Raw genomic sequence first — 56053 nt, 5'->3', positions numbered from 1 at the left:
GGGCACCTGGGCCGTGAAGTCCTCGGCCGAGGCCCGGTCCTTGTTCTGCAGATACGGTTCGTCCAGGGGCTTGCCGTTGACCGTGAGCCGGCCGTCCTTGCCGCAGCAGGCGATCTTGTCGCCGCCGATCCCGACGACCCGCTTCACCATCGGCATGTCGCCCCACGCCGGATCGGTGAAGACCACCACGTCGCCGCGGCGCACCGCTGCGCCGTCGATCCGCTCCGCGAGCACGCGGTCGCCGGAGTGCACCGTGGGGGTCATCGACTGGGTCGGTACCGTGTACGGCTTGTACACGACGGCCCCCCAGGCGAACCCGCCCAGGAAGAGCACACAGCCGACGGCCACCGCCAGCCCCGACAGCACGCTGCCGAGCCGGCTCCGGCCGCCGCCCGTAGGTCCTCTGCCGCTCATCCCAGCCTCCCCGCCTCAAGGATCGGCGATCGGCGATCGCTGATCCCGAGTCGGCACCCTACCCGGCGGTACGTCCGCCGGTCAGCCTCCTGCGGCGCCACAGCACCAGCGGCAGGGCCCCGGCCAGGCCGAGCGCGCCCGGAGCGGCGGCCGCCGCGGCGCTGAGCCCCGGCTGGTCGAAGGTGTCCGGGACCGGCAGCGTCGACCAGCGGTTGATCGGCCAGGCCACGACGACGGCCCGCCCCACGACCTCGTCGACGGGCACGAAGCCCTTGGTCTTGTCGTCGATGTGGTAGCGCGAGTCCCAGGAGTTCTGCCGGTGGTCACCCATGACCCAGATCTTGCCGTCGGGCACCGTGAACGGCCCGAAGGGCTTGTCGTCGCAGGCGGAGTTGCCCGGGAAGATGTACGGCTCGTCGAGCGCCTTCCCGTTGACCTTGACCGGGCCGCCCTTCGCGCACTGCACGGTGTCGCCGCCGACCGCGATGACCCGCTTGATCAGGTCCTTCTCCTTGGACGAGGGCATCAGGCCGATGAAGCTCAGTACGTCCTGCACCACGTTCGAATCGGGGGTGGGCTCGCCCGCCAGCCAGTTGTCCGGGTCGTGGAAGACGACGACCTCGCCGCGCTCGGGCTCCGAACCGAACCACGGCGTCAGCTTGTCCACCAGCACCCGGTCACCCCGCTGAAGGGTGTTCTGCATCGAATCCGAGGGAATCGAGAACGCCTGCACCAGAAACGTCTTGATCAACAGCGCCAGGACCAACGCGACGACGACGAGCAGCGGCAGCTCCTTCCAGAACGGCCGCTGCGGCTTCGTCCGCGCGCGGTCCGCGTCTCCCTCCCCGGACCCGTCTCCCTCTCCGGACCCGTCCCCCTCCCCGGCCCCGTTCCCCGCGCCATTGCCGTCCGCGGCCCGCTCGGGCACGGACGCGTCCGGATCCTCCGGCCGCTCCGTCGGGCCGGGCCTCTCCGCGGGCTCTCCATGTCCAGGTCGTGCACCGGCAGCCACGTCACTCACATCCAGTCCTCACTCTGCGCCCCGCCTGCTCCGGGGCCCTGTCCGTCCAGGCCCACTGCCCCGAACAACGAACGGGAGTTCCGCAGTGCTGCTGCGTTCCCGGCCGCCCTGCCGTGGGCGGGGCACCGGACGTCCGGGCACCCACCACCGACAACCGCCCTCCGGTTGTTCGGCGTACTCGCCGAACAACCAGAGGGCGGTTCATCCGTATCACCCGGTGCCCTGTTCGGGGCACCGGTGTCCTTCATATCGCGGACTCGGGCAGCGGCACAGCCCCGCCGGTCCGCGAACGCGGCACGGTGCGACGGATCACCACTCGCCGCGACGGAATCACAGCGTGCTGTCAGTCGTCCCCGCGCGCCGGGCGGCCAGGGTGACGCGCCTGCGGCGCCACAGCACCAGCGGCAGGGCACCGGCGAGACCCAGCGCGGCCGGGGCCGCGCCCATCGCGGCGTTCAGGCCCGGCTGGTCGAACGTCTTCGGGATGGGCAGCGTCGACCAGCGGTCGATCGGCCACGCGACGACGAAGGCCCGGCCGACGACCTCGTCGTTGGAGACCGTGCCGCCGCCCGGCAGTTCCTGGTGGTAGCGGGAGTCACGGGAGTCCTGGCGGTGGTCGCCCATCACCCAGATCCGGCCCTCGGGCACCTTGATCGGGCCGAACGGATCGTCGTTGCAGGGAGTGTTCCCGGGGAAGATGAACGACTTCTCGTCCAGCGCCCTGCCATTGACCACGACGGGGCCGTTCGCCTTGCACTCCACCGTGTCGCCGCCGATCGCGATGACCCGCTTGATCAGGTCCTTCTCCTCGGCGGACGGCATCAGGCCGATGAAGCTGAGCACCTTCTGGATCGCGTTCGGGTGGACCTCGGGGGTGTCGTCGAGCCAGCCGCCCGGGTCGTGGAAGACGACGACCTCGCCGCGCTCGGGCTCCGAACCGAACCACGGCGTCAGCTTGTCCACCAGCACCCGGTCACCCCGCTGAAGGGTGTTCTGCATCGAATCCGAGGGAATCGAGAACGCCTGCACCAGAAACGTCTTGATCAACAGCGCCAGGACGAGCGCGATGACGATGAGCAGCGGCAGCTCCTTCCAGAAGGAACGCGGCTTCTTCACCGACCCGCCACCGCCGTCCGGAGTCTCGCCGTCATGTCCCGCGTGATCCGCCGCCCCGGCGGACTCGGCGTTGCCCGAACGGTTCGGCCGGTCCTCGGGTTCTTCGTGTCCGGATCGTGCGCCGACGGCCAAATCCCCCACATCCACTCCTTACTCCGTGTCACCGCCTGCGCCCTAGCCGGTGCAGGCCCACCACTCCCATAACGAGCGGGAGTTCCGCAGGGGTCGGGAGAGGGGCCAATCCGTTGAGATCGTGGGACGCCACACTATGCGACGGATCCGGCGCGGCAGTGGTCCCGGCGCGCGCGTCCGGGACCTGCGCGAAGGTCTCCGGTTCATCCAGTTCTCGCCAGTGGCCGATCGGCCAGGCGATCACCGCGGCACGCCCCACGACCTGCTCCTCGGAGACCGTGCCGTGTCCTGGATCGTCCAGGTGGTAGCGGGAGTCGGCCGAATCCGAGCGGTGGTCGCCCATCACGAAGATCCGGCCCTCCGGAACCTTTACCTCGAATTTGATGAGGGAGGGCGGATTCCCCGGATAGAGGTAGGGCTCGTCGAGCGGTACGCCGTTGACGGTGATCCGGCCGTCCTTGCCGCAGCACTTCACCGTGTCGCCACCGACCCCGACGACCCGCTTGATCAGGTCCTGCTCGTCGTCCGAAGGCAGCAGTCCGATGAAGGTCATGACCTCCTTGACCTGCTTCACGACGACCGGCGATTCCTTCTTGGTGCCGTTCTCCCGCTTCAGCCAGGCCCCCGGATCACGGAAGACGACGACATCGCCGCGCTCGGGCCTGGAGCCGAACCAGGGCGTCAGCTTGTCCACCAGCACCCGGTCGCCGATCTGGATGGTCTGCTCCATCGATCCCGAGGGGATCACGAAGGCCTGCACCAGAAACGTCTTGAGTCCGAGCGCGATCAGCAACGCCACCAGGATGAGCAGCGGGATCTCCCGCGCGGCGGAGCCCCTGCGCCGCCACTTGACCCGGCGCGCCAGCTTCCGCCGTTCCGCCCGGGTGCGCGACGCACGCGCGGCCGGGGGCCCGTCGTCCTGCGGGCCGGCCCCTCCGCGACCGCGGCCGCGGTTACCCACGGCCCCCGCCCGGCAGCGAGCCCAGCCGGCTGGGAGGCCAGCCGATCCAGTCCACCCTGCCGATCACCATGTCGACCGGGACCATGCCCCCGCCGGGCTCCCCGAGGTGGTCGCGCGAGTCGCGGGAATTGCTGCGGTGGTCGCCCATCATCCACAGGGTGCCGTCGGGCACGACGATGTCGAAGCGGGACCGGGAGGCCATGTCCCCCGGGTACAGATAGTCCTCGATGACCGGGCGGCCGTTCACCTCGATCCGGCCCTTCGTGTCGCAGCAGACCACCCGGTCACCGCCCACGCCCACCACCCGCTTCACGTAGTCGGTCTCGTCGGGCTCGGCCAGCCCCAGGGAGGCCGCCGCCGAGTGCGCCAGGGCGGCGAGCGGGTTCTCCTCCGGGGGCTCCTGCACGAACGATCCGGTGCCGTCGAAGACCACCACGTCACCGCGGTGCGGTCCGGTGCCGGAACGGTACGCCAGTTTGTTCACCAGCACCCGGTCCCCCACCTTCAGCGTCGGCTCCATCGAACCGCTGGGGATCAGGTAGGGCTGCACCACGTAATTGCTCAGGAGCAGTACGAAGACCGCGCAGACGGCTCCGAGGAGGGCGGTCCGCCGCCAGGTCATCGGACCGGCCTGCCGGTCCGGAATACGCAAGGAGCGCGACCTCTTCTCCGGCACCGCTGCGGGTGCGGAGGAGGGGTCGCGCTCCGAGAGCTCAGCTTCCGTGTCCATCGGGGCCAGAGCCTATCCGGCCAGTCCGTGGACCTGGGAGGCAGCTCAGTTGTCGCGCTTCTCCTTGATCTTCGCGGCCTTGCCGCGCAGCTCACGGAGGTAGTACAGCTTGGCGCGACGGACGTCACCGCGGGTGACGAGCTCGATCTTCTCGAAGATCGGGCTGTGCACCGGGAAGGTGCGCTCGACGCCGACGCTGAAGGAGACCTTGCGGACCGTGAAGGTCTCGCTGATGCCCGCGCCCTGGCGGCGGATGACGACGCCCTTGAACTGCTGGATACGGGAGCGGTTGCCCTCGATCACGCGGACGTGAACGTTGACGGTGTCACCGGGGCGGAACGACGGGACGTCGCTGCGCAGCGATGCGGCGTTGACGTCGTCGAGCAGGGAAGCCATATTGTCTGCTTTCTTCGCCGATGCCACAGGTCATCGACGGGAACTAGGAAGGAACGGAGGTGCTGATCGCGTCGGACGGACGTCAGGCCCCTCCCCGCTCGCGCGGGGACGGCCGGGGTTCCCCCTGTGGCAGGGGCGCACGCCGGACGTACAGCAGCGGCCTATTCTTCCACGGCCTCGGGCCTGCGCCAAAATCGGCCGCCCGGCTCGGGCGACCAGCCGAGGATGGAGAGCATCTCGCGGTCCTTCTTGTCGAAGGCCGCGGCGTCGCAGCGCTCGATGAGGTCGGGCCGGTTGAGGGCGGTCCGGCGGAAGGCCTCGTCGCGCCGCCAGCGGGCGATCTTCCCGTGGTGGCCGCTGAGCAGTACCTCGGGGATGGACCGGCCGCGCCACTGGGGCGGCTTGGTGTAGACGGGGCCCTCCAGCAGGTTGGCCATCGCGCCGGGGGCGAAGGAGTCGTCCCGGTGCGATTCGGCGTTGCCGAGCACTCCGGGCAGCAGCCGGGCCACCGCCTCGGTGATGACCAGGACCGCGGCTTCCCCTCCGGCCAGCACGTAGTCGCCGATGGACACCTCGACGACCGGCATCCGGGTGGCGTACTCCTCCGTCACCCGCCGGTCGATGCCCTCGTAGCGGGCCGGGGTGAAGATCAGCCACGGCCGCGCGGAGAGCTCGACGGCGAGTTCCTGGGTGAAGGGGCGGCCGCTGGGCGTGGGCACCACCAGCACCGGGGAGTGCGCCCCGGCCTCGTAACCGCCCGCCAATGCGTCGTCCAGGGCCTCGCCCCAGGGCTCGGTCTTCATGACCATGCCGGGGCCGCCGCCGTACGGGGTGTCGTCGACGGTGTTGTGCCGGTCGTGCGTCCAGGCGCGCAGGTCGTGCACATGGACGTCGAGGCGGCCGCTCGCGCGGGCCTTGCCGACCAGCGAGACGTTCAGCGGCTCCAGGTACTCCGGGAAGATCGTGACGACGTCGAGACGCATCAGCGGTCCTCCCCTTCCGCGGGGGCCGCCTCGCCGTCCGCGTCGTTGCCCGCCTCGTCCCGGGCGGAGGCGATCACGGCCTGGCCCTCGTCGATCAGACCCGGCGGCGGATCGATCACCGCGCGCTGCTCGTCCAGGTCGATCTCGGTGACGATCTCCTCGACGAACGGGATCATCACCTCGCTGCCGTCCGGACGCTCGACGATGAAGAGGTCCTGCGACGGCAGGTGCGTGATCTCGGTGATCCGGCCGATCTCGGTGCCGTCGGCAAGAACCACGTCGAGGTCCATCAGCTGATGGTCGTAGAACTCCTCGGGGTCCTCGGGCAGCTCCGCCGGATCGACCTCGGCGATCAGCAGCGTGTTGCGCAGGCCCTCGGCAGCCGTACGGTCGCGCACGCCCTCGAAGCGCAGCAGCAGTCTCCCGCTGTGCACCCGGCCCGTCTCGATCGTCAGCGGTCCGGCGCCCGCCGGTTCGGTGGCGAGCACGGCCCCGGGCCCGAGCCGCAGCTCCGGCTCGTCCGTACGGACCTCGACGGTGACCTCGCCCTTGATGCCGTGGGCACGGCCGATCCGCGCGACTACCAACTGCACCTTGTGTCTCTCCTGTCGTACGACGACGGGCCGGGGCGGGCCCAAGGCCCTCCCCGGCCCGTGCCGGTGTTCAACTCTGTCAGCGCACCTGGTCCACGTCGACGAGGTCGACGCGGATGCCACGGCCGCCGATGGCGCCCACGACGGTACGCAGCGCGCGAGCGGTGCGGCCATTACGGCCGATCACCTTGCCGAGGTCGTCGGGGTGAACCCGGACCTCCAGCACGCGACCACGGCGCAGGTTGCGCGAGGCGACCTGCACATCGTCAGGGTTGTCGACGATGCCCTTCACGAGGTGCTCGAGAGCCTCCTCGAGCATGCTCAGGCCTCGGTCGACTCGGCCGACGCAGCCGCGTCAGCAGCCTCGTCCGCCTTCTTGTCGGACTTCTTCGCCTTCTGCGTGATGGCCTCGCCCTTGGCCTCTTCGCCGTCGCCCAGGCTCTCGAAGAGGGCCCGCTTGTCGGCCTTCGGCGCGGGCTGCAGCAGCGGCGCGGGGGCCGGGAGACCCTTGTGGGCCTGCCAGTCACCGGTGAGCTTCAGGATCGCGAGAACCGGCTCGGTCGGCTGGGCGCCGACGGACAGCCAGTACTGCGCACGCTCCGAGTTGACCTCGATGCGCGAGGGGTTCTGCACCGGGTGGTACAGACCGATCTCCTCGATGGCCCGGCCGTCACGGCGGGTACGGGAGTCGGCGACGACGATGCGGTAGTGAGGCGAACGGATCTTGCCCAGACGCTTCAGCTTGATCTTGACTGCCACGGAAGTGGTGTCTCCTGGTCTATGACGTGGTTGGGCACAACGAAGATGCCACGTGGGGTTGCGGTACTCGGGTGCCCGATGGACGCGTCAGCCGGAGGAGAGAGGGGTCCTATGCGACTGTCGAGTACAGCTAGACATTGTGCCACACCGCATCGGGTCACCCCACCGCGACCGCGGCTTCCGGGATACGGAAGGGCTTTCCGCAGCCTCCGCAGACGATCGGCGCCTGCGCGAGGACCGACGGGACGACCCGCACGTTGCGGCCGCAGTCGCACACGGCCTTGACCCGGACACCCCCGCCGGAGGAGCCGTGCCGGGCGGCCGGCCCCCGGAAGGAACGCTTGGTGTCGGCGGCGGTGGCGACCGTGTGCGCCTTGAGGGCGCGCTGCAGCCGCTCGATCGTCGGGCGGTACCGGCGCTTGGCCTCGGGGTTCAGGGTGACCAGCGAGAAGCCGCTGCTGGGGTGGGGCTCCTCGGCGTGGTCGAGGCCCAGCTCCCCGGCGATCGCGAGGAATCTGCGGTTGTGGTAGCGGCCTGCGCGCGAGGTGTCGCGGACGCCTCGCGCGGCGGCGATGCCGTGGACTGCCTCGTGCAGCAGTCGTTCGAAGGAGAGTTCGGCGCCACAGGCGGACGAGGACTCTCCGATCAGGGACTCGGGCGCGGCCAGATCCGGCAGCTCGGGGTGGTACCGCTGAATATCGGCCCACGCCTGTGCCAGCTCTGCGGCAAGTACAGGTGGTGTCGTGCTCACGTCGTGACCAACGAGCACGAGTGCCCCGGTGTTCCGATTCCGGGCCATCCCAAATAATTTGCACGTACCAGTCAGTTGCCCTGTGATGCGTCCCGACGCGGGCGGGTCCGCAGAACTGCGGAGAAGCCGCGCAGCTCGCATCAAGGTGGTACGTAGCGGCGCGTACGCCGGGCGCGCGGGCGAGGGCCCGGCTCCGGGGCCGGGCGGCCCGTCGTGGCGGGCCGGGCAGCGGTGGGCGCGTGGCACCGGGGGCGACCATACCGCGCGTGCGGTACGGACCCGGCACCGGCCCGCGCCGCGAACCGCCGGATGCGACGCGGGCGTTCGACGTGCCCGGCCAGGCGTGTCGGGTCAGACTGGGGCGAGGCACGCGGTGGGCGCCGCGGACGGGGCGGACGCGCGGGCCCGGGAGCACGTACTCGGGGAGTACCGATCGGTCACGGCCGGAGATCCGGCGGATTGGGGCGCTTTCCATGACACGTACGCTCGTCCGGCACCACAGCCGTACGGAGACACCCGCACGACGGCCCAGGCCCCTCGGCCGCACCCGTGGCCAGGACCGGCGCCAGGCACGCGAACCGGACCAGGAACAGCGACAGGCCCAGGACCGGGAACCGTTCGAGGGCCGGGACGGAATCCAGGAGCGGATGCTCACCCCGCTGTACGAAGCGGTCTACGAACGGCTCGACGTGGGGTCCGGCACCCGGCTGCTCTCCCTCGGCCACGCGGCGGGCCCGGCGCTGACGCTCGCGGCCGCGCGGGGGGGCGCGGGTCACCGGCGTGGACGGCGGTCCGGAGCGGCTGGCGCTCGCACGGCCGCCGGACGGGGTGCCTTACGACCTGATCACCGCCTTCGCCCCGGTCGGCGGCGCGTCCGGCGACGGCGCGGAGCTGGCGGCCTCGGTGCGGTCGGCGGTACGGCTGGCCTCACGCGGCGGCACGGTGGTGCTCACCGGCTGGGGGCCGCCGGAGCGGTGCGCGGCGGCCCCCGTGCTGCGGGTGGCGGGGCGGCTCTCCGGCCGGGACGACCTGGAGGAGCTGGCCGTGCGGGCGGGGCTGAACCCGAACGGCTCGGGCCGGGTGTCCTGCCCGTTCGCGTACCCGGATCTGGGGAGCGCGGTGCGGGCACTGACCTGCACCGGGCTCCTCGACGCGGCGGTACGGGCGACGGGCCGGGCCCGGGTGGAGCGGGAGGCCGCGCGGGCACTGCGGCCGCACCGGCGCCGGGACGGCACGGTGTGGATGCCGAACGTCTTCCGCTACCTCGTGTGCGCCGTCTGAGCGCCCGCGCCCGTAGGTGCCGTCCGGGCGCCGTTACTTGGTCATCCGGGTGATCCCGGCCGCCCGGTACGCCGCGTCCTCGTCGAGCGTCTCGTGCTCCAGCAGCGCGGCGGACAGCGCGTCCAGCCGGTCCCGGTTCTCCCGCAGCAGCCGGCAGGCCACCTCGTAGCACTCGTCGACGATCCGCCGCATCTCGCCGTCCACCGCGTCGAGGGTGGCGGGGGCCGCCGACAGGCCGTACGCCTGCTGGGCGTCGCCCGGGATCGCCGTCAGCCTGCCGACCTTCTGGCTCATCCCCCAGCGGCCGACCATGCCCCGGGCCAGGCCGGTGACCTGCTCCAGGTCGCTCTCGGCGCCGGTGGTGATCACGCCGAAGACCACCTGTTCGGCCGCCATGCCGCCGAGCGCGCCGACGATGCGGCCGCGCAGATACTCCTCGGTGTACGCGTACTTGTCGGCGTCCGGGGTGGAGAGCGTGACCCCCAGGGCCCGGCCGCGCGGCACGATGGTGACCTTGCGGACCGGGTCGGCACCCGGCTGGACCATGCCGAGCAGCGCGTGGCCGCTCTCGTGGTACGCGGTCCGGCGGCGCTCCTCGTCGGACATGACCAGGGAGCGTTCGGCGCCGAGCTGGACCTTCTCCAGCGCGTCGGAGAAGTCGGGCTGGGTGACCTCGGACTGATGGCGCTTGACCGCCAGCAGCGCGGCCTCGTTGGCCAGGTTGGCCAGGTCCGCGCCGGTCATCCCGGGGGTCGTCCCGGCCACCTGGGCCAGGTTGACGTCGGGGGCCAGCGGGATCTGCCGGGTGTGGATCTCCAGGATCGCCTCCCGGCCGTTCCGGTCCGGCGGGCTGACCTGCACGATCCGGTCGAAGCGGCCGGGCCGGGTGAGCGCCGGGTCGAGCACGTCGGCGCGGTTGGTGGCGGCGAGCACCACGACGCCCTCCGAGCCGGAGAAGCCGTCCATCTCGGTGAGGATCTGGTTGAGCGTCTGCTCGCGTTCGTCGTGGCCGCCCATGCCGGAACCGCCGCTCCGGGCCCGGCCGATGGTGTCGATCTCGTCGATGAAGACGATGGCGGGGGCGACCTTGCGGGCTTCCGCGAAGAGTTCCCGGACCCGGCCGGCGCCGACACCGACGATCATCTCGATGAACTCGGAGGCCGACGCCGAGAAGAACGGCACCCCCGCCTCGCCCGCGACGGCCCGCGCCAGCAGGGTCTTGCCGGTGCCCGGCGGTCCCGCCAGCAGCACCCCGCCGGGCATGCGGGCGCCCATCCTGCGGTAGGCCTGCGGGTTCTTCAGGAAGTCCACGACGTCGTTGAGTTCGCCCTCGACCTCGTCGATCCCGGCCACGTCCTCGAAGGTGGTGCGCTTGGCGCCCTCCAGCTCGACGGGTCTGGGCGGGGCCTTGCGGCCGAAGCCGCCCATCCCGCCGCCCATGCCCCTGGCCATCCGCCGGGCGATGAACACCCAGAGCAGGATGAGCAGCAGCATGGGCGCGAGGGAGATCAGCAGGTTGGCGAGGAAGCTGCGCTGCTGGACGACGGGCTCGGCGGTGACCGTGACGTTGTCCTTGACGAGTTCGGCCCAGAGGTTGTCGTCCGCGAAGGCGGGCCGCTGGGTGACGAACTTGGTGTACTTGTCGTCGCTCCCCGGGACCTTCGCCTCCTTCTTGAGCTGCCCCTCGATGGCGTCGCCCTTGGAGTAGATCTTCTCGACGTTGCCCGAGGTGACCTGCTTGCTGAACTCGGTGTACGCGATGGTCCGCTCCTCCTCCCCGTTGAAGAAGGAGAGCACCAGGTTGGCGACCAGGTAGACGGCGAGCGCGGTCAGCAGCAGCCCGCTCCAGCCGCCCGGCATCTTCCGGCCGGGCTGTGGGGGCGGCGGGGCTCCCTCGGAGCGCCAGGGCTGATCGGTCCGGTCGCGGGGAGGTACGGGGTTGGTCACGCGCGCTCCTCTGCCGACGGCCACTGATGCGACATTAAGTGAGGAATACGCACAGAGCCCTCCCAGGAGCGGTCCGATGGGCCCTTGGAGGGACGCGCGGACCGCGGGCCCTCCGCGGCGGCTGGTACGCGCCGAGGGGGCGCCCGCCGTGGTGGCGGGCGCCCCCTCGGGACGTCAGCGGGCCGTCATCGGCCCGGTGGACACGGGCCGGTTCAGCCCATGAACTTCTTGAACTCGTCCGGGAGCTCGAAGTTCTTGTCGTCCTGCGCGGGCAGTCCGAGGGCGCCGCCCTGCGCCGCCTGCGCCCGGCGGGCCGCCTCGGCCTGCTCCTCGGCCTTGCGCTTCATCGGGTTGCCGCTCTTGCGCTTGCCCTTGGCCTGCTTGACCTGCTTCTTCTGACGGCCGGGGCCGCCGCCCATGCCCGGCATCCCGGGCATCCCCGGCATGCCGCCGCCCTGAGCCATCTTCGACATCATCTTGCGCGCGTCGAGGAACCGCTCGATCAGGTTCTTCACAGCGCTGACGTCGACGCCGGAGCCCTTGGCGATACGGGCGCGGCGCGAGCCGTTGATGATCGTCGGCTCGGAGCGCTCCTTCGGGGTCATCGACTTGATGATCGCGGCGGTGCGGTCGACGTCGCGCTCGTCGATGTTGTTGATCTGATCCTTGATCTGCCCCATGCCGGGCAGCATGCCGAGCAGCTTGGAGATCGAGCCCATCTTCCTGACCTGCTCCATCTGGGCCAGGAAGTCGTCGAGCGTGAAGTCCTTGCCCTTGCTGGACGCCAGCTTGGAGGCCATTTTGGCGGCCTCTTCCTGGCTGAAGGTCTTCTCCGCCTGCTCGATCAGGGTGAGCAGGTCACCCATGTCGAGGATGCGGGACGCCATGCGGTCGGGGTGGAAGGCGTCGAAGTCCTCGAGCTTCTCACCGTTCGACGCGAACATGATCTGCTTGCCCGTGACATGGGCGATCGACAGGGCCGCGCCACCACGGGCGTCGCCGTCGAGCTTGGAGAGCACCACGCCGTCGAAGCCGACGCCGTCGCGGAAGGCCTCCGCGGTGTTGACCGCGTCCTGGCCGATCATCGCGTCGACGACGAAGAGGATCTCGTCCGGGCTGACGGCGTCGCGGATGTCCGCGGCCTGCTGCATCAGCTCCTGGTCGATGCCGAGACGGCCGGCGGTGTCGACGACCACCACGTCGTACTGCTTGGACCGCGCGTACTCGATGGAGTCCTTGGCGACCTGGACCGGGTCGCCCACACCGTTGCCCGGCTCGGGGGCGTACACCGCGACACCGGCACGGTCGGCGACGACGCTGAGCTGGTTGACGGCGTTGGGGCGCTGGAGGTCACAGGCGACCAGCAGCGGGGAGTGGCCCTGGCCCTTCAGCCAGAAGCCGAGCTTTCCGGCGAGGGTGGTCTTGCCGGCACCCTGGAGACCGGCGAGCATGATCACGGTGGGCGGGGTCTTGGCGAACCGCAGCCGCCGGGTCTCGCCGCCGAGGATGCCCACGAGCTCCTCGTTGACGATCTTGACGACCTGCTGCGCGGGGTTCAGCGCCTGGGAGACCTCGACGCCGCGCGCCCGCTCCTTGACGCTGGCGATGAAGGCGCGGACGACCGGGAGCGCGACGTCCGCTTCGAGCAGGGCGATACGGATCTCGCGAGCCGTGGCGTCGATGTCCGCCTCGGACAAGCGGCCCTTGCCCCTGAGGTTCTTGAAAGTCGCGGCAAGGCGGTCGGAGAGAGTATCGAACACGGCGCTCGTCGGTCCTCAGGGTCGGGGGCAAAGTGGATTCGGTACCCCAGGGTATCCGGCCCGGCAGGAACGACGCCCCCTGCCCGGGAATTCCCGGCGCGGGCCCGCCGCGGCGTTCTCAGGCCCGCAGCGCGGCCTCCACCGCACCGGCCACTTCGCGCGCCCGTTCCCCGGGCAGCGGCCTGCCGTCCGGGCCGGTGACGTAGAAGGCGTCGACCGCGTTGGCGCCCAGGGTCGACACATGCGCGCTGCGCACCCGTACCCCGTGTCCCTCCAGCGCCCGGCCGATCCGGTGCAGCAGGCCCGGGGCGTCCTGGGCGCGCACTTCGATCACCGTCGCCCGCCGGGAACCGGCCTTCGCGACGGTCACCCTGGGCGGCGGGGCCTGGAGGCCGCGGCGGCGCCGTGCGGCGGCCTCGTGTTCGGCGAGCCGGGCCGGGATGTCCAGGGCCCCGTCCAGCGCGCGGACCAGATCGGCGCGGAGCCGGTCGGCCCGCGGCAGCGGACCGTACGCGGCCGCCACCCGCCAGCTGAGCAGCAGCACGTCCGCGGGGCCGTCCGGCCCGGCGGGGAGTTCCACGGCGCGCAGTTCGGCGGAGCGCACGGTGAGACGGTGCAGGGCCAGGACGCCCGCCGCCGCGGGCAGCACCCCGGGCCGGTCGGGCAGCGCGATGTGGAGCTCGACGCCGACGGGCTCCGGACCGCCGTCCGGCCCGCCGGGTTCGGTACGGGTGCGCGAAGCGTCGGCGGGTTCGGTACGGGTGCGCGGAGCCTCGGCCGGTCCGGGGCCGGGGCGCGAAGCCTCGGCCGATCCGGGGCCGGGGCGCAGGGTGAGGACCGGGCCGCCGGTGCGCAGGGCCTCACGCGCGAGGCGTTCCTGTCCGGCGCTGGGAGCGGCCGGTTCCGGTTCCTTTGGGACGCGCCCTGCGAGCACGGCGGCGACGCGTCCCACCAGGTCGGCGACGAGCGCGGCGCGCCAGGCGGACCAGGCGGCGGGCCCGGTGGCGAGGGCGTCGGCCTCGGTGAGCGCGTGCAGCAGCTCCAGGGTCACGGGGCTGCCGACCGCGTCGGCGACGAGCCGGACGGTCGCCGGGTCGTCCAGGTCGCGCCGGGTGGCGGTCTCGATGAGGAGCAGGTGGTGGCGGACGAGGGTGGCGACGAGGTCCGCGTCGTGCCGGTCGAAGCCGATCCGGGCGGCCGTGTCCCGGGCGATGGCCGCGCCGGTCACGGCGTGGCCGCCGGGGCCGGGCCGTCCCTTGCCGATGTCGTGGAGGAGGGCCGCGACCAGAAGGAGGTCGGGGCGGTGGACGCGGCGGGTGAGGGCCGAGGCGCGTACGGCGGTCTCGACGAGATGGCGGTCGACGGTCCAGGTGTGGACGGGGTTGCGCTGGGGACGGCAGTGAACGTGCTCCCAGGCCGGGAGATACCGGGTGATCAGCCCTTCGGCCTCCAGCGCCTCCCAGGCCCCGACGGTGGCCGCGCCCGCGCCGAGCAGGGTGACGAGCTGCTCGCGGGCCTCCGCGGGCCAGGGCACCGGCAGCGGCGGCCCGGCGGCGGCGAGTGCGCGTACGGCGTGGCGGGAGAGCGGCAGGCCGGACTGGGCGGCCGCCGCGGCGGCGCGCAGCGGGAGCACCGGATCGTGCCCGGGGCGTGCGGTGCGGGCGAGGACCGCCTCGCCGTCGGCCTCGACGACACCCTCGGCGAGCGGGGTACGGGGCGCGCCGAAGGCCCGGCCGCCGCCCGGCACGGTGCGCGGCCGGGGCCGGGGCCGCGCGGACCGTGCGCGCAGCACCCTGCCGACCTCGCGCCAGGTGACGTCGGCGGCGTACGAGACGGTGCGGGCGGCCCCGTAGACCTGGCGGAGCAGGGCGTCCGCGCCGGGCAGGCCGAGTGCGGCGGCGACCTGGTCCTGTTCCTGGAGGGCGAGCCGGTCGGTGGCGCGGCCGGTGGTGAGGTGGAGGGCGTCGCGGGCGTCGAGCAGGACGCGGCGCGCGGCGCCGAGGCCCTCGCGGGGGGCATCGGCGATCCAGGAGGCGGCGACGGCGCGCAGCACGGTGGCGTCCCTCAGCCCTCCGTGGGCCTCCTTGAGGTCGGGTTCGAGGAGGAAGCGCAGTTCGCCCCGGCGTTCGGCGCGTTCGCGGCAGAGCGCGTCGAGGGCGGGCAGCCGTCCGGGCGCCTGGTCGCGCCAGTCGGCGAGGACCGCGGTGCGCAGCGCGGCGACGAGCGCGGTGTCCCCGGCGACGGGCCGGGCGTCGAGCAGCCCGAGCTGGACCCTGAGGTCGGCCCCGGCCGCCCGGCGGGCTTCGGCGGGGGTGCGGACGGAGTGGTCGAGGGCGATGCCCAGGTCCCAGACCGGGTACCAGAGGTGGTCGGCGAGGGCGGCGACGGCGGCGGGCGCGGCCGTGCCGTCGTGCAGGAGCAGCAGGTCGAGGTCGCTGCGCGGGGAGAGCTCGCCGCGTCCGTAGCCGCCGACGGCGACGAGGGCGCCGTGGACGCCGGTCCGTGCGGTGGCGGCGGCGAACAGGCCGGTGAGCCAGTCGTCGGTGAGGGCGGCGAGGGCGGCGCGGCGCGGTGGCCCGGCCTGCGCCGTCCCCTGGAGGAGGCGCAGCCGGGCCGCCGGGTACCCGCCGGGCTCCGGGGCCGTCGGTCCGGTGGTCGTACCGGTGTTCGTCACCCGGCTGCCCTTCGTCTCGGGGGAATCGGCCGCGGCCGATCGGGGGGGCGGTCAGAGGGCGTCCGGGCCGCGTTCGCCCGTGCGGACCCGGACCGCGGTGTCGACCGGCACGCTCCAGACCTTGCCGTCGCCGATCTTTCCGGTGCGGGCGGCCCGCACGACGACGTCGATGAGCTGTTCGGCGTCCGCGTCCTCGACCAGGACCTCGACGCGGATCTTGGGGACGAGGTCGACGGTGTACTCGGCGCCCCGGTAGACCTCGGTGTGGCCGCGCTGGCGGCCGTATCCGCTTGCCTCGGTGACCGTGAGGCCCTGGACGCCGAAGGCCTGGAGGGCTTCCTTGATCTCGTCGAGCCGGTGGGGCTTCACGACCGCGGTGATGAGTTTCATGCGTCCACCTTCTTCGTCTTCGCTGCTGCCGTGGTGCCGGGGGCGGACTCCGTGGCGCGCGGGGCGCTGCCGCCGCCTCCCGCTCCGCTGAAGTCGTACGCGGTCTCGGCGTGTTCGGTCCGGTCGATGCCGGAGACCTCGTCGTCCTCGGTGACCCTCATGCCGACCGTCCGGTCCAGCAGGAAGGCCAGGGCCGCGGAGACGGCCAGGGAGTACGCGAGGACGGCGAGGACGCCGACGGTCTGCTTGCCGAGCTGGCCGAGGCCGCCCCCGTAGAACAGGCCCCTGGCCTCGGACTGGACGCCGCCGGTGGCGAAGAGGCCGACGAGCAGGGAGCCCGCGATGCCGCCGACCAGGTGGACACCGACCACGTCCAGCGAGTCGTCGTAGCCGAACCGGTACTTCAGGCCGACGGCCATGGCGCAGAGCACCCCGGCGATCGCACCGACCGCGATCGCGCCGAGCGGGCTGACCGCGCCGCCGGACGGGGTGATCGCGACGAGTCCGGCGACCGCCCCGGAGGCCGCGCCGAGGGTGGTGAAGGAGCCGTGGCGGAGCTTTTCGTAGCCGAGCCAGGCGAGCATCGCGGCGCCGGTGGCGACCTGGGTGTTGACGAACATCACCGCGCCGACGCCGTCGTCGTTGCCGAGCCAGGACCCGGCGTTGAAGCCGAACCAGCCGAACCAGAGCAGTCCGGCCCCGAGCATGACGAGAGGGAGGCTGTGCGGGCGCATCGGGTCCTTCCTGAAGCCGGCGCGCTTGCCGATGACCAGGATGACGCCGAGCGCCGCGGCCCCCGCGTTGATGTGGACGGCCGTTCCGCCCGCGAAGTCGATCACGCCCTTCTCGTACAGCCAGCCGCCCGCGCCCCAGACCCAGTGCGCGACCGGGAAGTACACGACGGTGACCCAGAGCGTGATGAACAGGGCCCAGGAGGTGAATTTCACCCGGTCGGCGAGGGCTCCGCTGATCAGGGCCGGGGTGAGTACGGCGAACATCAGCTGGAAGACGGCGAAGACGTAGACCGGGATGGTGTAGCCGTCCCAGAGCTGGGTGACGCCGATGCCGCTGAGCCCGAGGTAGTCGGAGCTCCAGCCGACGACGGAGCCGATGTCGGTGCCGAAGGCGAGGCCGAATCCGTACAGCACCCACAGGACCGTGACGATCCCGAGGCTGATGAAGCTCATCATCAGCATGTTGAGGGTGCTCTTGACCCGGACCATTCCGCCGTAGAAGAAGGCCAGGGCGGGGGTCATGAGCATCACCAGGGCGGAGCAGATCAGCATGAACCCGGTGTTGGCGGCGGACAGGGCGGGAGTGTCCGCGGCAAGCGTCGTGATGCCTGGGGGCATCGGCGTCTCCTCGTCGTCGAAGCGGCCGCGTGCGGGCGGTGGGGAGAGGCACCACGTGCGGGACCACTGGGGAAGGGGGCGGGGTGGTTGATGGCCACGAGATTCGCCCAGCGCGGTTTCCACCGATGCCGCCCGGTGTTTCGCGGCGGTGACGAAGAGGTCCGGTGTGTTACGCGGTCATGAACCGGCAGTTGACAGGAGCCCCGAGGGGTACGGAGACGCGAACCGGCCACGTCGGCCACCCGCTGACCTGGCAATGGGGGGAGCCGAAGTCGGTCGGTACGGGGTGGCCGACGTGGCCGGGGTCGGGGGTGCCGTTCAGACCGCTTCCGCGGTCTCCGGCAGCTGTTCGGTGAGGAGGTCGGTGAGTCTGGCGACCTCGGGGATGTCCCCGAAGTCCCGGGCGGCGGTGTCGACGGTCTTGCGCAGGCGGGTGTTGACCCGCTCGGAGCGGACCTTCCGGGCGACCCGAAGGGCCCGCTCGGCCAGGACGGTGGACTGCTCGGGCTCACGCTTGAGGAGGTGGACGGTGGCCAGACCGATCAGATTGAGCGCGTACGACCGCTGATGCTCCTCGTCCTCGCCGAAGAGCTGGACGGCCTTCTCCATCAGGGGTTCGGCGAGCGAGGCGTACGTCGGACTGCGGCCCGCCACATAGGCGAGGTCCCGGTAGGAGTGGGAGTTCTCCCCGTTGAGCTCGGCCTCCGAGAAGAAGCGGATCCAGTCGGGCTCGGGTTCACCGTCGAGGCCGACGTCGAGGAAGGTGTCCTCGGCCATCCGGACGGCCCGCCTGCACTTGCTGGGCTGGCCCATGTTGGCGTACGCGCGTGCCTCCATCGCATACAGCATGGCCTGGGTACGCGGGGTGGCGCAGTCCCGGCTGCCGTACTGCGCGAGGTGGATCAGTTCGAGGGCGTCCTCGGGCCGCCCGAGGTGGATCATCTGGCGGCTCATGCTGGAGAGGATGTACGAGCCCAGCGGCTTGTCACCGGCCTCCTTGGAGGCGTGGAGCGCGAGCACGAAGTACTTCTGGGCAGTGGGCTGGAGGCCCACGTCGTAGCTCATCCAGCCCGCCAGCTCGGCCAGCTCCGCGGCGCACCGGAAGAGCCGCTTGGCGGTGGCCTCCGGCTGCTGTTCCTGGAGCAGGTCGGTGACCTCGTGGAGCTGTCCGACGACGGCCTTGCGGCGCAGCCCGCCGCCGCACTGCGCGTCCCACTGGCGGAACATCGCGGTGGTGGACTCCAGCAGATCGAGCTCGGGGCCGGAGAGCCGGGACGGGCGGTGGGACGGCGCCGGCTCCGGCTCGGCGGGGACGGGGGCGGAGACGGGCACCAGCCAGCGCTGCATGGGCTCGATCAGCGTGGGCCCGGCGGCCAGGGTGAGCGAGGAGCCCAGGAACCCGCGCCGGGCGAGCATCAGGTCGCTGCGGGAGAACTCGCTGAGCAGGGCGACGGTCTGCGGGCCCGCCCAGGGCAGGTCGACACCGGCGACCGAGGGCGACCGGTGCGCGGAGCGCAGCCCCAGGTCCTCGACGGCGACGACGGAGCCGAAACGCTCCGAGAAGAGCTCGGAGAGAATGCGCGGGATCGGCTCGCGCGGCTGCTCCCCGTCGAGCCAGCGCCGCACCCGGGAGGTATCGGTGCTGATGTGGTGGGCGCCCATCTGGCGTGCCCGGCGGTTGACCTGGCGGGCCAGCTCGCCCTTGGACCAGCCGCTGCGCACGAACCACGAACTCAGTTGCGCGTTGGGGCGCTTTCCGGCATTCGAACCGCCTGCGCCGCTGCCACTCACTGGAACGCCCCCATCCCGCTGAATACCTGTCGCGCGAACCACTACCAGAAAGCCCCGATCCGTTGGCGTCCTTACGGAGGAAATGCGCCATCGAACAGGAAATCGGGTTGCCTCCGGCATACCCGTGGGCGCACATACTTCCACGGTTCGCGTACCGACGGTAATCCTACGATCACCCCTGGGCGAGAGGGAGGGGGGAATCGCCACCATTCGCCACCCCTTCGAATGAACGCCACCCCCCTCGGGCGCGATTCACTTGACGCACACGTTCACCAGAGAGCGCAGTGATGCGGGCCGGGGCGCGAAAAGAATCGCGCGCCCCCGAATACCACCGGCGCACTGCGGGTTGACGGCGACGGCGCGGCGTCATGGTGTCCCGGCCGTGTCGTAACCACCGGCGAGTCGGACCCGTTGGAGGGGGTATGGGCTTCACGATCGGCGGCATCCGCGAGATCCGCACCGGCTCACGGCGTCGCGGCCGTGCCGCCGAGTGCACGGCACTGGCCGAGTACACCGGGCTGTGGGGCTGGGCCGTCGCGCCGGGGGCGCGGGCCGCGGCGGGCCGCTGCTCGTGCGGGGAGGCCGACTGCCCCTCCCCCGGTGCCCATCCGCTGGACTTCGCCCCCGAGGTCCCCGCCGGTGCCACGCTCGACACGGCGGCGGAGGCGTGGGCCCGGGTGCCGGGCGCCGCGATGCTGCTCCCGGTGGGCCGTACGTTCGATGTGCTCGATGTCTCCGAGGCGGCCGGGCGCCGGGCCCTGGCGCGGATGGAGCGGATGGGGCTCCCGCTCGGCCCGGTCGCGGTGACCCCGGCCGGACGGGCGCAGTTCTTCGTGGCTCCCGGGGCCGCCGCCGAGCTCCCGCAGCTGCTCTACCGGATGGGCTGGGACGACGCGGGGCTGGACTTGAAGGCGCTGGGGCCCGGCTGCCACATCACCGCCCCGCCCTCCGACCAGGGCGGCCTGGGCCCGGTCCGCTGGCTGCGCCCTCCCGTACTGGACACGGCAGCCGCTCCGCCACAGGCGCGCCTGCTGCTGGGCACGCTGGCGTACAGCTGCCATCGCGCGCCGTTGTGCGGCTGAGTCCACGGGGCCCGGGAAAGCCCGTCACGCCGAGAGCCCGATCGCTGCGGTGGCAGGCGGTCGGGCTCTCGGCGTGACGGGGAGGGGTCAGTCGCCGATCAGGGCGTCGACGAACGCCTCCGGCTCGAAGGGGGCCAGGTCGTCCGGGCCCTCACCGAGGCCGACCAGCTTGACCGGTACGCCCAGCTCGCGCTGGACGGCGACGACGATGCCGCCCTTGGCGGTGCCGTCCAGCTTGGTGAGCACGATGCCGGTGATGTCCACGACCTCGGCGAACACCCGGGCCTGCACCAGGCCGTTCTGCCCGGTCGTGGCGTCGAGGACGAGCAGGATCTCGTCGAGCGGACCGTGCTTCTCGACGACCCGCTTGACCTTGCCGAGCTCGTCCATGAGGCCGGTCTTGGTGTGCAGCCGCCCGGCGGTGTCGACGAGCACCACATCGGCGCCCTCGGCGATGCCCTCCTTGACCGCGTCGAAGGCGATCGAGGCGGGGTCGCCGCCCTCGGGGCCACGTACGGTACGGGCCCCGACGCGCTCGCCCCAGGTCTGGAGCTGGTCGGCGGCGGCGGCCCGGAAGGTGTCCGCCGCGCCGAGCACGACGCTGCGGCCGTCGGCGACCAGCACCCGGGCCAGCTTGCCGGTGGTGGTGGTCTTGCCGGTGCCGTTGACGCCGACGACCATCACGACGCCGGGGGTGTCGAGACCGCCCTCCGTCTTGACCTCGCGGTCGAAGTCGGTGCCGACCAGGGTGAGGAGCTCCTCGCGCAGCAGCGCGCGCAGCCCTTCGGGGGTACGGGTGCCGAGCACCCGGACACGCTCGCGGAGCCGTTCCACCAGCTCCTGGGTGGGGGTGACCCCGACATCGGCGGTGAGGAGGGTGTCCTCGATCTCCTCCCAGGTGTCCTCGTCGAGGTTGTCCCGGGACAGGAGCGTGAGCAGTCCCTTGCCGAGGGAGTTCTGCGAACGGGCGAGCCGGGCGCGCAGCCGCACCAGGCGGCCCGCGGTGGGCTCGGGCACCTCGATGGCCGGGGCGGCGGGCGCCTCCGGCCCGACGGCCTCGGGTGCCTCCTCGGCGGGGGCCTCGGCCTCGGGCGGGCCGACCTCCTCGATGGTGCGGCGCGGTTCCTCGCGCGGCGTCTCGGCTTCCTCGCCGACATGGGGCTCGGCGGGAGGAGTGATGGTCGGCGTGCTCGACGGTGCCGGGGGCAGCTGCTTCTTCTTGCGGCCGCTGACCACGAGCCCGCTGATCACGCCGACCGCGACCAGGGCGATGACTACAGCAAGGATGACGAATTCCATAACCCACCCAGTATCAGTCACGCCCGGCCGAGGGGACCGCCCCGAAGGATCCCCCGTGCATCCCCTTGATCGTTATGCACCCTTTGGGAGGAAAGGTACGATCCTGCCCGTGGAGACCCGTGGCCTGGAGCCCGTCCCCGACAGCGAACGCACCGGCCGGGTCCGGACTCTCTTTCCGACCTGGGTCGGCGCGAACCTGACCGTGCTCCTGCTCACCATCGGCGCGGGACTCGTCGTCCTCAACGGGCTGAGCCTCTGGCAGGTGCTGGTGGTCGCGGCGCTGGCCTCGGTCCTCGGCTTCGGGCTGGTCGGCCTGGTCTCGGTCGCGGGCAGCCGGGGCGGCGCGCCCGGCATGGCACTGTCCCGGGCGGTCTTCGGGCAGCGCGGCAACCTGCTGCCCGGTGCGCTGACCTGGGTGGCGCGCTGGGGCTGGGAGACGGTGAACGCGGTCACCGGCACGTACGCGGCACTGGCGGTACTGGACCGGCTCCTCGGCGTCCCGGGCGGCCGGCACACCACTCTGGCAGTCCTGCTCGTCTTCGTGGGGTGCAGCTGGCTGGTGTCGGGGCTGGGCATCGGGGCGCTGCGGGTGTGCTGCACCTGGTCGGCGTACCTCTTCGGCGGCGTCAGCGTGCTCGTGCTGATCCATCTGGCCGGGGCCACCGACTGGCACGCCGCGCTGGCCCGGCCCTCCGGTCCGGCGGCGATGGTGGTCGCCGGGGTCGGCACGCTGGCGGCGGGCGGGATCAGCTGGGCCCCGTCGAGTCCGGACTTCGCCCGCTACCTGCCCCGCACGGCCTCCGGCTGGGCGATGACCGGGGCGACCGTGGGAGGTGCCGCGCTGGTCTATCTGCCGATGGTGCTGATGGGGGCGGTGATGGCGGTCGCCGAGCCGGGCCTGGCCGCCGCCCGCGATCCGGTGGCGTTCATCGGCCCGCTGCTGCCGGGCTGGCTCGCGGTGCCGTATCTGCTGTTCATCGTGGCCGGAATGGTGCTGATCAACGCGATGTCGCTCTACTCGGCCGGCTTCACCGCGCAGACCCTGGGCTTGCGGATCCCGCGCGCCTGGGCGGTCGGTGTGAACGCCGTGATCAGCCTCCTCCTGGGCGCCTGGCTGATGTTCACGGCGGCCGGTTTCCTGGATTCCTTCGTCTCCTTCCTGACGCTGCTCGCCGTGACGTTCTCCGCGTGGATCGGGGTGTTCGCCGTGGACCTGCTGCGGGGGCGGGTGTACGACCCGGCGGCCCTTCTGGACACCACACCGGGCAGCGCCTACTGGTACACCCGGGGCTTCGCCGTACCGGCCGTGGCCGCCTGGGCCGCGGGCCTGGTGACCGGACTGCTGCTCACCCGTGTGCGGTGGTTCAGCGGGCCGCTCGCCACCACCTGGGCAGGCCACCAGGGCCTCGGCTGGGCCGCCGCGATCGCGGTCTCCGCCGCGCTGTACGCCGCGCTGCCGCGTCCCGCCGGGTGCCCCCGCGCTGACGGCGGAGGGGCCGGGGGCACACCCCTACCCTTCTGACGCTGCGTCAGCTACTCTCCCGCTCGCCGCGCCCGCCGCGCCCGCCGACGATGGGGACACGTCTCATGGCCTTCACAGTGGTCCGGTTCAATCTCGTCGATCCCGACGCCACCCCCGAGCCGCTTTCGGCCCGCTACCGGGCCGCGCTGGAGATGGCCGCGTACGCCGACGGCCACGGCATCGACACCGTCCAGACCGAGGAGCACCACGGCACCGCCAATTCCTGGCTGCCCTCCCCCTTCACCTTCGCGGGCGCTGTCTTCGGCGCCACCCGCCGGATCGCGGTCACCGTCTCGGCGATCATCGGCCCGCTGCACGATCCGCTGCGGCTGGCCGAGGACATCGCGGTGCTGGACCTGCTGAGCGCCGGGCGGCTGGTGACGGTGGCGGGGATCGGCTACCGGCCCGAGGAGTACGAGCAGGCGGGCGTCGAGTGGGGCAGGCGCGGCAGGCTCCAGGACGAGCTGCTGGAGACGCTGCTCCAGGCATGGACCGGTGAGCCGTTCCCGTACCGGGGCCGGACGGTGCGCGTGACGCCGCGCCCGTACACCCAGCCGCACCCGCTGCTGCTGGTCGGCGGCAGTTCGCGGGCGGCGGCGCGGCGGGCGGCCCGCCTCGGGCTGCCGTTCTTCCCGAGCGCGCATCTGCCGGAGCTGGAGGCGTACTACCAGGAGCGGCGCGCGGCGTTCGGGACCGACGGCTTCTGCATGATGCCGTCCGCCCGGACACCGCTGCTGCACGTGTCCGAGGACCCCGACCGGACCTGGGCGCTGTACGGCGAGCACTTCCTGCACGAGGCACGCACCTACGCCTCCTGGCAGTCCAAGGACATCCGCTCCGCCGTGCGTTCGGCGGCGACGACGGTGGCGGAGCTGCGGGCCGAGGAGGTCTACCAGGTCCTCACCCCCGAGGAGTGCGCCGCGGCGGCCGGGGAGCTGGAGAGCATGGTGCTGCATCCGCTGTGCGGCGGGATGCCGGTCGAGGAGGGATGGCGCAGTCTGCGGCTGTTCTGCGCGGCGCTCGGGCACTGAGGAAGCGGGGTGCCCGAACGCGCCGTTCAGCCCATCTCCTCCAGCGCCTTGCCCTTGGTCTCCCTGACGAAGGTGAGCACGAAGGGGATCGAGAGCGCGGCGAAGCAGGCGTAGATGACGTAGGTGGCCGAGAGGTTCCATTCGGCCAGGCTCGGGAAACTCGCGGTGATCGCCCAGTTGGCGAGCCACTGGGCGGAGGCGGCGACGCCGAGCGCGGCGGCGCGGATCCGGTTGGGGAACATCTCGCCGAGGAAGACCCAGACGATGACGCCCCACGACAGGGCGAAGAAGAGCACGAACACATGGGCCGCGACGAGCGCCACCGCGCCCTGGGGGCTGGGCAGTTTGCCGTCGACCAGATCGGCGGAGAAGGCCCACGCCTCGACGGCGAGGGCGATGGCCATGCCGGCGGAGCCCGTGAGGGCGAGCGGTTTGCGGCCCACCCGGTCGACCAGGACCATCGCGATGACGGTGCCGATGATGTTGATGATGGATGTGGTGAACGAGTAGAAGAAGGACTGGGTCGGGTCGATGCCGACGGACTGCCAGAGCGTCGCCGAGTAGTAGAACGCCACGTTGATGCCGACGAGTTGCTGGAAGACCGAGAGGCCGATGCCGATCCAGACGATCGGCAGGAAGCCGAGGCGCCCGCCGAGCAGGTCCTTGAAGGTGGATTTGTGCTCGCGGTGCATGGCGGCCTCGATCTCGGCCACCCGGGCGTCGAGGTCGGCCCCCTCGCCCTCGACCTCCGCGAGGATCTTGCGGGCCCGCTCCTTGCGGCCGACCGAGATCAGGAACCGCGGCGACTCGGGGATGGCGAAGGAGAGCAGCCCGTACAGGAGGGCCGGGACGACCATCACGCCGAGCATCCACTGCCAGGCTTCGAGGCCGCCGATCCGGCCGCGCTGGTCGCCGTCGGCGAGTTGCAGGATGCCGTAGTTGACCAGCTGGGAGATGGCGATGCCGATGACGATCGCCGCCTGCTGGAAGGAGCCGAGCCGCCCCCGGTACGCGGGCGGCGAGACCTCCGCGATGTACGCGGGGCCGATCACCGAGGCCATGCCGATGGCGAAGCCGCCGATGATGCGCCACATGGCCAGGTCCCAGAGCGCGAACGGCAGGGCCGAGCCGATGGCGCTGACGGTGAAGAGACCGGCGGCGATCCGCATGCAGAGGATGCGGCCGATGCGGTCGGCGATCCGCCCGGCGGTGGCCGCGCCGATCGCACAGCCGATCAGGGCGATGGCGATGACCTGGGCCAGGGTGCCGGAGCCGATGTCGTAGCGGCTGCGGATCGCCTCGACGGCGCCGTTGATGACCGAGCTGTCGTACCCGAACAGGAAGCCGCCCATGGCGGCGGCCGCGGTGATGAAGATGACATGGCCGAGGTGTTCGGGCTGGCTCGCTCCGGCCACCGGTCCCTGCGCTGTGCTGGTCACATGTGCTCCTGATGCCTCGCCGCGTCGTCAGGTGCGGTGGACACCCCTAGTGGCGCACACCTTCCCGGCCCCCACCACTCGAAGAGCGGCGGGGCGGGGCTCAGCGCAACCGCTGGCTGATCACCTTGGAGACGCCGTCGCCCTGCATTGATACGCCGTACAGCGCGTCCGCGACCTCCATCGTCCGCTTCTGATGCGTGATCACGATGAGCTGCGAGCTCTCCTGGAGCTCCTCCATGATCCGGATCAGCCGCTGGAGGTTGGTGTCGTCGAGCGCCGCCTCGACCTCGTCCATCACGTAGAAGGGGCTCGGCCGGGCCTTGAAGATGGAGACCAGCAGCGCCACCGCCGTGAGCGAGCGCTCGCCGCCGGACAGCAGCGAGAGCCGCTTGACCTTCTTGCCCGGGGGACGCGCCTCGACGTCCACCCCCGTCGCGAGCATGTTCTCCGGGTCGGTCAGGACGAGGCGGCCCTCACCGCCCGGGAAGAGCCGCGCGAAGACGCCCTCGAACTCACGGGCCGTGTCCCGGTACGCCTCGGTGAACACCTGCTCGACCCGCTCGTCGACCTCCTTGATGACCTGGACCAGATCGGCCCGGGTCTTCTTCAGGTCCGCCAGCTGCTCGGAGAGGAACTTGTGCCGCTCCTCCAGCGCCGAGAACTCCTCCAGGGCGAGCGGATTCACCTGTCCGAGTTGCTGGTACGCCCGTTCGGCCGCCTTCAGCCGCTTCTCCTGCTCGGCCCGGACGAACGGCTTCGGCAGGTTGCGCGGATGCTCCGGATCCTCCGGCAGCTCCTCGCCCGCCGCGGCCGGTGACGGCGGTACGAGCTGGTCGGGGCCGTACTCGGCGGTCAGCCCGGCGGGCTCGATGCCGAGCTCCTCCAGCGCCTTCGTCTCCAGCTGTTCGATCCGCAGCCGCTTCTCGGCACCGAGCACCTCACCGCGGTGGACGGAGTCGGTGAGCTTGTCCAGCTCGCCCTTGAGTTCGCGGCCCCGGCCGCGCTCCGCCGCCAGTTCCCCCTCCCGCTCCCCCTTCGCCGCCTCGGCCACGGCCCGCTCCCGCTCGGCCCGTACGACGGAGACCTCGACGTGGGCGAGCAGCTGGCGGGCACCGGAGGCCACGGCGGAGGCCACCTCCGCCTCATGGCGACGGCGGGCCCGGCGGTGCTCGGCGCGGGTCCGGGCCTCCCGTTCGGCGCGGGCGCCCCGGTCCAGGGAGTCCGCCCGGCCCGCGAGCGCCCTGACCCGCTCCTCGTGGGTGCGTGCCTGGAGACGGGCCTCCATCTCGGTCTGCCGGGCATTGGCACCGTCGGCGGCGAGCCGGTCCCGTACGGCGGTGTCCGGCTCCTCGGCGACGGGGGTCTCCTCGGCGACCAGCAGCCGCTCGGCCAGTTCCCCGGCCTCCTCGACCGCCCGGTCCAGGGCCTCCTGGGCGCGGGCGGCGGAGGCGGTCATCCGCTCGGCCTCGCCCGCCGCGCCCCGGGCCTGCCCGGCCAGCCGCCCCAGCTGCTGGGCGACCCCTGACTTCTCCCGCTCGGCGGCCCGGCGCCGCTCTCCCAGTTCCTCGACCAGCCCGGCGGCGGCCCGGCGCCGCTCCCCGGCGATCCGCTGCGCCCCGGCCGACTCGGCGCACCGCACGGCCAGGTCCTCCAGCTGGGCGGCGGCCTCGTCGACCGACGCCTGTACTTCGAGGAGGCTCGGCACACCGGCGGAGCCGCCGTGGGCGAAGCGGGACGAGAGGATGTCGCCCTCAACGGTCACGGCCGTCAGCTCCGGGTGTCCCGCGACGAGGTCCTCGGCGTCCTCCAGGGTGGCGACGACCACCATGTCCCGCACCAGCCCGCGTACCGCCTCCAGCAGTTCGGCGGGCCCGTTGACCAGGCCGGCCACGGCGGGCGGCCCCGCGTCGGGCCCCGCGCCCGCGGCGACAGCGGGGGACGCCGGCCGCGGCACCTCGGCACGCACCCCGCCCAGGAGCATTGCGGCCCGCCCCGCGTCCTGCTTGCGCAGCAGCCGGATGGCCTCCGCCGCCGTGGCCGGGTCCGTCGCCGCGATCGCGTCCGCCGCCGCGCCGAGCGCCGCCGCCACCGCGACCTCGTACCCCGGCGCCACGGTCAGGAGTTCCGCGGCCGGACCGAGCAGCCCGGCCGGGCGGTCCCGCGCCCCGAGCAGCGCGCCCGTGCCGTCCTTGCGGCGCAGCCCGAGGGCCAGCGCGTCGTGGCGGGCCGCGACCGCCGCCCGCTTCCGCTCCTCGGTGGTGGCCGTCTCGCGGGCCGCGGAGAGCGCGGCTTCCGCCTCCGCCAGCTCCCGCCGGGCGGCGTCGTGCCGCTCGCCGAGCTCCAGGTCCCCCGCGTCCAGGCCGTCCACCTCGGCCTTCAGCTGCTCGTACTCCTCCTGGGCGGCGACGGCCCGCTCCTGCGCCTCGTCCCGGGCGGAGGCCAGCCGGTCGATCTCGGCCTGGGCCGAAGCGGCCCGGCCGCGGGCCGCGTTGACCTGGCCGGTCAGCCGGGCAAGCCCCTCGCGGCGGTCCGCGATGGCCCGGGCGGCGTCCTTGAGCCGTCGTTCCTCGGCCGCCAACTCCCGCTCCAGCTCGGCGCGGTGGGTCGCGGTGTCCTCCAGGGCGTGCTCGGCGGCGGCGAGCGCGGCGGCCAGTTCCGCCTCCTGTTCGCGGATCCGGGCCGCCTCCCGCTCCATGTCCTCCGGGTCGCGGCCTCGCCGCTCCTCCTCCACGGGGGCGGAGGCGCTCATCACCCGGGCATCGGCCAGCGAGATCGTGCCGCGTACCCGCTCGGCCAGCTGGGAGAGCTCGTACCAGGTCTGCTGGGCCTGCTGGAGCCGCGGCGCGAGGCGCCGCACCTCCCCCTCCAGCTCCGCCTCGCGGCCGAGCGCCGCCCTGAGCTCCGCCTCGGCGGCCTCGCGGCGCTGCTTGAGCGCGGCTTCGTCGGCGATCTCGTCGCGCAGCGCGGTACGGAGTACGACCAGGTCGTCGGCGAGCAGCCGCAGTCTGGCGTCGCGCAGGTCGGCCTGGATGACGGCGGCCCGGCGCGCCACGGCGGCCTGTCGGCCGAGCGGTTTCAGCTGCCGCCGCAGTTCGTCGGTGAGGTCCTGGACGCGGGCGAGGTTGGCCCCCATCGCGTCCAGTTTCCGCAGCGCCTTCTCCTTGCGCTTGCGGTGCTTGAGGACGCCCGCGGCCTCCTCGATGAAGGCACGGCGGCCGGTCGGGTCCGCGTGGAGCACCGAGTCGAGCTGGCCCTGGCCGACGATGACGTGCATCTCGCGGCCGATGCCGGAGTCCGAGAGGAGTTCCTGGATGTCCAGGAGCCGGCAGGTGTCGCCATTGATCTGGTATTCGCTGCCGCCGTTGCGGAACATGATCCGGGTGATCGTCACCTCGGCGTACTCGATGGGCAGGGCCCCGTCGGAATTGTCGATGGTCAGCGATACCTCCGCCCTGCCGAGCGGAGGGCGCCCGGTGGTTCCGGCGAAGATCACGTCTTCCATCTTGCCGCCGCGCAGGGATTTGGCCCCCTGCTCCCCCATGACCCAGGAGAGCGCGTCCACCACATTGGATTTGCCGGATCCATTGGGACCGACGACACAGGTGATGCCGGGTTCGAACCGGAGTGTCGTGGCAGAGGCGAACGACTTGAAACCACGCAGGGTCAGGGCCTTGAGATGCACGCCGCCGGACTCTACCTTTCACTCTCGGTTTCACCGATGAAGGTGCAGGGCACATCAGACGTTAAGGCAAGGGGTACGCCGGGGGCGGGTGCCGTGCACCCTCGGGCGGATTGGCGCAGGGCGGGCCGGGCGGAAAAGAAAGAAGGGACGCCGAAGCGCCCCTTGGTAAAGCTCGCGCGGTGATACGCGCGATGGTTCTGGTGCAGCTGCGCATGACGGATCAACGACATGTCACGGAAGTGACAGATCAAGAGCAGTGATCTTCAGTGATCCGACGATGTTTCCGGCGACGATCCGGCTGATGAACTCCGACGGCTGACGCGTACGCACCCGACCGGCCCTGAGGGCCATCGGTCAGGTCAGCGCCGGCTCCGCCTGAGGTACGTCGATGTCGATGCTGTCGAGCAGCGACTCTTGGTGCTGGGCGGCGGCGGTCAGCGCGTCGTTCTCGTCCTGGATCCGTACGAGCTCGGATTCCAGGTCCTGGACGCGCTGCTGGAGCCGTCGCATCTCGGCGAGGAGTCGCGGGTCGGAACCGCCGACGTAACCGAGAAGCGCCTTTGCCATGATGGATGGTCCTCCACACTGAGTGACCGACCGATGCGGTGTGGGTCGTGAGGGAATCGCACCCGCGGTGCTCGGCAGTGCTCTGTCGTCACTGCTGTCCTGCTGCCGAACAGCTCCGCCAAACAGCTAAGGTGCGCGGGGATTTCAGAGTCTCACCAAAAAGTTTGACGGTCAACACGATCACGCCCGGCAGAGGCGGGCATACCGCGGTGCGCAGCCGAACGATCATGCGGCGCGTCTCTCCTGCGGGGCCCGGCGGGGCGTGGAGATCATCCCTATTGCGGAAGCCTGGCACGTTGGCCGAATCTTGGCAACCACCTGGACATTCCGCAGGTCATTTCATGTGTACGGGGATGAGCGGACCACCGGATAACCCCCCGCTCCGAATCGAACACGGACCGAACGCAAGGCGTTCCGCACCCCGGGACGAACCCGGGTTCAGCGAATGGCGAAGCCCTCATAACCACCGCGCGGGGTGTCCCATATCTCAGTGACCCCGTCCACACGTCCGGGTGTGTCGGCCGAGCGCAGCCACTCCAGCAGTCGCTCGCAGTTCTCCCGCCGTCCTTCGGCGACGACCTGCACCCGGCCGTCGTCGAGGTTGAGCGCGAAGCCGGTGAGGCCGCCGATCTCCAGCGCGTTCGCCCGGGTGAACCAGCGGAACCCGACCCGTTGCACGTGGCCGCGCACCCAGGCGGTGAGCCGTACGTCTTCGTTCATGGCCGAACGCTAACCGGCCGATCGTCCTCGGAGCACATCCCTCCGCATGTCCATGGCGTACAGTCCGCACCCAATGCACTCACCCGAACGGGTTAAGACCGGTGGCGCCGAAGCGGCGTCCGGACCGTCAGAAGGGCTCAGCAGATGGGACGCCATCGTCGCTCCGCCGTCACTCCGGCCACCGACGACCACGGAGCGGGGGACGCGGTCCCGCAGCGGAGCGGACACCGCGGAAAGCGGTCCGGGTCGCCCGTACGCACGGGAATGGTCAGTGTCTCCGCGGCGCTCGCGGTGGGGGCGGTGGCGATGAGCTCGGGGCTGATACCCGGCGGCGGCACCCTCACGGTCGGCGGCGCCGCCGCCGACCGGGTACGCGCCGACAGCTCCCCCGACACGCAGTCCCAGGGCAGCCGTGGTGCCACGGCCGACCGCGGCACCACGGCTGCCGACCGGGGCACCGGGCGGGCGGGCGGCCCGGCGCACAGCACGGCCCCGACGGGATCGCCCTCCGCCACCCCGTCCGCCCCGAAGGCGTCCGCCGACGCGCGGAAGAAGCCCGCTGCCCCGGCCCCGAAGGCGACCACGGCCCGGAGCACCGCCCCCACCGCCCCCAAGCGCTCCACGGCGCCGGGGACCACCGCCCCCACCGCCCGCGGCTCCGCCGTCACCCGCACCCAGGCCGCCGTGCTCACGCTGGTCAACCAGGAACGCGCGAAGGCCGGGTGCAGCCCGCTGACCGCCAGTTCCGCGCTCACCTCACTGGCCCAGGACTACAGCCAGGACATGGCCGCCCGCGGCTTCTTCGACCACACCGACCCCGACGGCCGCTCCCCCTGGGACCGTGCCTCGAAGGCCGGTGTCAAGGGCCTGGCCGCCGAGAACATAGCCCGCGGCCAGGCGGACGCGCAGGCCGTGATGACCGCCTGGATGAACAGCCCGGGGCACCGCGCCAACATCCTCAACTGCGACTACAAGACCTTCGGCCTCGGTGTCCACTTCGGCTCCGGCGGTCCCTGGTGGACCCAGGAGTTCGGCTTCTGAGACGTCCGCGGTCCCGCGGCACCGGGCAACCCGTCCCGGGGCGTGCCAGGGCCGTCGTCCGCGCCCTCGGCCCGGGGCGTCGACGGCCGCTCAGGCACCTGACCGTGCGGCGGCCATGGCGGCCATGAGGCGCTGGCGGACCTCGCCGCACGCATGCCGCACCCCGGCGCACCAGGTCGTCGCGCAGAGCCCCGGCCACCGCGTCCCGGCGAAGGAGCGGCCAGCAGAGGCGGCGCCCCCGGCGGGCCGGTCCCGCCCCACGGCGCGGCCAGCGGTCACCGCCGCACCGCGCCGTCCGGGCCACGGTCCGGTGACCGCTCAGGCGGCCGGGCGGGGCGGGCGCTGGCAGCGGGGGCAGTAGTAACTGGAGCGGTTCATCCAGGGGCGGCGGCGGATCGGCGTGCCGCAGCGGTGGCAGGGCTCGTCCTCGCGGCCGTAGGCGTCGAGGGAGCGGTCGAAGTAGCCGGACTCGCCGTTCACATTGACGTAGAGGCTGTCGAAGCTGGTGCCGCCCTGATCGAGTGCGGCGTTCATCACGTCGCGGACATGGCCGAGCAGTTCGGCCGACCTGGGGCGGGTGAGGGTCGCGGTCGGCCGGTCGTAGTGCAGCCTGCCGCGCCAGAGCGCCTCGTCCGCGTAGATGTTGCCGACGCCGCTGATCAGCGACTGGTCGAGCAGCGCACGCTTGATCGTGGTGCGGCGCAGCCGCAGGGCCGTGTGGAAGGCGGCTTCGTCGAACGCCGGGTCCAGGGGGTCGCGGGCGATGTGCGCGATGGTGTCCGGCAGCCCGTCGGGGGTGTTGTCGTGGAGCGAGAGCCCGCCGAAGGTCCGCTGGTCGACGAAGCGGAGCTCGGTGCCGAGGGCGTCGTCGAAACGGATGCGGACCCGCAGGTGCTTCTCGTCCGGCGCGTCCTCGGGCTGTACGAGCAGCTGGCCGCTCATACCGAGATGGCCCAGGAGCGAAGCGGCCGCGTCGTCCACCGGAATCCAGAGGTACTTGCCGCGCCGCATCGCCGTTCCGAAACGGACACCGGCGAGCCGGGCCGCGAAGTCCGCGCCGCCTCCCGGGTGGCGGCGGACCGCGCGCGGGTGCAGCACCTCGGCCCCGGCGACGGTGCGGCCGGTGACCCAGCGCTCAAGACCACGCCGTACGACTTCGACCTCGGGCAGCTCGGGCACGGTGACGCTCCTGAAGGGTGGAGGGGGCTGCTGACTGGTTTCGGACAGGAAGAAACCCCCGGTGCACCGGGCACCGGGGGTCGCCTCGTCTCAGGCGGGAGCCGCGTCCGTGGACGGCGGGTCGGCGGGGGTGTCGGTGCCCCCCGCGTCGGCGACGGGCTTCGCCGCCGTCTCCCGCTGTTCCGCGGCGGCGCTGATCTCGCGCCAGGCGGACTCCGCCGCCTGCTGCTCCGCTTCCTTCTTGCTACGGCCGGTGCCGGTGCCGTACGAGACACCACCGACGCGAGCAGCAGCAGTAAAGGTCTTCTCGTGGTCCGGGCCGGTCTCCGTGACGATGTACTCGGGGACTCCGAGGCTCTCGCCGGCGGTGAGCTCCTGGAGGCTGGTCTTCCAGTCCAGGCCGGCACCGAGGTTCGAGGACCTGTCGATCAGCGGGTCGAAGAGCCGGTGGACCAGCTCCGAGGCCGCACTGAGGCCCTGGTCGAGATAGACCGCGCCGATCACCGCTTCAAGGGTGTCGGCGAGGATGGACGCCTTGTCCCGGCCTCCCGTGCCCTCTTCACCCCGGCCGAGCCGGATGAAGGAGCCGAGTTCGAGGCCGCGGCCCACTTCCGCAAGCGCACGCGAGTTGACCACCGCGGCCCGCAACTTGGCCAGCTGGCCTTCGGGCAGGTCGGGGTGGGTGCGGTACAGCGTGTCCGTGACCACCAGGCCGAGCACCGAATCCCCGAGGAATTCGAGCCGCTCGTTGGTGGGCAGGCCGCCGTTCTCGTACGCGTACGAGCGATGGGTCAGCGCACGCACCAGAAGGGCGGTCTCGAGTCGATACCCGAGCCGCCCTTCCAGAAGCGTGTGGGACGAGGCTGTGTTGACGTTGTCTGCCTTCTTCTTGGCATGGGACAACTCAGACATCGGGCCTCTCACCAGCCGCTCAGACCTCGAGGACCTGGCGCTTGTTGTACGTGCCGCAGCTGGGGCACGCGATGTGCTGCAGCTTCGGCTCCTGGCAACGCTCGCACGAAACCAGGGTGGGGACCGCAGCCTTCCACTGCGACCGGCGGTGGCGCGTGTTGCTGCGCGACATCTTCCGCTTCGGAACAGCCACGGCTACTTCTCCTGCTTCTCGTCGACGCCCGCATCGGCGCCGCCCATGTTGTCCTTCTCGCCGTCCTGAACGGTCTCGGCGAGTCCCTGCAATGCCGCCCAACGGATGTCGACGGCATCGTGGTGATGACCGGGGTTCTCGTCCAGCCTGACTCCGCATTCGGAGCACAGACCGGCACAGGACTCCCGGCACACCGGCTGCATCGGCAGTGCGAGCACCACCGCATCACGCAGCACTGGTTCGAGGTCGAACAAGCCGTCCTCGATAAAGAGCCTGTCCTCGTCGTCCTCGGCGTCGTCGGCCGGTTCCGCCTTGGGGCGGCCCCGGTCATCGGCGTCAGGGTACGAGAACATCTCCTGGAAGTCCGCCACGACCTCAAGGCGCAGCGGCTCCAGACACCTTACGCACTCCCCCTCGGTCGATGCACGGGCGGTGCCTGTGACAAGCACCCCTTCCATGACCGATTCGAGACGGAGGTCCAGCTCCACGGGTGCGCCTTCCGGCACACCGATGACCCCGTCGATGCCGAGGACCGAGGGCGGACCGGGCGCGTCCACCGTGCGGGAGAGCCGCTGGAGGGCACCGGGACGCCGCCCCAGCTCGTGCGTGTCGAACACGAGGGGGTTTCGGTGGTCGAGGTGGCCGTTCAGGGCTTTTCCTGCTTTCACGATCATGTGCAGCGCACATCGAGGGGAGGGCCGACCGGCTTCAGATCCGAAGCGGGCAGCTGGGAGCGCGGAAATACGCGCGACCGAGGAGCCAGGATACTGGACGTGCCGCCCAGCGCCCAATCCGGACCCGGGCCGGACCACCGGTGCGTCCCCTTCCCGGATCGGGCCCGTCCTGTCGGCACACCGGTCCGCGCTCCGGTCCGCGCTCCGGTCAGCGCTCCTGCTCGTAGCGGCGGAGCTGGTCCAGGTCGATCATGCTGGTGTCGAAGAGGCTGGTCTCGTCGAGGGTGCTCCCGGCCTGCTCCGGCAGGCCCTGCTGGGGCTGTGCGGGCTGCTGCCAGCCGTCGTACCCCTGGACCGGCATCTGGGCCTGGCCCTGGTCGTAGCCCTGTTGCTGGTAGGCGGCGTACGGGTCCGGCTGCTGCTGATAGCCGTAGGCGTCCTGCTGGGGCGCCTGGGGCTGCTCCTGGTAGCCGTAGTTCTCCGCGTAGGACGGCTGGGCCGGGGCGGGGAACTGCTGCGCGGGCTGCTGGTGCACCGGCTGGGGCTCCGGGGTGGCGAGCCCGGCGAGCCCGGCCCAGTGGTCCTCGTCACTCACGCGCGCCTGGCCGCCCGCCGCGTCCTGCGCGGCCACGTGCGCGCCGAGGTCGTCGGTGGGAATCCTGCCGTGCAGCTTCTGCCTGCCGCGGCCGACCGCCTCCAGGGTCTTGGCCAGCACCGCCTCGAAGGCGCCGAGCTTGGTGTCGACGTACTCGTCGGCCCGGCGCTGGAGCGTGGCCGGGTCGGTGCTGCGCTCGGGGGCCTCGGCGAAGTCCGGGTCCTCGTAGCCCTGCTCGTCGAAGGGGGTGCCGCGGCCGAGGAGCTTCTCGCGGCCCCGGTCGACGGAGCCGATGGTCTTGGTGAGGACGACCTCGAAGTTGGCGAGCTTGCTGTCGACGTACTCGTCGGCCTCGGAGCGGACCTCGGCGGCCTCGCGGCGGGCCTCCTCCAGGATGCGGTCGGCCTCACCCTGGGACTGCCGGGCGATCTCGGTGCCAGCGATCAGCGAGGTGCGCTCGGAGCGGGCGGCCTCGATGATCCGCTCGGCCTCCTGGCGGGCCTGCTCGGCCAGCTGCTGCTGGCCGCCGATGAGCTCCTGGGCGTGGGCGAGCGAGCCGGGCAGGGCGTCGCGCACCTCTTCGAGCATCGCCAGCAGGTCGGCGCGGTTGACCACGCACGAAGCCGACATGGGCATCGACCGGGCGTTCCCGACGACTTCGACGATCTCGTCGAGCTTCTTCTGCACGTCCACCGTGTGCTCGCCACTCTCTACAGCCGATTGGAGACGGACGGGACGACTGTACGGCCAGTCGGCTCCCGTCCGACACCTGCTGACAGGCCGTCAGCTCACCGGTCCCGGGCGAGGCGTTCGGTGAGGGCTTCCTGGACCACCGGCGGGAGCAGGTGGGAGACGTCGCCGCCCCAGGTGGCGACCTCCTTGACCAGGGAGGACGAGAGGAAGCTGTAGGTGGGGTTGGTCGGCACGAAGAGCGTCTCGACACCGGACAGGCCGTTGTTCATCTGGGCCATCTGGAGTTCGTAGTCGAAGTCGCTGACGGCCCGCAGGCCCTTCACGATCGCCGGGATGTCGCGCTGCTTGCAGAAGTCGACCAGGAGGCCGTGGAACGCCTCGACCCGGACGTTGCCGAACTCCGCGGTGACCTGCTGGATCAGGTCGATCCGCTCGTCGACGGTGAACAGCCCCTTCTTGGACTGGTTGATCATCACCGCCACATGGACGACGTCGTACAGCTTCGAGGCACGGCCGATGATGTCGAGGTGCCCGTTGGTGATGGGGTCGAACGACCCCGGACAGACGGCGCGGCGCAATGTGATTCCCTCCCTCTCCGGTCCGGTCATCGTGCGTCTTCGCACGTAGAGGCGGCGCGACCGTACCAAAGCGTGCCTTCGCCGTAGCGCCGGGCCCGCAGGGGTTCGAACCCCTGCGGCCAGTCGAATTCTCCGCCTCTGGTGCTGCGTTCCACGGTGACGAGGGCATCGCCGGTGAGCCACCCCTGAGCACGGAGTGTGACCAGTATCTCGCCAAGATCGTCGTCGGTGACGGCGTACGGCGGGTCCAGGAAGACCACGTCGTACGGCCGGTCCGGCGCCGGACCCGTCACGATCTGTTCCGCTTTGCCGGTGCGGACCTCGGCACCGGGCAGGCCGAGGGTGCGGACGTTGTCGCGGACGGTCCGTACCGCCCTGGCGTCGGCCTCGACGAGCAGGGCGTGGGCCGCGCCCCGGGAGAGCGCCTCCAGGCCTACGGCCCCGGAGCCCGCGTACAGGTCGGCGATCCGGATGCCCTCCAGGGTGCCGAGCAGGGCTTCCCAGGTGGAGAAGAGGCCCTCGCGCGCCCGGTCGGAGGTGGGGCGGGTGCCGGTGCCGGGCGGCACGGCCAGGCGGCGTCCGCCGGCCGAGCCGGCGATCACGCGGGTCATGGGTGTCTGGTCCTCGGTTCGGGGGCGGCCCGCGGGGTGCCGCGGCGCGTGCCACCACGATATGGCGTGCCGGCCGGTCGGGCCCGCGCGCCCGTCCCGCCAGCCCGGCGGGCGGGTGCCGTCAGCCCTTGTCGAGGTACTGCTCGCGCTCCTTGTCCAGCAGGGCGTCCAGCGCGGTGCGCAGCTCGGGCAGCCCGGCCAGCTCCGGGTCGTCGGCGACGATCGCGACCGCCTCCTCGCGGGCGGCGGCGATGACCTCCTCGTCGTCGATGACGGCGAGCATCCGCAGCGAGGAGCGGACACCGGACTGGGCCTGGCCGAGGACATCGCCCTCGCGGCGCTGTTCGAGGTCGATCCGGGAGAGCTCGAAGCCGTCGAGCGTGGCGGCGACCGCGGAGAGCCGGGCGCGGGCCGGGGACGCCTCGTGGGCCTCGCTGACCAGCAGGCAGAGCCCAGGGGCGGAGCCGCGGCCGACCCGGCCGCGCAGCTGGTGCAGCTGGGAGACGCCGAAGCGGTCGGCGTCCATGATCACCATGGCGGTGGCGTTGGGGACGTTGACCCCGACCTCGATGACGGTGGTCGCGACCAGGACGTCGACCCCGCCCGCGGCGAAGCGGCGCATCACGTCGTCCTTGTCCTCCGGGTTCATCCTGCCGTGCAGGACCTCGACGCGGAGTCCGGCCAGCGGGCCCCTGGCGAGCTGTTCGGCGATCTCCAGCACGGCCAGCGGAGGGCGCTTCTCGCCCTCGTCCTCGGCGGCCTTCCTCGCCTTCTTCCCGGCCGCCTCGTCCTCGGCGTCGTCGCCGATACGGGGGCAGACCACGTACGCCTGGTGTCCGCCCTCGACCTCCTCGCGCACCCGCTCCCAGGCGCGGGCCAGGAAATGCGGCTTGTCCTTGGCGGGGACCACATGGCTGGCGATCGGTGAGCGGCCTGCCGGGAGCTGGTCCAGGACGGAGGTCTCCAGGTCACCGAAGACGGTCATGGCGACCGTACGGGGAATGGGGGTGGCCGTCATGACCAGCAGATGCGGCGGCTGCCTGCCCTTGGAGCGCAGGGCGTCGCGCTGCTCCACGCCGAAGCGGTGCTGCTCGTCGACGACGACCAGGCCCAGATCGTGGAACTTCACCTTGTCCTCGATCAGGGCATGGGTGCCGATCACGATCCCGGCCTCGCCGGTGACCAGGTCGAGCAGGGCCTGACGGCGGGCGGCGGCGCCCATCGAGCCGGTGAGCAGCACGACCTTCGTACCCTGCTCGTCTCCGCCGAGCATGCCGCCCTCGGCCAGCTCCCCCATCATCTCCGTGATGGACCGGTGGTGCTGCTGGGCGAGCACCTCGGTGGGCGCGAGCATGGCGGCCTGCCCGCCCGCGTCGACGACGCCGAGCATGGCGCGCAGCGCGACCATGGTCTTGCCGGAGCCGACCTCGCCCTGGAGCAGCCGGTGCATCGGGTGCTCGGTCGCGAGGTCGTCGAAGATCTCGCCGGAGACCTTCTGCTGCCCCTCGGTGAGGGTGAAGGGCAGCTTGGCGTCGAAGGCGTCGAGCAGCCCGCCCGGGACGGGCCTGCGGGGGACCGCCGGAAGCTGGGTGTCGGCGTATCTGCGGCGGGCCAGCGCGACCTGGAGGACGAAGGCCTCGTCCCACTTGAGCCGGTCCCTGGCCTGCGCGATGTCCGCCTTGGTCTGCGGGCGGTGCACCTTGAGCAGTGCCTCGGGCAGGGCGGTGAGGCCCCGGCCCTCGCGCAGCCCCGGCGGCAGCGGGTCGACGGCCTCCTGGGCGCTCGGCAGCACCGTGTCGACGGCCTTGGCGATCCGCCACGAGTCGAGCTGCTTGCAGGCGGGGTAGATCGGCAGCAGCCGCCCGGCGAAGGCGTCCACCGCCGCCCTGTCCCCGTCCCCGTCCCCGGAGCCCGCGCCGTCGGCGGGTTCGGCGACGAGCAGCTGGTACGTGGGGTGGGCCAGCTGCATCTTCCGGTTGAAGACGGAGACCTTGCCCGCGAACATCGCGCGGCTGCCGGGCAGCAGCTCCTTGTGCGGCTTGTGGACACCGTGCCCGAAGAAGACCAGCTGGAGGCGGCCGTGGCCGTCGGTGAGGGTCACTTCGAGGCGTCTGCCGCGGCCGTTGTTGAACGTCAGGACGCGGGCCTCGGCGACCTGGGCGACCACCGTCACGTGCTCGTCCAGCGGGAGATCGGACAGGGCCGTGAGCCGGCCGCGCTCCTCGTACCGCCGCGGGTAGTGATGGAGCAGGTCACCGACCGTGTGCAGGTCGAGGTGTTCGGCCATCACCTTGGCGGTGGCGCCGCCGAGCAGCTTCTTGAGGGGTTCGTCGAACGCAGACACGCGGTCCATTGCACACCACGTCACCGACAACTGTCCGGCGGCCACGACCCGGAACCCGCGAATCCCCTGGTGACCACCGTCACCGCACCGGCAGGTACGGCTCCCGCGCCTCCGGCTCGCGGACACCCACCGCCAGACCGGCGAGCTGACCGCCCACGCCTGTCCGGGCGGGCCGGGCGAGGCTCCGGAGTGCGAGGAGGCGCCCGGGTCCGTGGAGCGGGCGGCCGCGGTCTACGGGGAGGCCGGGGCGGCTTCACCGGGCTGACGGCCGGCTGTCTGGAGGCCGGCCTGGGCCGCCCGGACGCGGCCCGGGAGCGGGCCTGGCGGGTCCTGGAGAACCGCGGAGGCGGTGCTTGGACGAGGCTGGCGAGGAACGCCGCCGCGCGGAGGCCGGGGCCCCGCCGGGCCACGTGGGCCGCGCCTGAGCGCCGCCGGGCGGCCTCCGGCCAGAGAGCGGACGCGGTCCGGTGCCTGCGGCCCCGGTGCGCCGGGATGTCCCGGCACCGCGGAAGTCACGCGTGCCGGGTGTGACCGCCCGGCGGGCCCTGCGGCCTACTCGACGCCGATGAGCAGCGGGGCACCGCGGTGGCCGCCCCGGTAGACCATCGTGTCGACCGCCAGGTAGCCCTCGCGCACGTGCTCCTCCAGCTCGTCCGCGAGGCTGCCGGGGAGGTCCTCGCCCAGCACCAGGGTGACCAGTTCGCCGCCCGCCGACAGCATCCGGTCCAGTACGTCGCGGGCGGTCTGCGCCACGTCCTCGCCGATGACCGCGACGTCGCCGTCGATCAGGCCGAGTACGTCCCCGGCCTGGCAGATGCCCGCCATGGTCCAGGACTGCCGTTCGGCGACGGCGAGTTCGGCGTAGCGGGTGGCCCCGGCGGCGGCGGTCATCGCCACCACGTCCTCGTCGAAGCTGCGGCCGGGTTCGTGGACGGCGAGGGCCGCGATGCCCTGGACGGCGGCCCGGGTGGGGACGAGGGCGACCCGGACGCCCTCCGCGCGCGCCTGTTCGGCGGCCGCGGCGGCGGTGTGGCGCAGTTCGGCGTCGTTGGGCAGCAGGACCACCTCGCGGGCGTGCGCCCGGCGGATCGCGTCGACCAGTTCACCGCTGGCCGGGGGTTCGCCGGGGCGGGCCAGGACGGTCGTGGCCCCGGCCTCCTCGCACAGCCCGCGCAGCCCTTCGCCGGGGACGACCGCGACGACGGCGCGCTGCACGGGCTCGGTGTGGGGGTGCGCCCGGTCCGCGCCGAAGTGGGTGATCCGGATGCGGTACGGGCGTCCCGCCTCGACCCCGGCCTCCACGGCCGCGCCCGCGTCGTCGACGTGCACGTGGACGTTCCACAGCCCGTCGCCGCCCACCACCACGAGCGAGTCGCCGAGCCCGTCGAGCCGGGCGCGCAGCCGGTCCACCGCCTCGTCCGAGGCCTCCAGCAGGTAGATCACCTCGAAAGCGGGCCCGCCCCCCGCGCAGTCGTCCGGCACCGCGGCGCGTACCGGGAGGGCGGCCACCGTCCCTCGGGCCGGTGCGGGCGCCCGCCCTCCGAGCGCTTCGACGAGCGCCCCGAGCACCGCCACCAGTCCGCGCCCCCCGGCGTCCACGACACCGGCCCGGCCGAGGACGGCGAGCTGTCCGGGGGTGGCCTCCAGTGCGGTGCACGCCCCGTCGTACGCGGCGCGGGCGACCTCGGCGGGCCGGGCACCGTCCCCGGTGCGCGCGGCGGCGTCGGCGGCCGCGGCGGCCACCGTCAGCACGGTGCCCTCGACGGGGTGGGCGACCGCCTGCCGTGCCGAGGCGGCGGCGACCGCGAGGGCCCGGCGCAGACGGCCGGCGTCATGGCCGAGGGCCAGCTCACCGGCCATCCCGCGCAGCAGCTGGGCCAGGATCGTGCCGGAGTTGCCGCGGGCGCCGATCAGAGCGCCGTGCGCCATGGCCCGTACCGCGTCGGCGGTGACGGGGGCGGTCGCGCCGGTCTCGTGGGCGGCGAAGACGGCTTCGACGGCCTGGGCGGCGGATTCCAGGGTGAGATAGAGATTCGTACCGGTGTCGCCGTCGGCGACCGGGTACACGTTGATCGCGTCGATCGCCTCGCGCTCCCGGCCCAGCGCGTCCAGCGCCAGTGAGCACCAGGTACGCACCGCGACGGCGTCCATGTCGTCGGCGGTCTGCGGCACTGGTTGGCCCTCCTCTGGTGCGGCCGTGGGCGGCCGGCTGGATGGCAGCGTAGCCCCCGGTCACCGGAGCGGGCCGGGACAGGGGGCGGGAGGAGGCAGGTCGAACCCGTGGTAGTTTCGTTCTGTCGAAGCGGCCGTTGTATGCTGCTTCGGTTGCCCGATGAAAATCGGGCCATCCCTCCGGTACCGCCACTTCAGTCATCTGATTCCGGCGCGCCGGATTTCACTGTAAGTGCATCTGAAGTCTTTGGAGTGACCCGTGGCTGCCAACTGCGACGTCTGCGGCAAGGGGCCGGGCTTCGGCAACAACATTTCGCACTCGCACCGCCGTACGTCCCGTCGCTGGAACCCCAACATCCAGCGCGTGCGTGCCGTGGTCGGTCGGACGCCGAAGCGGCTCAACGTCTGCACCTCGTGCATCAAGGCCGGCAAGGTCGCGCGCTGACGTTCCCGTCGTAGCGCAGCCTTCCGGTTGCCCGAGAAGCCGGTCCACCTCGGTGGACCGGCTTTTTGCTGTCCTTTTCCGGGTCCGTTCAGCCGGTGCGGTGGCGCCAGCCGTGGTCGACCGGGCCAATCCCCGCGCCGAGCGGGAAGCCCGCCGCGATCGCCCCGGTGACGTAGTCCTTCGCGCTCCGTACCGCCGTGGGCACGTCCTGTCCCAGGGCCAGCCCGCAGGCGATCGCGGAGGCGAGGGTGCAGCCGGTGCCGTGGGTGTGGCGGTTGTCGTGCCGGGGGGCGGGCAGCCAGTGCTCCTCGGTGCCGTCGGTCAGCAGGTCGACGGGGTCGCCCGGCAGGTGCCCGCCCTTGACGACGACCCAGCGCGGGCCGTACGCGAGCAGGGCGTCGGCGGCCCGGCGCATTCCGGGCCCGTCCGTCACCCGGATTCCGGTGAGCTGCGCCACTTCGTCCAGGTTGGGAGTGGCGACGGTGGCGACCGGCAGCAGCTTCGTCCGTACGGAGTCGAGGGCCTCGGCGGCGAGCAGCGGGTCGCCGTGCTTGGAGACACCGACCGGGTCGACGACGGCCGGGGCGGCGGTAGCCGCGAGCAGTCCGGCCACCGTCTCCACCAGGAGGGCCGAGGCGAGCATTCCGGTCTTGACGGCCTGCACCCCGATGTCGTCCACCACGCTGCGGTACTGGGCGCGCACCGCCTCGGCCGGCAGCTCCCAGGCGCCCTGCACCCCCAGAGAGTTCTGGGCGGTGACGGCGGTCAGCACACTCATCCCGTGCACACCGTGGGCCAGCATCGTCTTCAGGTCGGCCTGGATGCCCGCACCGCCGCCGGAGTCTGATCCGGCGACGGTGAGCACACGGGCGGGTACGGCGGGGGATATCGGCATACGCCGCAATCTACTCGGCGTCCTCGATGTCCCCGAAGTGGTCCCAGCCCTTGCTGGTCCACGGCGCCCCGTCGACCGTGACCTGCGGCAGCACGGAGGGGTTGAGGACCTCGCCGATCACCTTCCAGCGGGCGGGCAGCTTCACGTCCGGCGGGAAGGTGGCGACGATCGCGTGGTCCTCGCCGCCGGTCAGCACCCACTGGAGCGGGTCGACGCCGACGGCCTGCCCGATGTCGGACATCTGCGAGGGGATGTCGATGAGACCGGAGCGCAGATCGATCCGGACCTTGCTGGCCTCGGCGATGTGCCCGAGGTCGGCGACGAGCCCGTCGCTCACGTCCGTCATGGCGGTGGCACCGAGCCCGGCGGCCGCGGGGCCCGCGTGGTACGGCGGTTCGGGGCGGCGGTGGGCCTCGACGAAGGCGCGGGGCGAGCGGAAGCCGCGGGAGAGGACCGCGTACCCGGCGGCGGACCAGCCGAGCCAGCCGGTGACGGCGACGACGTCGCCGGGCTGGGCCCCGGCCCGGGTGACCGGCTCGTGGTTGCGCAGGTCGCCCAGGGCGGTGATCGAGACGGTGATGGTGTCGCCCCGCACCACGTCGCCGCCGACCACGGCCGCGCCCGCGACCTGGCACTCGTCACGGATGCCGTCCATCAGCTCGCCGGCCCAGGTGACCGGGAGTTCGGCGGGGACGACCAGGCCGAGCAGCAGCGCGGTGGGCACCGCGCCCATGGCGGCGATGTCGGCGAGGTTCTGGGCGGCGGCCTTGCGGCCGACGTCGTACGCGGTCGACCAGTCGCGGCGGAAGTGCCGCCCCTCCAACAGGATGTCCGTACTGGCCACGACCCTGCGGTCGGGAGCGGTCACGACCGCGGCGTCGTCGCCGGGGCCGAGCCGTACCGCCGGAGTGGTGGTGAGCCGGGACGTGAGCTCCCTGATGAGCCCGAACTCCCCCAACTCGCCCACGGTTCCCTTCACCGAGTCTCACCTCTCATCTATCGCGCCGGACACTCGTCCGGGCTGCTTCGGCGGACGGGGTTTCGGGGTGTGGACCGGCCGCCGCCGCGGGGAGCAGTCCGCTCCGCCCGCTCTCGCCATCCCGTCTCCTTCCGGACCGCTGCGCTCGCGGTCGCGGGCCGTCCCTGCTGTCGGTAGTGTCAAGAGACACGTCAACCTGTGTCTGGTGCGCGCCACGCGGTGGGCGTCAACGGCCCCCGGGTCTCCCCGTGGCACGCGGTGACGCGATACCGTGGCGTCTCTTTCTCCCCCGCATGATCCTCGTGGCCGCCGTGGAGGTTCCGTGGTACAGGCGTACATCCTTATTCAGACCGAGGTAGGCAAGGCGTCGACCGTCGCCGAGACCATCTCCAGAGTTCCGGGAGTGATCCAGGCAGAGGACGTCACCGGCCCCTACGACGTCATCGTGCGCGCGAAGGCCGACACGGTCGACGAGCTGGGCCGCATGGTGGTCGCCAAAGTCCAGCAGGTGGAAGGCATCACCCGAACCCTGACCTGCCCGGTCGTGCATCTGTAGTCCCCGTCTACGCTGGGCCGGTGACCTCATCGCGCCGATCCCGCCACCCCGTGTTTCCCGGCCTGGCCGTGGCCGCTTCGCTGCTGGCCGCGGCGGGCTGTTCCTCGACGGACGCCACGGTGTCCATCACGGTTCCCACGCCCTCCGCGCAAGCCGCGGCGTACTGCCGTGCGCTGCACGAGGAGCTGCCGAGGACCGTTGCCGGACTCGACCGCGGTGACGCCGGACCGAAGTCCGAACTGACCGCCGAGTGGGGGGACGGTGAGATCGTACTGCGCTGCGGTGTCCCCCGGCCCGCGAAGATGGACGACCCCATGGCGAAGGCCACCGAGGCGAACGGCGTCAACTGGCTGCTGGAGCAGTCCGAGGACGCCGGCCCGCGGTTCACGACGACGTACCGCAAGGCGTATGTCGAGGTGACGCTCTCGGCGGCGTACGCCCATGACGCGAGCCCGCTGGCCGCGTTCGGCGCACCGGTCAGCAAGACGGTGCCCGGCCTCTAGGGCCTGTCCGGCCCGGCACGCCCCTGGGGTGTGCCGGGCCGGGAACGGCGGGACACACCCCCGACCGGGGTCAGCGCAGGCCGGTCGAACGGCGCAGCGCGGCCTGGATCAGCCGGTCCACCAGCTCCGGGTAGCTCACACCGCTCTCCTGCCACATCCGCGGATACATGGAGATCGGGGTGAATCCCGGCAGGGTGTTGATCTCGTTGATCACGAACGTGCCGTCCTCGGTGAGGAAGAAGTCGGCACGGACCAGCCCCTCGCAGGACGCGGCCTCGAAGGCCTCGATCGCCAGACGCTGGACCTCGGCCGTCTGTTCCCCGGTGAGCGGGGCGGGCACGAGACCGGGAGCCGCGTCGATGTACTTGGCCTCGAAGTCGTAGAACTCGTGCGAGGTCACCGGCGGGATCTCGGCGGGCACGCTGGCGCGCGGACCGTCCTCGAACTCCAGCACCCCGCACTCGATCTCGCGGCCCCGCAGCAGCGACTCGACCAGGAACTTGGGGTCGTGGCGGCGGGCCTCCTCGATCGCCTCGTCGAGGCCGGAGAGGTCGTCGACCTTGGTGATGCCGATGGACGAACCGGCCCGCGCGGGCTTGACGAAGAGCGGCCAGCCGTGTTCACCGGCGAAGTCCACGATGCGCTTGCGGGCACCGGAGGAGTCGTTGTCCCACTCCCGCGGGCGGACCACCAGGTACGGGCCGACCGGCAGCCCGAAGGAGGTGAAGACCCGCTTCATGTACTCCTTGTCCTGGCCCACGGCCGAGGCCAGCACCCCGGCCCCGACGTAGGGCACACCGGAGAGTTCCAGCAGTCCCTGGAGCGTGCCGTCCTCGCCGTACGGGCCGTGCAGTACGGGGAAGACGACGTCGACCTCGCCGAGCGCCTTGGGCACCGAGCCGGGCTCGGTGTACGTCACTTCGCGGCTGCCGGAGTTGGCGGAGAGCGCCACGACGCCGTCGGCGGAGTCGCTCAGCTGGTCCACGTCCGGCAGCTTCCGGTCCGTGATGGCCATGCGCGCGGGTTCGTCGGCGGTGAGCGCCCAGCGTCCGTCGGCCGTGATGCCGATCGGCAGGACGTCGTACCTGGTCCGGTCGATGGCGTTCAGGACGGCACCGGCCGTGACGACCGAGATTCCGTGTTCGGAACTGCGGCCGCCGAACACGACGGCCACGCGCGGCTTGCGGAGCTGCTGCTCCGGGCTCTGGGGGAGGTTCTCGCTGCTCATATCGCGTTGAGCGTACCTGCTGGTACTCCGCGCGTCAGCGTGCCGGGCCCGGCACGGAGCGGTGGCCGCGGGCGCTCACCGCTCCGGCCGGACCCGGCCCCTCTCAGCGCCTCTCGGCCTTGGCGCTGCGCGACATCAGCTCACCCAGCGCGACCATCGGCGGCTTGCCCTCGTGGACGATGCCGACGACCGTCTCGGTGATCGGCATGTCGACTCCGTGGCGCCGCGCCAGATCGAGCACCGACTGGCAGGACTTGACGCCCTCGGCGGTCTGCTTCGTGACGGCGATGGTCTCCTGGAGCGTCATGCCGCGGCCGAGATTGGTGCCGAAGGTGTGGTTGCGCGAGAGCGGCGAGGAGCAGGTCGCCACCAGGTCGCCCAGGCCCGCGAGTCCGGAGAAGGTCAGCGGGTCGGCGCCCATGGCGAGGCCGAGCCGGGTCGTCTCGGCGAGGCCCCGGGTGATGAGCGAGCCCTTGGCGTTGTCACCGAGCCCCATGCCGTCGGCGATGCCGACCGCCAGACCGATGACGTTCTTCACCGCGCCGCCGAGTTCGCAGCCGACCACGTCGGTGTTGGTGTACGGACGGAAGTAGGAGGTGTGGCAGGCGGCCTGGAGGCGCCGGGCCACGGCCTCGTCCTGGCAGGCGACGACGGCGGCCGCGGGGCGTCGTTCGGCGACCTCCCGGGCGAGGTTGGGGCCGGTGATGACGGCGATCCGGTCCGCGGAGACCCCGGCGACCTCCTCGATGACCTCGCTCATCCGCTTCGTGGTGCCGAGTTCGACCCCCTTCATCATCGAGACGAGCACGGTGTCGGGGGCGATGTGCCGGGACCACTCGGCGAGGTTGGCGCGCAGGGTCTGCGAGGGCACCACGAACACGACGAAGTCGGCGCCGTCCAGCGCCTCGACGGCGTCCGTGGTGGCCCGCACCGAGGCGGGGAGCTCGATCCCCGGCAGGTAGTCCGGGTTGGTACGGGTCGTGTTGACCGTCTCGGCGAGCCCGGCACGGCGGCCCCAGAGGGTGACCTCACAGCCTGCGTCGGCGAGCACCATGCCGAAGGCCGTACCCCAGGAACCTGTTCCGAAGACGGCGGCCTTCACGGGCTGGGTCACTTGTGTCCCTCTCCTTCGGCCCTGCGTCGCTGCTCCGCGCGGGCCTTGCGGTGGTCGTAGGGGTGCTCGGGGGCCTTCTCGCCCCGCACGGTCTCCAGCTGTTCGGTGATCGCGGCCATGATGACCTCGGTCGCCTCGCGCAGGACCTCGGGCGTGGGCTCCTCACCGTAGAACCGGGAGAGGTCCACGGGCGGTCCTGCCTGCACCTGAAGGGTCTTGCGGGGGAACAGCCGGAGCTTGTTCTCCTTGGCGTACGGCGGCATGGCCAGGTTGGCACCCCACTGCGCGACGGGGATGACCGGGGCCTTCGTCATCAACGCGACGCGGGCGGCACCGGTCTTGCCGGCCATCGGCCACATGTCGGGGTCGCGGGTGAGGGTGCCTTCCGGGTAGAAGGCGACACACTCGCCGCGCTCGATGGCGTCCACGGCCGCCCGGAAGGCGTCCAGCGCGTTGGTCGATTCGCGGTACACCGGGATCTGTCCGGTGCCGCGCAGCATCATTCCGATAAAGGGGGTCTTGAAGAGCCCCGCCTTGGCGAGGAGTCTCGGCACCCGGCCGGTGTTGTACTGGAAGTGGCCGTAGGAAAGCGGGTCCAGATAGGAGTTGTGGTTGACCGCGGTGATGAATCCGCCGTCGGCCGGAATGTGTTCCATCCCCCGCCAGTCACGCTTGAACAGAACCACCAGCGGCGGTTTCGCGATGACCGCCGCCAGGCGGTACCAGAAGCCGATTCTGCGGCGGGACACTCGGACACCTTCCTCTAAGGACTTGATCTCTGCCTGGCTACCGAGGGTCAAGTCTCGCCCCAGGCCCCTGCTCTGTCGAGAACACCGTACGCCCCGCCCCCGCAACCGCCTCCCTGGGTTCGGGACCGGCTCCCCGGGTTCTCGTACCGGCAGGCGAGAATAGGCGGCGACGCGCACCGAGGGGGAGATCGCCACGAACACCGACCCGGCCGGGCCCTGGTCCCTGGTCGTCCCGCTGAAGCCCCTCGCGCTGGCCAAGAGCAGGCTGGCCCCCGCGGCCGGGCCGGTTCTGCGCCCCCGGCTCGCCCTCGCCTTCGCCCGGGACACCGTGGCCGCCGCCCTGTCCTGCCCGGTGGTGCTGGATGTGGTGGTGGTCACGGACGACCCCCGGGCCGGGGCCGCGCTCACCGCGCTCGGCGCGCGGGTGGTCCCCGACGAGCCCGACCGCGGGCTCAACGCCGCGCTCGCGCACGGCGAGCGGACGGTACGGGCCGGGCGGCCCCGGGCCGCGGTCGCCGCCCTGAACGCGGACCTGCCCGCGCTGCGGCCCGGCGAATTGGCCCGGGTGCTCAATTATTCCGCGGAATTCCCCCGCGCATTTGTGACCGATGCGGCAGGAATCGGGACAACATTTCTTTCGGCCGCACCAGGAGTGGAATTGCGGCCCGCTTTCGGCGGTCCGTCACGGGCCCGCCATCTGGACTCCGGGGCGGTGGAAATCAACCTGCCCGGCATCGATTCGGTCCGCCAGGACGTGGACACCGGCGATGATCTGCGGGCAGCGGTGGCACTGGGTGTCGGGGCGCATACGGCGGGGCACTGGGCCGCGGCGGCCTCCGGCCCCGACCGCCCGGCCATCGCCTAGGCTGGCGCCCATGCAGGCGACCTCGTACACCTACGACCCCGAGACCCGCTGCGGCAGTGTGCTGCTCGACGACGGCACCCCGGTGGACTTCGACGCCCATGCCTTCGACGCGGGCGGGCTGCGACTGCTGCGCCCGGGTCAGCGGGTGCGCATCGAGGGCACCGGCGAGGGCGCGGCACTGAGGATCACCCTGGTGACGCTCCAGACCTTCTGACAGAACGCCGCGGATCGCCTGGGCCGTCCGCGCGGCCCGTCACACCCCGCACACCGGCCCGCTCCATGATGCGCCGCGCTCCTGACGTCACTCCCGGCCGTCACGCCCCGCGCACGGGCACGCTCCGTCACGCCTCACGCGCGGGCGTCCTCCTCACAGCTCCCGCACAGACAACGCCCCGCGACAGCCCGCGGGCCGGGCTCCCCGAGGGGAGCCCGGCCCGGCGCGTGTGAGAAGCCCTTACGCTGCTCGGTCTCACTTCTTGCGCGCGGTGGCCTTCTTCGCCGTGGTCTTGCGCGCGGTGGTCTTCTTCGCGGGCGCCTTCTTCGCCGTGGCCTTCTTGGCGGGGGCGGTCTTGGCGGCGACGGTCTTCTTCGCGGCCGTGGCCTTCTTCGCCGCCGCGGTGGTCTTCTTCGCCGTGGTCTTCTTCGCCGCCGCGGTGGTGGTGGCCTTCTTCGCCGTGGCCTTCTTCGCCGCCGTGGTCTTGGCCGCCGTGGTCTTCACCGCGGTGGTCTTCTTGGCGGTGGCCTTCTTCGCCGTGGCCTTCTTGGCGGTGGCCTTCTTGGCCGCGGCCTTGGCCGTCGTACGCGTGGAAGAACCGCCCGAGAGGCTGCCCTTGGGCGCCTTCTTGACGGCCACGTCGTTCTTGGGGAGCTTCTTCGAGCCGCTCACCAGGTCCTTGAAGCCCTGACCCGCGCGGAAGCGGGGCACCGAGGTCTTCTTGACCCGCACGCGCTCACCCGTCTGCGGGTTGCGGGCGTAGCGGGCCGGGCGGTCGACCTTCTCGAACGAGCCGAAGCCGGTGACCGAGACCCGGTCACCGGCGACCACCGCACGGACCATCGCGTCGAGCACCGCGTCGACGGCGTCGGCGGCCTGCTGGCGGCCTCCGAGCTTGTCGGCAATCGCTTCTACGAGCTGCGCCTTGTTCACGTCTTCCCCTTCGGAGACATTGCCAGAACGAATGTGTTCAAGCGTTTTCGCACGTTAGGCAGATATATACCGCAAATCAAACACGAAACGGGCTAATCACCCTAGTGCCGCAACGAAGTCGGCTGCTGTGCAGTTCCGCAGAGTCAGTCACCTTCGGGGAATCGGCCCTCATCGAGGTCCTTCATCAACCGGTCCAGACGCCTTGCCGCGCCCGGGAGATCGTGCTTAGCCGCGGCCGTGATGGCCAACAGCTTCCGGGAGAGCGCCATCCGTACGCCCTCCGGGACTTGCAGTTCACGCACTCTTGTGTGCGCTTCCTTCAATTGGTCGGCGACTTGGCCGTAAAGCTTGAGTTGGCTGTCGCGTTCCATGCACCGATTGTGCCATCTGGGGCGAGTTGTCGCCCGACGGGGTCTCAACAAGCGACTGCGCCCCCTACCAGATGGCAGGGGGCGCAGTCCGGGAAACGTGCTGCTCAGGCTTGAATTGTACGCGGCTTGAAGGTCGGCCTTGCCGCCTCATAAGCCGCGATGTCCGCTTCGTTCTGAAGGGTGAGGCTGATGTCGTCCAGGCCGTTGAGCAGGCGCCAACGGGAGTTCTCGTCGAGCTCGAAGTCCGCGGTGACGCCCTCGGCGCGGACCTGGCGCGCCTCCAGGTCGACGGTGATCCCGACCGTGGGGTCGGCCTCGGCCAGCGCCCAGAGCGCGTCCACGACCTGCTGGTCGAGGACCACGGTCAACAGCCCGTTCTTCAGCGAGTTGCCGCGGAAGATGTCGGCGAACCGGGAGGAGATGACGGCCTTGAAGCCGTAGTTCTGCAGCGCCCACACGGCGTGCTCGCGGGAGGAGCCGGTGCCGAAGTCGGGTCCGGCCACCAGGACCGTGGCGCCCGCGCGCTCGGGGCGGTTGAGGACGAAGTCCGCGTCCTTGCGCCAGGCCTCGAAGAGCCCGTCCTCAAAGCCGTCCCGAGTGACCTTTTTCAGCCAGTGGGCGGGGATGATCTGGTCGGTGTCGACGTTGCTGCGGCGCAGCGGGACGGCCCGGCCGGTGTGCGTGGTGAAAGCTTCCATGATTCTCAGACTCCGGCGGGCGTACGGGCGTCGGACAGGTCGGCGGGCGAGGCCAGGTGGCCCAGCACGGCGGTGGCGGCGGCGACCTGCGGGGAGACCAGGTGCGTACGGCCGCCCTTGCCCTGGCGGCCCTCGAAATTGCGGTTCGAGGTGGAGGCGGAGCGCTCGCCCGGGGCCAGCTGGTCGGGGTTCATGCCGAGGCACATCGAGCAGCCGGCGTGCCGCCACTCGGCGCCCGCGGCGGTGAAGACCTTGTCCAGGCCCTCCTCGACGGCCTGGAGGGCGACCCGGACGGAGCCCGGGACGACCAGCATCCGTACCCCGTCGGCGACTTTGCGGCCCTCCAGAACGGCGGCCACGTTACGCAGGTCCTCGATCCGGCCGTTGGTGCAGGAGCCTACGAAGACGGTGTCCACGGCGATCTCGCGCAGCGGCTGCCCGGCGGTCAACCCCATGTACTCCAGGGCCTTTTCGGCGGCGTTGCGCTCCGAGGCGTCCTCGTACGAAGCGGGGTCGGGGACGTTGGCCGACAGCGGAGCGCCCTGGCCGGGGTTGGTGCCCCAGGTGACGAACGGCGCCAGCTCCGCGGCGTCGAAGACGACCTCGGCGTCGAAGACCGCGTCGTCGTCGGTGCGCAGCGTCTTCCAGTACGCGACGGCGGCGTCCCAGTCCTCGCCCTGCGGGGCGTGGTCGCGGCCCTTCAGGTAGTCGAAGGTGGTCTCGTCCGGGGCGATCATGCCCGCGCGGGCACCGGCCTCGATCGACATGTTGCAGATGGTCATCCGGGCCTCCATCGAGAGCTTCTCGATGGCCGGGCCGCGGTACTCCAGGATGTAGCCCTGGCCGCCGCCGGTGCCGATCCGGGCGATCACCGCGAGGATCAGGTCCTTGGCCGTGACGCCGTCGGGCAGTTCGCCGTCGATGGTGATCGCCATGGTCTTCGGGCGGGCCAGGGGCAGCGTCTGGGTGGCCAGCACGTGCTCGACCTGGCTGGTGCCGATGCCGAAGGCCAGCGCGCCGAAGGCGCCGTGCGTGGAGGTGTGGGAGTCGCCGCAGACCACGGTGGTGCCGGGCTGGGTCAGCCCCAGCTGCGGACCGACCACGTGCACGACGCCCTGCTCGACGTCGCCCAGCGGGTGCAGCCGTACGCCGAACTCCGCGCAGTTCTTGCGCAGGGTCTCCAACTGGGCGCGCGAGACCGGGTCGGCGATCGGCTTGTCGATGTCGAGGGTCGGGGTGTTGTGGTCCTCGGTCGCGAGGGTGAGATCGAGGCGCCGCACCGGGCGTCCGGCCTGCCTGAGACCGTCGAAGGCCTGGGGGCTGGTCACCTCGTGCAGGAGGTGCAGATCGATGAAGAGGAGATCGGGCTCACCTTCGGCGCGCCGGACGACATGGTCGTCCCAGACCTTCTCCGCGAGTGTCCTACCCATCGCTTTCCCTCCGGCCGGCGTCTTCGCCGGCCCAACTAGAGATTCGGTGCGCCGACGTCCGGACCCCCGAGCGGGGCGACGGCTGCGGGCCGTTGTGGGGCCGCACTCACAGGTTCGCAACTTCCGCCGATTATTGAACTTGCGTTTCACAGAGTGAGACGGGAGTATCGTCGTATGGACAACTCTAGCGGCGTAGGCGTTCTCGACAAGGCAGCTCTGGTATTGGGCGCCCTGGAGTCCGGTCCGGCCACCCTCGCCGGACTGGTCGCGGCGACCGGGCTCGCACGGCCCACGGCCCACCGGCTGGCGGTGGCGCTGGAACACCACCGCATGGTGGCGAGGGACATGCAGGGCCGTTTCATTCTCGGCCCCAGGCTGGCGGAACTCGCGGCGTCGGCGGGCGAGGACCGCCTGCTCGCCACGGCGGGCCCGGTGCTCACCCACCTCCGTGACATCACCGGCGAGAGCGCGCAGCTCTACCGCAGACAGGGTGACATGCGCATCTGCGTGGCGGCGGCGGAGCGGCTGTCCGGCCTGCGGGACACCGTGCCGGTCGGCTCCACGCTCACCATGAAGGCCGGCTCCTCGGCCCAGATCCTGATGGCCTGGGAGGAGCCGGAGCGCCTGCACCGCGGCCTCCAGGGCGCCCGCTTCACGGCCACGGCACTGTCGGGCGTACGGCGCAGGGGCTGGGCCCAGTCGATCGGTGAGCGCGAGCCGGGTGTGGCGTCCGTCTCGGCGCCGGTGCGCGGCCCGTCGAACCGGGTGGTCGCCGCGGTCTCGGTCTCCGGACCGATCGAGCGGCTGACCCGGCACCCGGGCCGGATGCACGCCCAGGCGGTCATCGACTCGGCGGCCCGGCTCAGCGAGGCCCTGCGCCGCAACGGCTGACGCGTCCCCCGCCCCTCCCCGGCCGCCCCAGCGTCGTGGCGGCCCCCTCCCAGCACCTCACTTCGCGCCCGAGCGGTGCGCGAGCCGGTCGGCGGCCCGGCGCCCCCGCCCCTCGACCGGCAGCACCCCCGTCGCCCCGGCGAGGCCGTGCACCGGCATGTCGGCGTAGATCGCCTCGTAGCCGCCCTCGGGGACTATGTACGTCTCGTGCCAGAGCCCCACGTGCCGCCGGGACGCGCGTTCCTTGCGGTTCATGACCGCCCAGGCCTTCCGGTGGAACATGTCGGGAGCGCTCGCGTAGGCGTACAGCTTCTCCTTCGACTCCCAGTACTGGACGACGTAGTACGTCCGCGGCGAGCCGGTCAGCAGCGTGTACCCGAGCAGTCCGCGCTCCTTGTCCCGGCCCAACTCCCGCAGCATGCGCAGCATCGCGCCGAACACCGGCATCCAGTGGTGCACACCCCGGAAGTGGTTGATGCGCATCCCGATGAGCAGCACCACCACCTCCCCCTCGGCCGCGGCGGTGGTCCGTCCCGGAATCGGTTTCGCGAACATGTCCTGCCCCCGGATTTCGTTGGAGAGTGGCACTATCCAATGATTGGATAGTGCCACTGCCCAAGAGGTGGCGCAAGGGAAGGCACGGCACATGCGGCTCTCGGAACTGAGCGAGCGGAGCGGCGTCAGGACCGCGACGATCAAGTACTACCTGCGTGAGGGCCTGTTGCACCCCGGCCTCCGCGTCACCGCCACCCAGGCCGAGTACGACGCGGGTCATCTGCGCCGGCTCCGTCTGGTGCGGGCCCTGATCCAGGTGGGCCGCCTCCCGGTGGCCACGGCACGCGAGGTCCTCTCCCACGTGGACGACGACTCACTGGGACGCACCATCCGGCTGGGCGCGGCGCTCTGGGCGCTCCCGCACGGCCCGGACGCCGACGAGCAGGCCCCGGAGACGGCGGCGGCCCGCGAGGCCGTGGAGCGGCTCCTGGAGGGGCTCGGCTGGGGCACCTCGCAGGAGATCGGCACCCTCTCCCCCGCGTACCGCTCACTGGTGTCCTCGGTGGCCACCCTGATCCGCCTCGGCTACCCCTGCGATGTGGACTACCTCACCGGACAGGCCCGCCTGATGCACCAAGTCGCCGTCCAGGACCTGGACATGATGGAGACGTACCCCACGGAGTCCGAGCAGGTGGAGGCGGCGGTCGCGTCGGCCGTGCTGTACGAGCCGCTGCTGACGGCGCTGCGCAGGATGGCACAGGAGGAGGAGTCGGCCCGGCGCTACGGCCTCTGACCGGCCGGGAGCCGGCGCCCTTCCCGGCCGGACGGGACGCCGGTCTCCGGTACAGCAGAAAGGCCCTCCGCCGAGGCGGAGGGCCTTAACTGTTTTTCTCTGGTACCCCCGACCGGATTCGAACCGGCGCTACTGCCGTGAGAGGGCAGCGTGCTAGGCCGCTACACAACGGGGGCTTGTTACTGCTTATTGCATTTCTGCGCTGGGCTACCAGGACTCGAACCTAGAATGACGGTACCAGAAACCGTAGTGTTGCCAATTACACCATAGCCCATGGTGTTACCCGTACCCCCGACCGGATTCGAACCGGCGCTACTGCCGTGAGAGGGCAGCGTGCTAGGCCGCTACACAACGGGGGCCCTAGCGATCCTGCATCGAGATCGTGGGTGCGACCCAGGTGATCTCGCGGGAAGGATCTGTACCCCCGACCGGATTCGAACCGGCGCTACTGCCGTGAGAGGGCAGCGTGCTAGGCCGCTACACAACGGGGGCTTGTTACTACTTGTTGCATTTCTGCGCTGGGCTACCAGGACTCGAACCTAGAATGACGGTACCAGAAACCGTAGTGTTGCCAATTACACCATAGCCCACCGGAAAACAACCCCTTACGGGGCTTTTGTTCCGATCACGCTTCCCGTTCGGATCTTTCGTCCCGCCCGGTCGGCGCAGAAAGAACATTACCCGAAGGTGTCCGACGCTCCAAAACGGGTATCGGCGAGCAGCAGTCCAGGCAGCTGGTCCAGCCCCTCGATACGGAGGAGTTCGGGCCGTCCGCCCCGGTCCTTGCGGTCCAGCCAGATCCCCCTCAGCCCGGCGGCGACCGCGCCCGCGGCATCGATGTCCGGCTCGTCGCCCACGTACGCGACCTCCCCGGGCGCCAGCCGCAGCGCCTCGCAGGCGGCGTGGAAGGCCCCGGCTTCGGGCTTGGAGACGCCGAGCTCGACGGCGCACACGACGGCCTCGAAGCGGTCCCGCACGCCGAGCACGCGCAGCTTGCGGTCCTGGTTGTGGATGCTGGAGTTCGAGAGCACCGCGTGCCGGTAGCCGTCGGCCAGCAGGTCCAGCACGGGCAGCACGTCCGGGAAGAGCTCCCAGGCGGCTTCGTAGTGGGCCGCGTGCCGGGCGAACCAGTCGTCGGCCTCCGCGTCCCCCAGCGGCCGCGCGACGAAGTCCCTGACCCGGCCCCTGCGCTGCTCGTGGAAGCCCACCTCTCCGGCGGCGAACCGTGCCCACTGCGCCTCGGTGATCGTCCGCCACGCCAGGAGGGCCTGCTCGACGGTCGCGTATCCGTCGGGCAGGCCCTCCTGTTCGAGCAGGCTGCGCAGGCCGACGTGGTCGGCCCGGGTGTAGTCAAAGATCGTGTCGTCGATGTCCCAGAGGACCGCCCGGATCGTCATACCGTCCAGCGTAGGGGCCCGTGACGCGTTCGTGGAGAGCGCGAGCACGGGAGGGGGCGGACGGGGCCTTCCGGCCCGTCCGCCCCCTCCCGTGGGGTGTCTGCGGTATTCC

General features: G+C 71.7%; 52 protein-coding genes, 5 tRNA genes and 2 pseudogenes (1 of these 59 cut by a window edge). 12 read left to right on the top strand and 47 right to left on the bottom strand.

Translation table 11 applies throughout. The features are described 5' to 3' along the window. The 11 genes and pseudogenes from lepB (ACFVWY_RS17320) to ACFVWY_RS17270 all read right to left on the bottom strand — a co-directional run. Positions 1-414 carry the 5' portion of a signal peptidase I gene (gene lepB / locus ACFVWY_RS17320; protein ID WP_389872682.1) on the bottom strand. 336 nt of this gene lie to the left of the window's left edge, so only the first 414 of its 750 coding nucleotides appear in the window; the start codon lies at positions 412-414; its stop codon lies beyond the left edge, outside the window. Positions 415-472: 58 nt separating this feature from the next. Further along, positions 473-1426 carry a signal peptidase I gene (lepB, locus tag ACFVWY_RS17315; RefSeq protein ID WP_389872903.1) on the bottom strand — a complete coding sequence of 318 codons (954 nt, stop codon included), beginning with the start codon at positions 1424-1426 and terminating at the stop codon, positions 473-475. A gap of 339 nt (positions 1427-1765) precedes the next feature. Beyond that, positions 1766-2683, bottom strand: coding sequence for a signal peptidase I (gene lepB / locus ACFVWY_RS17310; protein WP_389872901.1), 918 nt, complete (start codon positions 2681-2683; stop codon positions 1766-1768). Beyond that, a pseudogene (gene lepB, locus ACFVWY_RS17305) lies at positions 2583-3644 on the bottom strand (signal peptidase I). Before lepB (ACFVWY_RS17305) ends, lepB (ACFVWY_RS17310) begins: the two are co-directional and overlap by 101 nt. Then, positions 3637-4374 carry a signal peptidase I gene (lepB, locus tag ACFVWY_RS17300; protein ID WP_389872679.1) on the bottom strand — a complete coding sequence of 246 codons (738 nt, stop codon included), beginning with the start codon at positions 4372-4374 and terminating at the stop codon, positions 3637-3639. The pseudogene lepB (ACFVWY_RS17305) and the gene lepB (ACFVWY_RS17300) overlap by 8 nt, the downstream one beginning before the upstream one ends. Positions 4375-4419: 45 nt before the next feature. Then, positions 4420-4770 carry a 50S ribosomal protein L19 gene (rplS, locus tag ACFVWY_RS17295; RefSeq protein WP_389872676.1) on the bottom strand — a complete coding sequence of 117 codons (351 nt, stop codon included), beginning with the start codon at positions 4768-4770 and terminating at the stop codon, positions 4420-4422. 161 nt (positions 4771-4931) lie between these two features. Then, positions 4932-5753: a tRNA (guanosine(37)-N1)-methyltransferase TrmD gene (gene trmD / locus ACFVWY_RS17290; RefSeq protein ID WP_389872674.1), complete on the bottom strand. Its 822-nt coding sequence runs from the start codon at positions 5751-5753 to the stop codon at positions 4932-4934. Then, positions 5753-6346 carry a ribosome maturation factor RimM gene (rimM, locus tag ACFVWY_RS17285; protein WP_389872672.1) on the bottom strand — a complete coding sequence of 198 codons (594 nt, stop codon included), beginning with the start codon at positions 6344-6346 and terminating at the stop codon, positions 5753-5755. Before rimM ends, trmD begins: the two co-directional genes overlap by 1 nt. Before the next feature lie 79 nt (positions 6347-6425). Continuing rightward, entirely contained in the window at positions 6426-6665 is a 240-nt protein-coding gene (locus ACFVWY_RS17280; protein WP_005311361.1) for an RNA-binding protein, read from the bottom strand. A 2-nt stretch (positions 6666-6667) separates the two neighbouring features. Beyond that, positions 6668-7105, bottom strand: a complete 438-nt coding sequence (gene rpsP / locus ACFVWY_RS17275; protein WP_389872670.1) for a 30S ribosomal protein S16 — start codon at positions 7103-7105, stop codon at positions 6668-6670. Positions 7106-7262: 157 nt separating this feature from the next. Continuing rightward, positions 7263-7856: a hypothetical protein gene (locus tag ACFVWY_RS17270; RefSeq protein ID WP_376686228.1), complete on the bottom strand. Its 594-nt coding sequence runs from the start codon at positions 7854-7856 to the stop codon at positions 7263-7265. Between the two features lie 647 nt (positions 7857-8503). Here ACFVWY_RS17270 and ACFVWY_RS17265 point away from each other — a divergent pair. Continuing rightward, positions 8504-9137 (top strand): annotated as a pseudogene (locus ACFVWY_RS17265) (class I SAM-dependent methyltransferase). Between the two features lie 33 nt (positions 9138-9170). Here the strand turns inward: ACFVWY_RS17265 and ftsH are convergent. From ftsH to ACFVWY_RS17235, 6 genes are all read right to left on the bottom strand, one after another. Beyond that, positions 9171-11084, bottom strand: a complete 1914-nt coding sequence (ftsH, locus tag ACFVWY_RS17260; RefSeq protein ID WP_389872668.1) for an ATP-dependent zinc metalloprotease FtsH — start codon at positions 11082-11084, stop codon at positions 9171-9173. 212 nt (positions 11085-11296) lie between these two features. Then, a complete protein-coding gene (ffh, locus tag ACFVWY_RS17255; protein WP_389872666.1) occupies positions 11297-12844 on the bottom strand; it encodes a signal recognition particle protein in 1548 nt (515 codons plus the stop codon). A 118-nt stretch (positions 12845-12962) separates the two neighbouring features. Next, complete coding sequence (locus ACFVWY_RS17250; RefSeq protein WP_389872664.1) at positions 12963-15518, bottom strand: [protein-PII] uridylyltransferase; 2556 nt, start codon at positions 15516-15518, stop codon at positions 12963-12965. A gap of 51 nt (positions 15519-15569) precedes the next feature. Beyond that, positions 15570-15908 (bottom strand): P-II family nitrogen regulator, encoded by a 339-nt coding sequence (locus ACFVWY_RS17245; protein ID WP_389872662.1) that lies wholly within the window; start codon positions 15906-15908, stop codon positions 15570-15572. Beyond that, complete coding sequence (locus tag ACFVWY_RS17240; protein WP_389872660.1) at positions 15905-17260, bottom strand: ammonium transporter; 1356 nt, start codon at positions 17258-17260, stop codon at positions 15905-15907. The genes ACFVWY_RS17245 and ACFVWY_RS17240 overlap by 4 nt, the downstream gene beginning before the upstream one ends. 318 nt (positions 17261-17578) lie before the next feature. Then, entirely contained in the window at positions 17579-19051 is a 1473-nt protein-coding gene (locus ACFVWY_RS17235; protein WP_389872657.1) for a hypothetical protein, read from the bottom strand. 422 nt (positions 19052-19473) lie between these two features. On the opposite strand from ACFVWY_RS17235, the gene ACFVWY_RS17230 reads away from it, so the two are divergent. Continuing rightward, positions 19474-20133 carry a bifunctional DNA primase/polymerase gene (locus ACFVWY_RS17230; protein ID WP_389872654.1) on the top strand — a complete coding sequence of 220 codons (660 nt, stop codon included), beginning with the start codon at positions 19474-19476 and terminating at the stop codon, positions 20131-20133. 87 nt (positions 20134-20220) lie between these two features. Here the strand turns inward: ACFVWY_RS17230 and ftsY are convergent, their stop codons facing one another. Beyond that, positions 20221-21432: a signal recognition particle-docking protein FtsY gene (gene ftsY / locus ACFVWY_RS17225; protein WP_389872651.1), complete on the bottom strand. Its 1212-nt coding sequence runs from the start codon at positions 21430-21432 to the stop codon at positions 20221-20223. 109 nt (positions 21433-21541) lie between these two features. On the opposite strand from ftsY, the gene ACFVWY_RS17220 reads away from it, so the two are divergent. Together ACFVWY_RS17220 and ACFVWY_RS17215 are read left to right on the top strand one after the other, a co-directional pair. Continuing rightward, complete coding sequence (locus ACFVWY_RS17220; protein ID WP_389872649.1) at positions 21542-22954, top strand: purine-cytosine permease family protein; 1413 nt, start codon at positions 21542-21544, stop codon at positions 22952-22954. 65 nt (positions 22955-23019) lie between these two features. Next, positions 23020-23985: an LLM class flavin-dependent oxidoreductase gene (locus tag ACFVWY_RS17215; RefSeq protein ID WP_389872646.1), complete on the top strand. Its 966-nt coding sequence runs from the start codon at positions 23020-23022 to the stop codon at positions 23983-23985. 26 nt (positions 23986-24011) lie between these two features. Here the strand turns inward: ACFVWY_RS17215 and ACFVWY_RS17210 are convergent, their stop codons facing one another. From ACFVWY_RS17210 to ACFVWY_RS17195, 4 genes are all read right to left on the bottom strand, one after another. Next, positions 24012-25424, bottom strand: a complete 1413-nt coding sequence (locus ACFVWY_RS17210) for a sugar porter family MFS transporter (protein WP_389872643.1) — start codon at positions 25422-25424, stop codon at positions 24012-24014. Positions 25425-25524: 100 nt separating this feature from the next. Further along, positions 25525-29106 carry a chromosome segregation protein SMC gene (gene smc, locus ACFVWY_RS17205; RefSeq protein ID WP_389872640.1) on the bottom strand — a complete coding sequence of 1194 codons (3582 nt, stop codon included), beginning with the start codon at positions 29104-29106 and terminating at the stop codon, positions 25525-25527. A gap of 354 nt (positions 29107-29460) precedes the next feature. Then, positions 29461-29673 carry a hypothetical protein gene (locus ACFVWY_RS17200; RefSeq protein ID WP_352276296.1) on the bottom strand — a complete coding sequence of 71 codons (213 nt, stop codon included), beginning with the start codon at positions 29671-29673 and terminating at the stop codon, positions 29461-29463. A gap of 438 nt (positions 29674-30111) precedes the next feature. Then, complete coding sequence (locus ACFVWY_RS17195; protein WP_389872637.1) at positions 30112-30393, bottom strand: acylphosphatase; 282 nt, start codon at positions 30391-30393, stop codon at positions 30112-30114. A gap of 144 nt (positions 30394-30537) precedes the next feature. On the opposite strand from ACFVWY_RS17195, the gene ACFVWY_RS17190 reads away from it, so the two are divergent. After that, the gene (locus ACFVWY_RS17190; protein ID WP_389872634.1) at positions 30538-31434 is read left to right on the top strand and encodes a CAP domain-containing protein; all 897 of its coding nucleotides are present in this window, start codon (positions 30538-30540) and stop codon (positions 31432-31434) included. A 318-nt stretch (positions 31435-31752) separates the two neighbouring features. Here ACFVWY_RS17190 and mutM read toward each other — a convergent pair whose 3' ends face one another. The 9 genes from mutM to ACFVWY_RS17145 all read right to left on the bottom strand — a co-directional run bounded on the left by mutM (position 31753) and on the right by ACFVWY_RS17145 (position 41385). Beyond that, positions 31753-32613 (bottom strand): bifunctional DNA-formamidopyrimidine glycosylase/DNA-(apurinic or apyrimidinic site) lyase, encoded by an 861-nt coding sequence (gene mutM, locus ACFVWY_RS17185; RefSeq protein ID WP_389872631.1) that lies wholly within the window; start codon positions 32611-32613, stop codon positions 31753-31755. Between the two features lie 90 nt (positions 32614-32703). Continuing rightward, positions 32704-33525: a ribonuclease III gene (rnc, locus tag ACFVWY_RS17180; RefSeq protein ID WP_389872628.1), complete on the bottom strand. Its 822-nt coding sequence runs from the start codon at positions 33523-33525 to the stop codon at positions 32704-32706. A gap of 19 nt (positions 33526-33544) precedes the next feature. Beyond that, entirely contained in the window at positions 33545-33718 is a 174-nt protein-coding gene (gene rpmF / locus ACFVWY_RS17175; protein WP_003965982.1) for a 50S ribosomal protein L32, read from the bottom strand. A gap of 2 nt (positions 33719-33720) precedes the next feature. After that, positions 33721-34392 carry a YceD family protein gene (locus ACFVWY_RS17170; RefSeq protein ID WP_389872626.1) on the bottom strand — a complete coding sequence of 224 codons (672 nt, stop codon included), beginning with the start codon at positions 34390-34392 and terminating at the stop codon, positions 33721-33723. A gap of 208 nt (positions 34393-34600) precedes the next feature. Then, a complete protein-coding gene (locus ACFVWY_RS17165; protein WP_389872624.1) occupies positions 34601-35680 on the bottom strand; it encodes a cell division initiation protein in 1080 nt (359 codons plus the stop codon). A gap of 95 nt (positions 35681-35775) precedes the next feature. After that, complete coding sequence (gene coaD, locus ACFVWY_RS17160) at positions 35776-36258, bottom strand: pantetheine-phosphate adenylyltransferase (RefSeq protein WP_389872898.1); 483 nt, start codon at positions 36256-36258, stop codon at positions 35776-35778. Between the two features lie 26 nt (positions 36259-36284). Further along, a complete protein-coding gene (gene rsmD / locus ACFVWY_RS17155; protein ID WP_389872622.1) occupies positions 36285-36869 on the bottom strand; it encodes a 16S rRNA (guanine(966)-N(2))-methyltransferase RsmD in 585 nt (194 codons plus the stop codon). Between the two features lie 121 nt (positions 36870-36990). Beyond that, positions 36991-39222: an ATP-dependent DNA helicase RecG gene (gene recG / locus ACFVWY_RS17150; protein ID WP_389872619.1), complete on the bottom strand. Its 2232-nt coding sequence runs from the start codon at positions 39220-39222 to the stop codon at positions 36991-36993. Positions 39223-39765: 543 nt separating this feature from the next. After that, positions 39766-41385: a DAK2 domain-containing protein gene (locus tag ACFVWY_RS17145; protein ID WP_389872617.1), complete on the bottom strand. Its 1620-nt coding sequence runs from the start codon at positions 41383-41385 to the stop codon at positions 39766-39768. 259 nt (positions 41386-41644) lie between these two features. Between ACFVWY_RS17145 and rpmB the strand changes: the two genes are divergently transcribed. Beyond that, positions 41645-41830 (top strand): 50S ribosomal protein L28, encoded by a 186-nt coding sequence (gene rpmB / locus ACFVWY_RS17140; protein WP_030928661.1) that lies wholly within the window; start codon positions 41645-41647, stop codon positions 41828-41830. Between the two features lie 88 nt (positions 41831-41918). Here rpmB and thiD read toward each other — a convergent pair whose 3' ends face one another. Both thiD and ACFVWY_RS17130 read right to left on the bottom strand, forming a co-directional pair. Beyond that, on the bottom strand, positions 41919-42725 hold the full coding sequence (gene thiD, locus ACFVWY_RS17135; protein WP_389872614.1) for a bifunctional hydroxymethylpyrimidine kinase/phosphomethylpyrimidine kinase: 807 nt from the start codon (positions 42723-42725) through the stop codon (positions 41919-41921). A gap of 10 nt (positions 42726-42735) precedes the next feature. Continuing rightward, positions 42736-43704, bottom strand: a complete 969-nt coding sequence (locus tag ACFVWY_RS17130) for a thiamine-phosphate kinase (RefSeq protein WP_389872611.1) — start codon at positions 43702-43704, stop codon at positions 42736-42738. Between the two features lie 322 nt (positions 43705-44026). On the opposite strand from ACFVWY_RS17130, the gene ACFVWY_RS17125 reads away from it, so the two are divergent. Together ACFVWY_RS17125 and ACFVWY_RS17120 are read left to right on the top strand one after the other, a co-directional pair. Continuing rightward, positions 44027-44260 (top strand): Lrp/AsnC family transcriptional regulator, encoded by a 234-nt coding sequence (locus ACFVWY_RS17125; protein WP_376685095.1) that lies wholly within the window; start codon positions 44027-44029, stop codon positions 44258-44260. Between the two features lie 20 nt (positions 44261-44280). Next, on the top strand, positions 44281-44763 hold the full coding sequence (locus ACFVWY_RS17120; RefSeq protein WP_389872608.1) for a DUF3515 domain-containing protein: 483 nt from the start codon (positions 44281-44283) through the stop codon (positions 44761-44763). A 70-nt stretch (positions 44764-44833) separates the two neighbouring features. On the opposite strand, the gene ACFVWY_RS17115 is transcribed toward ACFVWY_RS17120, so the two are convergent. The 3 genes from ACFVWY_RS17115 to ACFVWY_RS17105 form a co-directional block, all read right to left on the bottom strand. Continuing rightward, the gene (locus tag ACFVWY_RS17115; RefSeq protein WP_389872605.1) at positions 44834-45991 is read right to left on the bottom strand and encodes a D-alanine--D-alanine ligase family protein; all 1158 of its coding nucleotides are present in this window, start codon (positions 45989-45991) and stop codon (positions 44834-44836) included. A 103-nt stretch (positions 45992-46094) separates the two neighbouring features. Then, positions 46095-47105: an NAD(P)H-dependent glycerol-3-phosphate dehydrogenase gene (locus ACFVWY_RS17110; RefSeq protein WP_389872602.1), complete on the bottom strand. Its 1011-nt coding sequence runs from the start codon at positions 47103-47105 to the stop codon at positions 46095-46097. Then, positions 47102-47854 (bottom strand): lysophospholipid acyltransferase family protein, encoded by a 753-nt coding sequence (locus ACFVWY_RS17105; protein WP_389872599.1) that lies wholly within the window; start codon positions 47852-47854, stop codon positions 47102-47104. Before ACFVWY_RS17105 ends, ACFVWY_RS17110 begins: the two co-directional genes overlap by 4 nt. Before the next feature lie 187 nt (positions 47855-48041). Here ACFVWY_RS17105 and cofC point away from each other — a divergent pair, with 187 nt between their 5' ends. Then, the gene (gene cofC, locus ACFVWY_RS17100) at positions 48042-48719 is read left to right on the top strand and encodes a 2-phospho-L-lactate guanylyltransferase (protein ID WP_389872895.1); all 678 of its coding nucleotides are present in this window, start codon (positions 48042-48044) and stop codon (positions 48717-48719) included. Positions 48720-48729: 10 nt separating this feature from the next. Then, a complete protein-coding gene (locus ACFVWY_RS17095) occupies positions 48730-48933 on the top strand; it encodes a hypothetical protein (RefSeq protein ID WP_389872597.1) in 204 nt (67 codons plus the stop codon). Between the two features lie 255 nt (positions 48934-49188). On the opposite strand, the gene ACFVWY_RS17090 is transcribed toward ACFVWY_RS17095, so the two are convergent. The 4 genes from ACFVWY_RS17090 to leuC all read right to left on the bottom strand — a co-directional run bounded on the left by ACFVWY_RS17090 (position 49189) and on the right by leuC (position 52365). After that, on the bottom strand, positions 49189-49866 hold the full coding sequence (locus ACFVWY_RS17090) for an HU family DNA-binding protein (protein ID WP_389872594.1): 678 nt from the start codon (positions 49864-49866) through the stop codon (positions 49189-49191). A gap of 143 nt (positions 49867-50009) precedes the next feature. Then, the gene (locus tag ACFVWY_RS17085; protein ID WP_389872591.1) at positions 50010-50237 is read right to left on the bottom strand and encodes a hypothetical protein; all 228 of its coding nucleotides are present in this window, start codon (positions 50235-50237) and stop codon (positions 50010-50012) included. 104 nt (positions 50238-50341) lie between these two features. Next, entirely contained in the window at positions 50342-50935 is a 594-nt protein-coding gene (leuD, locus tag ACFVWY_RS17080; RefSeq protein ID WP_389872589.1) for a 3-isopropylmalate dehydratase small subunit, read from the bottom strand. Positions 50936-50940: 5 nt separating this feature from the next. After that, entirely contained in the window at positions 50941-52365 is a 1425-nt protein-coding gene (leuC, locus tag ACFVWY_RS17075) for a 3-isopropylmalate dehydratase large subunit (RefSeq protein ID WP_389872586.1), read from the bottom strand. Between the two features lie 174 nt (positions 52366-52539). Here leuC and ndgR point away from each other — a divergent pair, with 174 nt between their 5' ends. Then, entirely contained in the window at positions 52540-53256 is a 717-nt protein-coding gene (gene ndgR, locus ACFVWY_RS17070; RefSeq protein WP_389872583.1) for an IclR family transcriptional regulator NdgR, read from the top strand. 57 nt (positions 53257-53313) lie between these two features. Here the strand turns inward: ndgR and ACFVWY_RS17065 are convergent, their stop codons facing one another. Then, a complete protein-coding gene (locus ACFVWY_RS17065; protein WP_389872580.1) occupies positions 53314-53811 on the bottom strand; it encodes a DUF4188 domain-containing protein in 498 nt (165 codons plus the stop codon). Between the two features lie 91 nt (positions 53812-53902). Between ACFVWY_RS17065 and ACFVWY_RS17060 the strand changes: the two genes are divergently transcribed. Further along, the gene (locus tag ACFVWY_RS17060) at positions 53903-54544 is read left to right on the top strand and encodes a MerR family transcriptional regulator (protein ID WP_389872578.1); all 642 of its coding nucleotides are present in this window, start codon (positions 53903-53905) and stop codon (positions 54542-54544) included. Between the two features lie 100 nt (positions 54545-54644). Here the strand turns inward: ACFVWY_RS17060 and ACFVWY_RS17055 are convergent. The 6 genes from ACFVWY_RS17055 to ACFVWY_RS17030 all read right to left on the bottom strand — a co-directional run bounded on the left by ACFVWY_RS17055 (position 54645) and on the right by ACFVWY_RS17030 (position 55941). Then, a tRNA-Glu gene (locus ACFVWY_RS17055) sits at positions 54645-54720 on the bottom strand. A 26-nt stretch (positions 54721-54746) separates the two neighbouring features. After that, positions 54747-54818, bottom strand: a tRNA-Gln gene (locus ACFVWY_RS17050). Positions 54819-54830: 12 nt separating this feature from the next. Next, positions 54831-54903 (bottom strand) — tRNA-Glu (locus tag ACFVWY_RS17045). Positions 54904-54963: 60 nt separating this feature from the next. Continuing rightward, positions 54964-55036, bottom strand: a tRNA-Glu gene (locus ACFVWY_RS17040). Between the two features lie 26 nt (positions 55037-55062). Further along, positions 55063-55134, bottom strand: a tRNA-Gln gene (locus ACFVWY_RS17035). 87 nt (positions 55135-55221) lie between these two features. After that, a complete protein-coding gene (locus ACFVWY_RS17030) occupies positions 55222-55941 on the bottom strand; it encodes an HAD family hydrolase (RefSeq protein ID WP_389872575.1) in 720 nt (239 codons plus the stop codon). Positions 55942-56053: the final 112 nt, after the last annotated feature.

This window comes from Streptomyces sp. NPDC058195, from assembly GCF_042883525.1.
Taxonomy (GTDB): Bacteria; Actinomycetota; Actinomycetes; order Streptomycetales; family Streptomycetaceae; genus Streptomyces.
The sequence above is the reverse complement of the archived record's forward strand: the minus strand, read 5'-3'. Positions and strand labels throughout refer to the sequence as shown.

What these genes read in the sequence shown, in the direction of transcription:
- ACFVWY_RS17245 (WP_389872662.1), bottom strand. Translation starts at nt 15,908, where the DNA reads ATGAAACTCATCACCGCGGTCGTGAAGCCCCACCGGCTCGACGAGATC.
- ACFVWY_RS17170 (WP_389872626.1), bottom strand. Translation starts at nt 34,392, where the DNA reads ATGATCGTGAAAGCAGGAAAAGCCCTGAACGGCCACCTCGACCACCGA.
- ACFVWY_RS17095 (WP_389872597.1), top strand. Translation starts at nt 48,730, where the DNA reads ATGCAGGCGACCTCGTACACCTACGACCCCGAGACCCGCTGCGGCAGT.
- rplS (WP_389872676.1), bottom strand. Translation starts at nt 4,770, where the DNA reads ATGGCTTCCCTGCTCGACGACGTCAACGCCGCATCGCTGCGCAGCGAC.
- ACFVWY_RS17280 (WP_005311361.1), bottom strand. Translation starts at nt 6,665, where the DNA reads ATGCTCGAGGAGGCTCTCGAGCACCTCGTGAAGGGCATCGTCGACAAC.
- leuC (WP_389872586.1), bottom strand. Translation starts at nt 52,365, where the DNA reads ATGGGTAGGACACTCGCGGAGAAGGTCTGGGACGACCATGTCGTCCGG.
- ndgR (WP_389872583.1), top strand. Translation starts at nt 52,540, where the DNA reads ATGGACAACTCTAGCGGCGTAGGCGTTCTCGACAAGGCAGCTCTGGTA.
- ACFVWY_RS17065 (WP_389872580.1), bottom strand. Translation starts at nt 53,811, where the DNA reads ATGTTCGCGAAACCGATTCCGGGACGGACCACCGCCGCGGCCGAGGGG.
- ACFVWY_RS17195 (WP_389872637.1), bottom strand. Translation starts at nt 30,393, where the DNA reads ATGAACGAAGACGTACGGCTCACCGCCTGGGTGCGCGGCCACGTGCAA.
- ACFVWY_RS17240 (WP_389872660.1), bottom strand. Translation starts at nt 17,260, where the DNA reads ATGCCCCCAGGCATCACGACGCTTGCCGCGGACACTCCCGCCCTGTCC.
- ACFVWY_RS17230 (WP_389872654.1), top strand. Translation starts at nt 19,474, where the DNA reads ATGGGCTTCACGATCGGCGGCATCCGCGAGATCCGCACCGGCTCACGG.
- rsmD (WP_389872622.1), bottom strand. Translation starts at nt 36,869, where the DNA reads ATGACCCGCGTGATCGCCGGCTCGGCCGGCGGACGCCGCCTGGCCGTG.
- leuD (WP_389872589.1), bottom strand. Translation starts at nt 50,935, where the DNA reads ATGGAAGCTTTCACCACGCACACCGGCCGGGCCGTCCCGCTGCGCCGC.
- ftsY (WP_389872651.1), bottom strand. Translation starts at nt 21,432, where the DNA reads ATGGAATTCGTCATCCTTGCTGTAGTCATCGCCCTGGTCGCGGTCGGC.
- lepB (WP_389872679.1), bottom strand. Translation starts at nt 4,374, where the DNA reads ATGGACACGGAAGCTGAGCTCTCGGAGCGCGACCCCTCCTCCGCACCC.
- recG (WP_389872619.1), bottom strand. Translation starts at nt 39,222, where the DNA reads ATGGACCGCGTGTCTGCGTTCGACGAACCCCTCAAGAAGCTGCTCGGC.
- ACFVWY_RS17115 (WP_389872605.1), bottom strand. Translation starts at nt 45,991, where the DNA reads ATGAGCAGCGAGAACCTCCCCCAGAGCCCGGAGCAGCAGCTCCGCAAG.
- thiD (WP_389872614.1), bottom strand. Translation starts at nt 42,725, where the DNA reads ATGCCGATATCCCCCGCCGTACCCGCCCGTGTGCTCACCGTCGCCGGA.
- trmD (WP_389872674.1), bottom strand. Translation starts at nt 5,753, where the DNA reads ATGCGTCTCGACGTCGTCACGATCTTCCCGGAGTACCTGGAGCCGCTG.
- ACFVWY_RS17200 (WP_352276296.1), bottom strand. Translation starts at nt 29,673, where the DNA reads ATGGCAAAGGCGCTTCTCGGTTACGTCGGCGGTTCCGACCCGCGACTC.
- ACFVWY_RS17085 (WP_389872591.1), bottom strand. Translation starts at nt 50,237, where the DNA reads ATGGAACGCGACAGCCAACTCAAGCTTTACGGCCAAGTCGCCGACCAA.
- ACFVWY_RS17190 (WP_389872634.1), top strand. Translation starts at nt 30,538, where the DNA reads ATGGGACGCCATCGTCGCTCCGCCGTCACTCCGGCCACCGACGACCAC.
- ACFVWY_RS17060 (WP_389872578.1), top strand. Translation starts at nt 53,903, where the DNA reads ATGCGGCTCTCGGAACTGAGCGAGCGGAGCGGCGTCAGGACCGCGACG.
- ACFVWY_RS17030 (WP_389872575.1), bottom strand. Translation starts at nt 55,941, where the DNA reads ATGACGATCCGGGCGGTCCTCTGGGACATCGACGACACGATCTTTGAC.
- rnc (WP_389872628.1), bottom strand. Translation starts at nt 33,525, where the DNA reads ATGTCTGAGTTGTCCCATGCCAAGAAGAAGGCAGACAACGTCAACACA.
- ACFVWY_RS17215 (WP_389872646.1), top strand. Translation starts at nt 23,020, where the DNA reads ATGGCCTTCACAGTGGTCCGGTTCAATCTCGTCGATCCCGACGCCACC.